This is a genomic window from Rhodococcoides sp. S146-33, assembly GCF_059489205.1.
Genome location: NZ_JCAJWY010000001.1, coordinates 244708 through 299307, shown reverse-complemented (window position 1 = coordinate 299307; position 54600 = coordinate 244708). Strand labels below are relative to the sequence as shown.

General features: G+C 62.7%; 64 protein-coding genes and 1 pseudogene (2 of these 65 cut by a window edge). 23 read left to right on the top strand and 42 right to left on the bottom strand.

Annotated features, from left to right (window positions below):
- Both AC5WEY_RS01495 and AC5WEY_RS01490 read left to right on the top strand, forming a co-directional pair.
- A protein-coding gene (locus tag AC5WEY_RS01495) for an amino acid adenylation domain-containing protein (protein ID WP_495644398.1) crosses the window boundary here: on the top strand, positions 1–6165 show its 3' portion. It extends 3693 nt beyond the left edge of the window; the window shows 6165 of its 9858 coding nt (coding positions 3694–9858); its start codon lies beyond the left edge, outside the window; the stop codon is at positions 6163–6165.
- Positions 6165–7043: a cyclopropane mycolic acid synthase family methyltransferase gene (locus AC5WEY_RS01490; protein ID WP_495644397.1), complete on the top strand. Its 879-nt coding sequence runs from the start codon at positions 6165–6167 to the stop codon at positions 7041–7043. The genes AC5WEY_RS01495 and AC5WEY_RS01490 overlap by 1 nt, the downstream gene beginning before the upstream one ends.
- A 10-nt stretch (positions 7044–7053) precedes the next feature.
- On the opposite strand, the gene AC5WEY_RS01485 is transcribed toward AC5WEY_RS01490, so the two are convergent.
- Entirely contained in the window at positions 7054–7224 is a 171-nt protein-coding gene (locus AC5WEY_RS01485) for a hypothetical protein (RefSeq protein ID WP_495644396.1), read from the bottom strand.
- A gap of 186 nt (positions 7225–7410) precedes the next feature.
- On the opposite strand from AC5WEY_RS01485, the gene AC5WEY_RS01480 reads away from it, so the two are divergent.
- The 4 genes from AC5WEY_RS01480 (at position 7411) to AC5WEY_RS01465 (ending at position 10083) form a co-directional block, all read left to right on the top strand.
- Entirely contained in the window at positions 7411–8010 is a 600-nt protein-coding gene (locus tag AC5WEY_RS01480) for a DNA-binding protein (RefSeq protein ID WP_495644395.1), read from the top strand.
- The gene (locus AC5WEY_RS01475) at positions 7995–8660 is read left to right on the top strand and encodes an RES family NAD+ phosphorylase (protein ID WP_495645496.1); all 666 of its coding nucleotides are present in this window, start codon (positions 7995–7997) and stop codon (positions 8658–8660) included. The genes AC5WEY_RS01480 and AC5WEY_RS01475 overlap by 16 nt, the downstream gene beginning before the upstream one ends.
- Positions 8661–8778: 118 nt before the next feature.
- Positions 8779–9453 carry a chymotrypsin family serine protease gene (locus AC5WEY_RS01470; protein WP_495644394.1) on the top strand — a complete coding sequence of 225 codons (675 nt, stop codon included), beginning with the start codon at positions 8779–8781 and terminating at the stop codon, positions 9451–9453.
- A gap of 18 nt (positions 9454–9471) precedes the next feature.
- Positions 9472–10083 carry a YveK family protein gene (locus tag AC5WEY_RS01465; protein ID WP_495644393.1) on the top strand — a complete coding sequence of 204 codons (612 nt, stop codon included), beginning with the start codon at positions 9472–9474 and terminating at the stop codon, positions 10081–10083.
- 1 nt (position 10084) lies between these two features.
- Here AC5WEY_RS01465 and AC5WEY_RS01460 read toward each other — a convergent pair whose 3' ends face one another.
- Entirely contained in the window at positions 10085–10384 is a 300-nt protein-coding gene (locus tag AC5WEY_RS01460) for a WXG100 family type VII secretion target (RefSeq protein ID WP_495644392.1), read from the bottom strand.
- Between the two features lie 88 nt (positions 10385–10472).
- On the opposite strand from AC5WEY_RS01460, the gene AC5WEY_RS01455 reads away from it, so the two are divergent.
- Complete coding sequence (locus AC5WEY_RS01455) at positions 10473–12197, top strand: alpha/beta hydrolase (protein ID WP_495644391.1); 1725 nt, start codon at positions 10473–10475, stop codon at positions 12195–12197.
- Positions 12194–12757: an LppA family lipoprotein gene (locus AC5WEY_RS01450; RefSeq protein WP_495644390.1), complete on the top strand. Its 564-nt coding sequence runs from the start codon at positions 12194–12196 to the stop codon at positions 12755–12757. Before AC5WEY_RS01455 ends, AC5WEY_RS01450 begins: the two co-directional genes overlap by 4 nt.
- Positions 12758–12770: 13 nt before the next feature.
- Here the strand turns inward: AC5WEY_RS01450 and AC5WEY_RS01445 are convergent, their stop codons facing one another.
- Genes AC5WEY_RS01445 through AC5WEY_RS01425 form a run of 5 tightly spaced genes read right to left on the bottom strand, consistent with a single transcriptional unit; the run spans position 12771 to position 16226 of the window.
- Positions 12771–13793 carry a hypothetical protein gene (locus AC5WEY_RS01445; RefSeq protein WP_495644389.1) on the bottom strand — a complete coding sequence of 341 codons (1023 nt, stop codon included), beginning with the start codon at positions 13791–13793 and terminating at the stop codon, positions 12771–12773.
- Between the two features lie 48 nt (positions 13794–13841).
- Positions 13842–14267 (bottom strand): twin-arginine translocase TatA/TatE family subunit, encoded by a 426-nt coding sequence (locus AC5WEY_RS01440; RefSeq protein WP_495644388.1) that lies wholly within the window; start codon positions 14265–14267, stop codon positions 13842–13844.
- Positions 14255–15031, bottom strand: coding sequence for a twin-arginine translocase subunit TatC (gene tatC, locus AC5WEY_RS01435; RefSeq protein WP_495644387.1), 777 nt, complete (start codon positions 15029–15031; stop codon positions 14255–14257). Before tatC ends, AC5WEY_RS01440 begins: the two co-directional genes overlap by 13 nt.
- Positions 15028–15222 (bottom strand): twin-arginine translocase TatA/TatE family subunit, encoded by a 195-nt coding sequence (locus AC5WEY_RS01430; protein ID WP_495644386.1) that lies wholly within the window; start codon positions 15220–15222, stop codon positions 15028–15030. The genes tatC and AC5WEY_RS01430 overlap by 4 nt, the downstream gene beginning before the upstream one ends.
- A 32-nt stretch (positions 15223–15254) precedes the next feature.
- Complete coding sequence (locus AC5WEY_RS01425) at positions 15255–16226, bottom strand: intradiol ring-cleavage dioxygenase (RefSeq protein ID WP_495644385.1); 972 nt, start codon at positions 16224–16226, stop codon at positions 15255–15257.
- Between the two features lie 175 nt (positions 16227–16401).
- Here AC5WEY_RS01425 and AC5WEY_RS01420 point away from each other — a divergent pair, with 175 nt between their 5' ends.
- A complete protein-coding gene (locus AC5WEY_RS01420) occupies positions 16402–17430 on the top strand; it encodes an ABC transporter substrate-binding protein (protein ID WP_495644384.1) in 1029 nt (342 codons plus the stop codon).
- 374 nt (positions 17431–17804) lie between these two features.
- On the opposite strand, the gene AC5WEY_RS01415 is transcribed toward AC5WEY_RS01420, so the two are convergent.
- Both AC5WEY_RS01415 and AC5WEY_RS01410 read right to left on the bottom strand, forming a co-directional pair.
- Complete coding sequence (locus tag AC5WEY_RS01415; RefSeq protein ID WP_495644383.1) at positions 17805–18563, bottom strand: phosphotransferase family protein; 759 nt, start codon at positions 18561–18563, stop codon at positions 17805–17807.
- 1111 nt (positions 18564–19674) lie between these two features.
- A complete protein-coding gene (locus AC5WEY_RS01410; protein ID WP_495644382.1) occupies positions 19675–20694 on the bottom strand; it encodes a hypothetical protein in 1020 nt (339 codons plus the stop codon).
- A 424-nt stretch (positions 20695–21118) separates the two neighbouring features.
- On the opposite strand from AC5WEY_RS01410, the gene AC5WEY_RS01405 reads away from it, so the two are divergent.
- From AC5WEY_RS01405 to AC5WEY_RS01395, 3 genes are read left to right on the top strand one after another with little or no spacing between them, the layout of a single operon-like run.
- Complete coding sequence (locus AC5WEY_RS01405) at positions 21119–21580, top strand: GNAT family N-acetyltransferase (protein ID WP_495644381.1); 462 nt, start codon at positions 21119–21121, stop codon at positions 21578–21580.
- A gap of 53 nt (positions 21581–21633) precedes the next feature.
- Positions 21634–21990, top strand: a complete 357-nt coding sequence (locus AC5WEY_RS01400) for a hypothetical protein (protein ID WP_495644380.1) — start codon at positions 21634–21636, stop codon at positions 21988–21990.
- A 30-nt stretch (positions 21991–22020) separates the two neighbouring features.
- On the top strand, positions 22021–22245 hold the full coding sequence (locus AC5WEY_RS01395) for a hypothetical protein (RefSeq protein ID WP_495644379.1): 225 nt from the start codon (positions 22021–22023) through the stop codon (positions 22243–22245).
- A 42-nt stretch (positions 22246–22287) separates the two neighbouring features.
- Here AC5WEY_RS01395 and AC5WEY_RS01390 read toward each other — a convergent pair whose 3' ends face one another.
- The 4 genes from AC5WEY_RS01390 to AC5WEY_RS01375 form a co-directional block, all read right to left on the bottom strand.
- Positions 22288–22926 (bottom strand): DUF1109 domain-containing protein, encoded by a 639-nt coding sequence (locus AC5WEY_RS01390; protein WP_495644378.1) that lies wholly within the window; start codon positions 22924–22926, stop codon positions 22288–22290.
- A 95-nt stretch (positions 22927–23021) separates the two neighbouring features.
- Entirely contained in the window at positions 23022–23372 is a 351-nt protein-coding gene (locus AC5WEY_RS01385) for a VOC family protein (protein WP_495644377.1), read from the bottom strand.
- A gap of 79 nt (positions 23373–23451) precedes the next feature.
- Positions 23452–24066: a class I SAM-dependent methyltransferase gene (locus AC5WEY_RS01380; RefSeq protein WP_495644376.1), complete on the bottom strand. Its 615-nt coding sequence runs from the start codon at positions 24064–24066 to the stop codon at positions 23452–23454.
- A gap of 94 nt (positions 24067–24160) precedes the next feature.
- Positions 24161–25009, bottom strand: a complete 849-nt coding sequence (locus tag AC5WEY_RS01375) for a GGDEF domain-containing protein (protein WP_495644375.1) — start codon at positions 25007–25009, stop codon at positions 24161–24163.
- A 189-nt stretch (positions 25010–25198) separates the two neighbouring features.
- Here AC5WEY_RS01375 and AC5WEY_RS01370 point away from each other — a divergent pair, with 189 nt between their 5' ends.
- Positions 25199–25624 carry a hypothetical protein gene (locus tag AC5WEY_RS01370; protein ID WP_495644374.1) on the top strand — a complete coding sequence of 142 codons (426 nt, stop codon included), beginning with the start codon at positions 25199–25201 and terminating at the stop codon, positions 25622–25624.
- Positions 25625–25629: 5 nt separating this feature from the next.
- Here the strand turns inward: AC5WEY_RS01370 and AC5WEY_RS01365 are convergent, their stop codons facing one another.
- Both AC5WEY_RS01365 and AC5WEY_RS01360 read right to left on the bottom strand, forming a co-directional pair.
- Positions 25630–26028 (bottom strand): type II toxin-antitoxin system VapC family toxin, encoded by a 399-nt coding sequence (locus AC5WEY_RS01365; protein ID WP_495644373.1) that lies wholly within the window; start codon positions 26026–26028, stop codon positions 25630–25632.
- Positions 26025–26258, bottom strand: a complete 234-nt coding sequence (locus tag AC5WEY_RS01360; protein ID WP_495644372.1) for a type II toxin-antitoxin system Phd/YefM family antitoxin — start codon at positions 26256–26258, stop codon at positions 26025–26027. Before AC5WEY_RS01360 ends, AC5WEY_RS01365 begins: the two co-directional genes overlap by 4 nt.
- A gap of 127 nt (positions 26259–26385) precedes the next feature.
- On the opposite strand from AC5WEY_RS01360, the gene AC5WEY_RS01355 reads away from it, so the two are divergent.
- Positions 26386–26703: a hypothetical protein gene (locus AC5WEY_RS01355; RefSeq protein WP_495644371.1), complete on the top strand. Its 318-nt coding sequence runs from the start codon at positions 26386–26388 to the stop codon at positions 26701–26703.
- A 239-nt stretch (positions 26704–26942) separates the two neighbouring features.
- A complete protein-coding gene (locus AC5WEY_RS01350) occupies positions 26943–27911 on the top strand; it encodes an AurF N-oxygenase family protein (protein WP_057479013.1) in 969 nt (322 codons plus the stop codon).
- Here AC5WEY_RS01350 and AC5WEY_RS01345 read toward each other — a convergent pair.
- The 4 genes from AC5WEY_RS01345 to AC5WEY_RS01330 are packed head-to-tail and all read right to left on the bottom strand — an operon-like array spanning position 27884 to position 30795.
- Positions 27884–28627, bottom strand: coding sequence for a TetR/AcrR family transcriptional regulator (locus tag AC5WEY_RS01345; protein WP_495644370.1), 744 nt, complete (start codon positions 28625–28627; stop codon positions 27884–27886). The genes AC5WEY_RS01350 and AC5WEY_RS01345 overlap by 28 nt on opposite strands.
- Before the next feature lie 35 nt (positions 28628–28662).
- Positions 28663–29187 (bottom strand): copper resistance CopC family protein, encoded by a 525-nt coding sequence (locus AC5WEY_RS01340; RefSeq protein WP_495644369.1) that lies wholly within the window; start codon positions 29185–29187, stop codon positions 28663–28665.
- Between the two features lie 31 nt (positions 29188–29218).
- Positions 29219–29575, bottom strand: a complete 357-nt coding sequence (locus AC5WEY_RS01335) for an ArsR/SmtB family transcription factor (protein WP_032376110.1) — start codon at positions 29573–29575, stop codon at positions 29219–29221.
- A 14-nt stretch (positions 29576–29589) separates the two neighbouring features.
- Positions 29590–30795 carry an MFS transporter gene (locus tag AC5WEY_RS01330; protein ID WP_495644368.1) on the bottom strand — a complete coding sequence of 402 codons (1206 nt, stop codon included), beginning with the start codon at positions 30793–30795 and terminating at the stop codon, positions 29590–29592.
- A gap of 121 nt (positions 30796–30916) precedes the next feature.
- Between AC5WEY_RS01330 and AC5WEY_RS01325 the strand changes: the two genes are divergently transcribed.
- Complete coding sequence (locus AC5WEY_RS01325) at positions 30917–32140, top strand: sensor domain-containing diguanylate cyclase (protein ID WP_495644367.1); 1224 nt, start codon at positions 30917–30919, stop codon at positions 32138–32140.
- 242 nt (positions 32141–32382) lie between these two features.
- Here AC5WEY_RS01325 and AC5WEY_RS01320 read toward each other — a convergent pair whose 3' ends face one another.
- The 8 genes from AC5WEY_RS01320 to AC5WEY_RS01285 all read right to left on the bottom strand — a co-directional run bounded on the left by AC5WEY_RS01320 (position 32383) and on the right by AC5WEY_RS01285 (position 39185).
- Positions 32383–33366 (bottom strand): ornithine cyclodeaminase family protein, encoded by a 984-nt coding sequence (locus AC5WEY_RS01320; RefSeq protein ID WP_495644366.1) that lies wholly within the window; start codon positions 33364–33366, stop codon positions 32383–32385.
- Between the two features lies 1 nt (position 33367).
- Complete coding sequence (locus tag AC5WEY_RS01315) at positions 33368–34288, bottom strand: ABC transporter substrate-binding protein (RefSeq protein ID WP_057479007.1); 921 nt, start codon at positions 34286–34288, stop codon at positions 33368–33370.
- Positions 34289–34324: 36 nt separating this feature from the next.
- Positions 34325–35794: an MFS transporter gene (locus AC5WEY_RS01310; protein ID WP_495644365.1), complete on the bottom strand. Its 1470-nt coding sequence runs from the start codon at positions 35792–35794 to the stop codon at positions 34325–34327.
- Between the two features lie 176 nt (positions 35795–35970).
- Positions 35971–36576, bottom strand: a complete 606-nt coding sequence (locus AC5WEY_RS01305) for a GntR family transcriptional regulator (RefSeq protein ID WP_495644364.1) — start codon at positions 36574–36576, stop codon at positions 35971–35973.
- A gap of 226 nt (positions 36577–36802) precedes the next feature.
- Complete coding sequence (locus AC5WEY_RS01300) at positions 36803–37054, bottom strand: hypothetical protein (protein ID WP_495644363.1); 252 nt, start codon at positions 37052–37054, stop codon at positions 36803–36805.
- A gap of 388 nt (positions 37055–37442) precedes the next feature.
- The gene (locus tag AC5WEY_RS01295) at positions 37443–37904 is read right to left on the bottom strand and encodes an MTB12 C-terminal domain-containing protein (RefSeq protein ID WP_495644362.1); all 462 of its coding nucleotides are present in this window, start codon (positions 37902–37904) and stop codon (positions 37443–37445) included.
- A gap of 20 nt (positions 37905–37924) precedes the next feature.
- The gene (locus AC5WEY_RS01290) at positions 37925–38770 is read right to left on the bottom strand and encodes an SMI1/KNR4 family protein (RefSeq protein ID WP_495644361.1); all 846 of its coding nucleotides are present in this window, start codon (positions 38768–38770) and stop codon (positions 37925–37927) included.
- A gap of 46 nt (positions 38771–38816) precedes the next feature.
- A complete protein-coding gene (locus tag AC5WEY_RS01285) occupies positions 38817–39185 on the bottom strand; it encodes a hypothetical protein (protein WP_495644360.1) in 369 nt (122 codons plus the stop codon).
- 23 nt (positions 39186–39208) lie between these two features.
- Here AC5WEY_RS01285 and AC5WEY_RS01280 point away from each other — a divergent pair.
- A pseudogene (locus AC5WEY_RS01280) lies at positions 39209–39379 on the top strand (S26 family signal peptidase); the annotation flags it as partial.
- A 9-nt stretch (positions 39380–39388) separates the two neighbouring features.
- On the opposite strand, the gene AC5WEY_RS01275 reads toward AC5WEY_RS01280, so the two are convergent.
- From AC5WEY_RS01275 to AC5WEY_RS01265, 3 genes are all read right to left on the bottom strand, one after another.
- Positions 39389–39766 (bottom strand): PLDc N-terminal domain-containing protein, encoded by a 378-nt coding sequence (locus AC5WEY_RS01275; protein WP_495645495.1) that lies wholly within the window; start codon positions 39764–39766, stop codon positions 39389–39391.
- Positions 39767–39910: 144 nt separating this feature from the next.
- Positions 39911–41227, bottom strand: a complete 1317-nt coding sequence (locus AC5WEY_RS01270; protein WP_495644359.1) for a glycosyltransferase 87 family protein — start codon at positions 41225–41227, stop codon at positions 39911–39913.
- 132 nt (positions 41228–41359) lie between these two features.
- Positions 41360–42385 (bottom strand): EamA family transporter, encoded by a 1026-nt coding sequence (locus tag AC5WEY_RS01265; protein WP_495644358.1) that lies wholly within the window; start codon positions 42383–42385, stop codon positions 41360–41362.
- 141 nt (positions 42386–42526) lie between these two features.
- On the opposite strand from AC5WEY_RS01265, the gene AC5WEY_RS01260 reads away from it, so the two are divergent.
- The 3 genes from AC5WEY_RS01260 to AC5WEY_RS01250 all read left to right on the top strand — a co-directional run bounded on the left by AC5WEY_RS01260 (position 42527) and on the right by AC5WEY_RS01250 (position 44467).
- Positions 42527–43024: a MarR family winged helix-turn-helix transcriptional regulator gene (locus tag AC5WEY_RS01260; RefSeq protein ID WP_495644357.1), complete on the top strand. Its 498-nt coding sequence runs from the start codon at positions 42527–42529 to the stop codon at positions 43022–43024.
- 142 nt (positions 43025–43166) lie between these two features.
- The gene (locus AC5WEY_RS01255; RefSeq protein WP_495644356.1) at positions 43167–43640 is read left to right on the top strand and encodes a DIP1984 family protein; all 474 of its coding nucleotides are present in this window, start codon (positions 43167–43169) and stop codon (positions 43638–43640) included.
- A gap of 257 nt (positions 43641–43897) precedes the next feature.
- Entirely contained in the window at positions 43898–44467 is a 570-nt protein-coding gene (locus AC5WEY_RS01250) for a cysteine hydrolase family protein (RefSeq protein WP_495644355.1), read from the top strand.
- Positions 44468–44481: 14 nt separating this feature from the next.
- Here AC5WEY_RS01250 and AC5WEY_RS01245 read toward each other — a convergent pair whose 3' ends face one another.
- From AC5WEY_RS01245 to AC5WEY_RS01225, 5 genes are all read right to left on the bottom strand, one after another.
- A complete protein-coding gene (locus AC5WEY_RS01245; RefSeq protein WP_495644354.1) occupies positions 44482–44949 on the bottom strand; it encodes a hypothetical protein in 468 nt (155 codons plus the stop codon).
- Positions 44942–45436, bottom strand: coding sequence for a DUF5956 family protein (locus AC5WEY_RS01240; protein WP_057478999.1), 495 nt, complete (start codon positions 45434–45436; stop codon positions 44942–44944). Before AC5WEY_RS01240 ends, AC5WEY_RS01245 begins: the two co-directional genes overlap by 8 nt.
- Before the next feature lie 54 nt (positions 45437–45490).
- A complete protein-coding gene (crcB, locus tag AC5WEY_RS01235; RefSeq protein ID WP_495644353.1) occupies positions 45491–45859 on the bottom strand; it encodes a fluoride efflux transporter CrcB in 369 nt (122 codons plus the stop codon).
- Positions 45856–46359: a fluoride efflux transporter FluC gene (locus AC5WEY_RS01230; RefSeq protein WP_495644352.1), complete on the bottom strand. Its 504-nt coding sequence runs from the start codon at positions 46357–46359 to the stop codon at positions 45856–45858. The genes crcB and AC5WEY_RS01230 overlap by 4 nt, the downstream gene beginning before the upstream one ends.
- A 158-nt stretch (positions 46360–46517) precedes the next feature.
- Positions 46518–47663: a citrate/2-methylcitrate synthase gene (locus AC5WEY_RS01225; protein ID WP_495644351.1), complete on the bottom strand. Its 1146-nt coding sequence runs from the start codon at positions 47661–47663 to the stop codon at positions 46518–46520.
- A gap of 89 nt (positions 47664–47752) precedes the next feature.
- Between AC5WEY_RS01225 and AC5WEY_RS01220 the strand changes: the two genes are divergently transcribed.
- Positions 47753–48961, top strand: coding sequence for a citrate/2-methylcitrate synthase (locus tag AC5WEY_RS01220; RefSeq protein WP_495644350.1), 1209 nt, complete (start codon positions 47753–47755; stop codon positions 48959–48961).
- Here AC5WEY_RS01220 and AC5WEY_RS01215 read toward each other — a convergent pair.
- The 5 genes from AC5WEY_RS01215 to AC5WEY_RS01195 form a co-directional block, all read right to left on the bottom strand.
- Positions 48955–49593, bottom strand: coding sequence for a TetR/AcrR family transcriptional regulator (locus AC5WEY_RS01215; protein ID WP_495644349.1), 639 nt, complete (start codon positions 49591–49593; stop codon positions 48955–48957). The genes AC5WEY_RS01220 and AC5WEY_RS01215 overlap by 7 nt on opposite strands.
- 422 nt (positions 49594–50015) lie before the next feature.
- Positions 50016–50330, bottom strand: a complete 315-nt coding sequence (locus tag AC5WEY_RS01210) for a hypothetical protein (protein ID WP_495644348.1) — start codon at positions 50328–50330, stop codon at positions 50016–50018.
- Positions 50331–50468: 138 nt separating this feature from the next.
- The gene (locus AC5WEY_RS01205; protein WP_495644347.1) at positions 50469–50780 is read right to left on the bottom strand and encodes an NIPSNAP family protein; all 312 of its coding nucleotides are present in this window, start codon (positions 50778–50780) and stop codon (positions 50469–50471) included.
- A 51-nt stretch (positions 50781–50831) separates the two neighbouring features.
- Positions 50832–51764 (bottom strand): TIGR01777 family oxidoreductase, encoded by a 933-nt coding sequence (locus tag AC5WEY_RS01200; RefSeq protein ID WP_495644346.1) that lies wholly within the window; start codon positions 51762–51764, stop codon positions 50832–50834.
- On the bottom strand, positions 51761–52432 hold the full coding sequence (locus AC5WEY_RS01195; RefSeq protein ID WP_495644345.1) for a TetR/AcrR family transcriptional regulator: 672 nt from the start codon (positions 52430–52432) through the stop codon (positions 51761–51763). The genes AC5WEY_RS01200 and AC5WEY_RS01195 overlap by 4 nt, the downstream gene beginning before the upstream one ends.
- 158 nt (positions 52433–52590) lie before the next feature.
- On the opposite strand from AC5WEY_RS01195, the gene AC5WEY_RS01190 reads away from it, so the two are divergent.
- Positions 52591–52998 carry an SRPBCC family protein gene (locus tag AC5WEY_RS01190; RefSeq protein WP_495644344.1) on the top strand — a complete coding sequence of 136 codons (408 nt, stop codon included), beginning with the start codon at positions 52591–52593 and terminating at the stop codon, positions 52996–52998.
- Between the two features lie 63 nt (positions 52999–53061).
- Here AC5WEY_RS01190 and AC5WEY_RS01185 read toward each other — a convergent pair whose 3' ends face one another.
- Complete coding sequence (locus tag AC5WEY_RS01185; protein WP_495644343.1) at positions 53062–53454, bottom strand: DUF1761 domain-containing protein; 393 nt, start codon at positions 53452–53454, stop codon at positions 53062–53064.
- A 93-nt stretch (positions 53455–53547) separates the two neighbouring features.
- Between AC5WEY_RS01185 and AC5WEY_RS01180 the strand changes: the two genes are divergently transcribed.
- The gene (locus AC5WEY_RS01180) at positions 53548–54396 is read left to right on the top strand and encodes a helix-turn-helix domain-containing protein (RefSeq protein WP_495644342.1); all 849 of its coding nucleotides are present in this window, start codon (positions 53548–53550) and stop codon (positions 54394–54396) included.
- Between the two features lie 17 nt (positions 54397–54413).
- Here AC5WEY_RS01180 and AC5WEY_RS01175 read toward each other — a convergent pair whose 3' ends face one another.
- A protein-coding gene (locus AC5WEY_RS01175) for a MerR family transcriptional regulator (protein WP_495644341.1) crosses the window boundary here: on the bottom strand, positions 54414–54600 show its 3' portion. It continues 275 nt past the right edge of the window; the window shows 187 of its 462 coding nt (coding positions 276–462); its start codon lies beyond the right edge, outside the window — the gene reads right to left on this strand; it ends in the stop codon at positions 54414–54416.

Sequence of the window (54600 nt, the reverse complement as noted above, 5' to 3'; positions counted from 1 at the left end):
GCGGAACTACCGGCGGACTACCCCAGGCCGGCAGTGCAATCGATGATGACGGACGCGGTTCCCTTCGAGATCTCGTCGACTCTGCACGCGGGTATTCGTGAGCTGGCCCGATCGACCAACTCGACCACATTCATGGTCGTCCATGCCGCGGTGGCCGCCGCCCTGAGTTGGTTCGGCACCTCGAACCGGGTGGTGGTCGGGTCTCCGACCGCAGGGCGAGGTCACGAAGCGCTCGACGAGATGGTGGGCATGTTCGTCGGAACACTGCCTCTCGCGGTCACCGTCGACCCGTCGGGAAGTTTCGCGTCCCTGCTCGATGCGGTCCGCGCCGCAGACCTCGATGCCTTCTCGCATTCCGACGTCCCGTTCGAACGCATCGTCGACGCCTTGGCCACCGATCGATCCCTCGACCGGCATCCGTTGTTCCAGGTGATGCTGGCATTCGACAATGCACCGCACCGATCCGTCGAGGACCTGCCCGTCTCGGTGCTGGAGATTCCCACCCGCACCTCGGAATTCGACCTCACCCTGGTGCTCGAGGGCCAGCACGATTCAGCGGCCGTGACGGGCCAGATCGAGTACGCACTGGACCTCTACGAGCGAGCTACCGTCGAACAGTTCGCCTCGGTGATTCTGTCCGTCCTCAATGCGGCCGTTGCCAATCCCACTGTTGTGGTCGGCGATCTGGCCCTCGCCGAGACGCCGGCGCTGCCGGCCTCGACTTCGGGCGGAACGCTACTCGACGTGTTTGTCTGGAATTCTGGTGAGACCGTCGCGATCGACGGCCTGGAATCGGTGACGTACGCCGAGCTCGATTCTCGCTCGAACCGGATCGCGCGGCTGCTCATCGCACACGGCGTCGGGCCGGAAACGCTTGTCGCTCTGTCCCTCGAACGCTCGGCCGAGTACATCGTGATGCTGTGGGGCGTGGTGAAGGCAGGCGGCGCGTTCGTGCCCGTCGACCCGCGCTACCCCGCGGTTCGTCGGGAACAGATGCTGACAGACATCGAGATCGGGTTCGGTGGCGTCGAAGAGACGGTGCACTGGCTCGACGAGTCTCAGGCCCAGAACTTCAGCGATCTGCCGCTGACCGACGCTGACCGCGTGGCAGTGCTGCAGCCCGAGCACCCCGCCTACGTGATCCACACGTCGGGTTCGACGGGAACACCCAAGCCCGTCGTCGTGACGCATCAGGGTGTGTATGCACTCGCACAGCAGGTCGTTCCCCGTTACGGCGTGACGTCGAGTTCGCGCGTGCTGCATGGCTACTCGGTCAATTTCGATGCCGCGGTCCTCGAGCTGGTGCTGGCTTTCGGGGCCGGGGCAACCATGGTGATCGCACCGCCGGAGCTTCTCGGCGGCGACGAGATGTCGGCTTTCCTCACCGCGCATCGCGTCACGCACTACCTGTCCACGCCCGCGGTGCTCGCTACCGTGCCGCCGACCCCGGGGATCGAGACCGTCGCTGTCGGCGGTGACGTGCTGGGTGCCGGTGTCGTCGACGACTGGTCGACCGGGCGGTCGATGCTCAACGCCTACGGTCCCAGTGAGGCGACGGTGGTGGCTACGTTGGCCGAGTCGCTTCGTGCCGGTGAGCCGGTCACCATCGGTCGGCCGTTGGCTCATGTGGGAGCGCTCGTGCTCGACGACCGGTTGCACTCGGTGCCGCTCGGAGGAGTCGGGGAGCTGTACCTCGCCGGCTCGGGCGTAGCTCGCGGCTACCACGCGGATCCGGCGTCGACCGCCGCTCGCTTCGTGGCGGCACCCGGCGGCATGCGGATGTACCGGACCGGTGACCTCGTCCGGCAGCAACTCTCGGGCCTGCTCGACTACCGCGGACGCCGAGACGATCAGGTCCAGATCAACGGTGTACGCATCGAACTGGGGGAGATCGAGAGCACCCTGACGGCGCATCCCGACGTCAGCGCTGCAGTAGCAGCGATGCGTAAGAACAGAATTCACGCATGGGTGGTGGGACTCGACGGCCACGACGCGGCCCAGTGGCTACTGGACCGGCTGCCGTTGTCGATGCAGCCGGCCGTGATCACCCGGATCGACGGTATTCCGCTGACCGGAAACGGCAAAGTCGACCTCGCCGCGTTGTACTCGGAGACGCTGCCCGGCAGGGATTCGGCGGAGGCACGCACCTTGGCGCAAGAGGTGGTGCTCGGAATCTTCGCCGACCTGCTGGGTATCGACAATCCGGCCGTCGACGCCAATTTCTTCGTTCTCGGCGGCGACTCTCTCCTCGCGACGCGTGCCGCAACCCGCATCAGTGCGGCGCTTGGTACCCAGGTGCCGGTGCGAACCATCTTCGAGTCACCCACTGCGGAGCAGCTTGCGTCCGCGATCGAGCTGTTGTCCGAGAACTACACCCCGCTTCCGGCTTTGATTCATGATCCCGACGCGCGGTCATACCCCGGCCTGGCCCCGGCCGAGCGTCGCATCTGGTTGCAGAATCGATACGACCCGGCATCGGCCGCATACAACATCGCGTTCGAGGTGCCGCTTCCGCCGGACCTGGAACTCGATGTGCTCCGCGCCGCGATAGCGGATGTGCTGGAACGGCATACACCGCTGCGCACGATGTACCCGTCGACCGCGGACGGTCCCGCCACCGTTGTTCTCGACCCTCAGATCGTGCTGTCGACGTTGGACGACGCTCATGCCGGGCTGAGCGATTCGGCCCTGCACGGTTTCGATCTGACCCTCGAAGCGCCGTTACGACTGGGTTTGGTGGAACGAGGCGGCGAGCGGGTGTTGTCTGTTGTTGCGCACCACATCGCGATCGATGGTCTCTCGCTCCGTCCCCTGGCCCGAGACGTCGAGATCGCACTGCTGGCTCGGATCTCGGGCTCTGCACCGGAATTCGACTCTCTCGCAGTCGACTACTCGGATTACCGGGTGTGGCAGCGGGGTGTGCTCGACGCCGTGGCGTCGGATCAGCTGGAATTCTGGCGACGCACCCTGGCAGGCGTGCCGGAGTTCCTCGATCTGCCGACCGGTACTCCTGATCCTTCGGCCGAGGCCGCCGTCGAGTTCTCCGTTGATGCGGAGACCCTGACGCGGCTCCGTTCACTCGCGCATCGCGTGGGTGCAACGGTGTTCGTCGTCGTCCACGCAGCGCTCGCTGCTGTACTCGCCGAAGCCAGCGGCACCCAGGACATCGCCATCGGGACGCCGGTGGCGGGTAGATCCGACCCCGCTCTCGACCACCTCGTCGGCATGTTCGTCGGTACCGTGGTGCTCAGGACGGAGGTCGATCCTGCGAAATCGTTCGAGGAGTTCGTGACCGCTGTCCGCGACCGGGATCTCGATGCATTCGCGAACTCGGACGTCCCGTTCGAGTGGGTGGTGGACGCGGCGGCGCCCACGCGCGCCGTCGATACCCATCCGCTGTTCCAGGTGCTCCTCGCCTTCGGTGATACGGCAACTCCGACAATCGAATTGGAGTCGACCTCGATCACCCCGCGGCGCGTGGACATCACGGCTACACAGTTCGACCTCGAGGTTCTGGTCGACGAGTCCGAGGCCGGACTGATCGGCCATCTCGGATTCTCACCCGCACGGTTCTCGCGATCGGTGATTCTGGGACTCGCCGAGCGGCTGGCCGAGGTGTTGACGATGGTCTCGACGCAGCCGCACTTCCGGCTCGGCAGTGCAGAGTTCGGGCATGCCCCGTCGGCTTTGGCGTCCCAACACGGCAGCGCAACCGAATGCACACTGGCGGCAGTGTTCGCGCAGGCAGTGACGAGCTGGCCGGACAATACCGCGGTGATCGACGGGTCGCGGTCGTTGACCTACCGTGAGATGGATCGGCAGTCGAATGCACTGGCAGACAGTTTGATACGTGCAGGTGTTCGTCCTGGCACTCTGGTGGCCATCGCCTACCCTCGCTCCGTCGAGTACCTCGTCGCGATCTGGGCCGTGGCCAAGACCGGTGCCGGCTTCCTGTCCATCGACCCCTCCCAACCTGTCGCCCGAGTGCAGGAGATTCTCGATCGTGCAGCCCCGGTCACGGGAATCTCGGCTGCCGACTTCCATTCGTTCGGTCACGACTGGGTGAGTGTCACCGGCGACGAGCTCGACCGAGTCGATGTTTCCGCAGTACCGCTGGACAGCGTGGCCTACGTCGTCTATACCTCCGGTTCCACCGGGGTGCCCAAGGGTGTGCGGGTGACGCACCGCGGTATCGCGAATCTGGTTCAGAGCCAACGAGATCTGTTCGGTGTGGAGCCGGGTTCGCGGGTGCTCCAGTTCGCCTCCCCGAGTTTCGATGCGTCGATCTTCGAGACGCTGATGGCCGTCGGTGCGGGAGCCAGTGTGGTGATCGTTCCGTCCGACGTGCACGGCGGGCGCGAACTGGAAGCGCTCATCGAGCAACACCAGGTGACCCACGCGTGCCTGACGCCGACCGTGCTGCAGGTGACCGACGCCGATGCCGTACCGTCACTTCGGGTGGTTGTCATGGCGGGTGAAGCCGCCAATTCTGCTTTGCTGCAGCGATGGTCACGTCATCGTTCGGTCTTCAACGCCTACGGCCCCACCGAGGGGACCGTCATGAGCACCTGCACCACCGATCAGCGTGAGCGGGGCCAGTCGTTGGCACCGGTGACCATCGGCGGACCGACCCGCGGATTCGACACGGTGGTCCTCGATGCCCGGCTACGCCCGGTGGGAAACAATGTCGTAGGGGAGCTGTACCTGGGCGGGGCCGGCCTTGCCGAAGGATATGTGGGGCAGAGCGGAACGACGGCAAGCAGTTTCGTGGCCAATCCGTTCGGGGACGGTCGGCTCTACCGAACCGGCGATCTTGTGCGCTGGGTGGTTCGCGGCAGCGTGGTTCAGGGCAGTGATCGTGAACTCGAGTACCTCGGCCGCGTGGATTCACAGGTCAAGATTCGCGGCCATCGCGTCGAGCTGTCCGAGGTGGAAGCGGCGCTGCTGCGTCACCGGAATGTGCTTCAGGCCAGCGTGATCGGTCATGGAGATTCCTTGGCCGCCTACGTGGTGGGCAGCGTCGAACCGCGGGAGGCTCGTGACTTTCTGGCGAGGACGCTGCCGGCGTACCTGGTGCCCAGTACCGTGACCGTCGTCGATGCACTGCCGATGACGTTGTCCGGCAAGGTCGATGTGAGCGCGCTACCCGAGCCGTCGGTCATGTCGACCGAACGCCGGGCCCCGGTTTCCGCGAACGAAGTGTCGGTGCACGCCGTGTTCTCCGAGGTACTGCAGGTGGCCGGCGAGGACATCGGAGTGGATGACAACTTCTTCGATCTCGGCGGGCACTCCCTCTCGGCGGTGCAGGTGATGGATGCGCTGGGGGACCGGCTGGACCGTCGGCTTCCCATCAGCCTGCTCTTGGTGCATCCGACGATCTCTGCTTTGGCAACGCAACTCGACACCGGCGTGGATGGCGTCGACAAGGTCTTCGATGTGGTGCTTCCGCTTCGAACCGAGGGTGTGGGTGCGCCGCTGTTCTGTGTGCACCCGGCCATCGGAATCGCCTGGAGTTATTTCTCGCTGCTCGGGGAGACCGATCGGCCGTTGTACGGGCTGCAGGTACCGGGCATCAACGATGGTGAAGCGTCGCCGGCCTCGATCGAGGAGTTTGCCGAGCGATACGTGCGTGAGATCCGAGGTGTTCAGGCGCACGGTCCGTATCACCTGGTCGGGTGGTCGCTCGGCGGCGTGATCGCGCATGCGGTTGCCACGCAACTGCAGTCCGAAGGTGAGGACGTCGCGCTGCTTGCGCTCGTCGACGCGCAGCTCTCGGCACCTCAAGGCGCGACGGAGTTCGGCGTCGACGATCTCGCCCGTCAGCTCGGGGTCGACGGTCACTCGTTCGACACAGTCGTGGATCGATTGCGCGAGAACAGAAGCGAACTGGCGTTCCTCACGGTGGATCATCTGGAGCGAATGTATCGCCCCGTTGCGATGGCTCCCACCTGGGTGGCGTCGTACACGCCGACGGTGTTCGCGGGGCCGGTGCACTACTTCGCTGCTCGCGGCTCGCATGGTGCCGAGCACTGGACCGATCTCGTGGACGGCCGGATTTCGGTTTACCGGGTGGATGCGGAACACGAAGACATGCTGGGCGAGCAGGGCGCCCGTGCACTAGGCCGAGTGATCGGCACCGATGCGGTGGGGAAAGGTGTGGCGTGATGAGCGAACAATTGGAGCCGTACGTCGATGACGTGCGAGCGCACTACGACCTGTCGGACGAGTTCTTCGCTCTGTTCCTCGATCCGAGTATGACGTACAGCTGCGCGTACTTCGAGCGTGACGACATGACGCTGGAGGAAGCTCAGACGGCCAAGATCGATCTTGCGCTCGGCAAGCTGGACCTGAAGCCGGGGATGACGCTGCTCGACATCGGCTGCGGCTGGGGCGCTCTCGCCAAGCGAGCGGTGGAGAAGTACGACGTCAACGTCATCGGTCTGACGTTGAGCCGTAACCAGTACGAGCACGGTCGCACCGTTGTTGCCGGACTGTCGACGGATCGCACCGTCGACATCCGGTTGCAGGGGTGGGAAGAATTCGACGAGCCCGTCGACCGGATCGTCAGTATCGGTGCATTCGAGCACTTCAGACGAAACCGGTACTCGGCGTTCTTCGCCAAGTGCCGCTCGGTACTGCAGCCGGGTGGTCGAATGTTGTTGCACACCATCGTCATCACGCCGCCCGATCCAGCCTCGGGTGGGGGCGGACTGACGCGCGAGGATGCACACTTCTCGCGCTTCATCCTGCGTGACATCTTTCCCGGCGGGCAGTTGACGCTCGTGAAGGTGGTGAAGTCCAAGGCGGCCGAGGCAGGCTTCGAGTTGCTGCGGGAGCACCCCTTGAGGCTGCACTACGCGAGGACACTCGACACGTGGGCCGAGAAGTTGATCGCGTCCCGGGACGAGGCCATTGCCGTGTCCTCGGAGGCGACGTACGACAAGTACGTTCAGTACCTCACCGGCTCGTCGGATCGATTCAAGAGTTCACGTATCGACGTCGTGCAGTTCACCCTCGAAGCCGGAGACACGCCTGCACAGTGACACCGCTCGATTACGCGGCGTCCGTCTCCGGTGGTGGCTTGTCAGTGGTTCTGCGCGGCGACTCGGTGGCGGACTCCTCGGCATCGGCCCGGCGAATGCCACGGCCGATCCACACGGCGGCAACTGCGCCGATCACCAGCCACACGGCGACGATGCCGAGTACCCACCACATGGCACGCATTCGTAACCGATAGCTGTTTGGATGGGTGTGGATTGTCCACATGCCTGTGGGGCGCGACTCGCTCCCTGCGCTCGGCGTATGGAGGCGCGTGGGGCCTGAGTGTCCGCCTGCGTACTATCACTGACCCCACTGCTCTAACGGGTGTACTGTCGTGTTAGACACCGTTAGGTGAATGGGAGGTTCGGTATGAGCACTATCGACGAATTCGATTCGTTGCTCCGGGATCGTTTCGATCTGGATCGAGACGATCTCATCGCCGCGCTCCGCACGTTGCCTGCTCACAGGCCTTGGGCAACACGACTGACCGCCGGGGAGGCTACGCTGCTCGACTCGGCTGGACTCATCGAGGATCCCGAGGCGTACGCCGAAGTCGCAGCCGACGTCACAGCCCACATGGGTCGCCTGTACAACACGTCCTATTCCGCATCCGAGGTCTCGAAGGGGTTGAGCGTCACTCCTTCTCGTGTAAGGCAGCGCCGTTTGGATCACACGCTGTGGGCGATCGACGACGGTGGGAAGTGGGTGTTTCCCAGCGTGCAGTTCGACGTCGTCGAGACCGAAGCAGACACATCGATCCTCGTACTCGTTCGGGGCTTGGATCGCGTGCTGCAGCAGCTACTACCCAGAGATCTGCATCCGACGTCGGTTGCCAGCTTCCTTCTCACGCCACAACCAGAGCTGGAGATCGACGGACGGCAACTGTCGGTCAAGCAGTGGTTGTTGCATGGCGAAGCCCCCGAAAAGGTGCTCGAGCTGATCGAGATCCGCGACTGGGCAGCCGTGTGACGGAACGTTCGATGCTGTCCGACCCACCGTCCGTGCGCGAGCTGCGTAGGTTCGAGATTCGCTCCGAGGAATCTCGCGTGATCGCACCCTCCGAAGTGTGGTGGCGCGTCCACAAGACCGACGGTGACCATGTGATCGCGTGGAATGCGTTGCGGACGTTCGGTCCGTTACTACGCTTCGACCCTCATCAGCGACCGCTGGGAGAAGACCCCGGTGGCCGCGGGATTTGGTACGGGGCTTCGACACCAGGTGCCGCGCTGGCCGAAGCGTTCCAGGTCGACCGGACGATCGACCGCAGTCGCGATCGCCCCTTCCTCACAGGTCTGTCGTTTGGTCGCCCACTGACGGTTCTGGACATCTGCACCGACAGCATGGGAGCGTGGGCCACGCGAACCGGTGGCAACTATGCACTCTCCACCGGCCAGCATGCCGTTACTCAACGGTGGGCCCGCGCTATCGTAGAGGCATATCCAGACCTCGAAGGATTGCGATACAACAGCCGTTTCGCCGGGGTTCCTTGCCTTGCACTGTTCGCACCTGCGGTTACGGCTATGCCGGACCGGCCAGTGCTTTCTGCACCGCTGACCCATCCCGACCTTTCCAGCCGCATTGCCGGTGCGGCGAAACGTCTCGGATACGGAGTCGTGTAGTTGGCTCTCGATTGCGGTAGGGCTGACAATTCACGTCGCACGGGAACGACGTACCTATGCCAGGATCGATTCGCGCACGTAAACCCTGCCCCACTGTTTGTCGACAAGGATGCCCCACATGAAGAAGGCTCGAATCGGTTTTGCCAGTGGACTGTTCGCTGCCGCGGTGATGGCCGTCAGCGCGATGGTTCCTGGAACCGCTGCAGCAGCACCCCTTCCGGTCGTCGGACCCGGCAGTGGGTTCGTCACCACGGGAGGCGTCGACGACCTCACCGCCTGCTCTATCGCGGCCGTGGGATACGACGACGCGGGCCGCCTCGTTGCGCTCACCGCAGGGCACTGCATTCTGCGCACCGGCCTGCCCGTGACGCTCGTCGGATCGCCCGCCGCCCCGGTCGGCACCACGGCCGTCGGGCATTGGGGACCCGACTACGGCGTCATCGTCCTCGATCCCACCAAGGTCACGCCGGTGTCGAGTCTGGGCGGAATCACCGTGACGGACATCGGTATTGGATCGGTGGGACAGCCGGTCTGCAAGAGCGGGCTCGGGAGCGGACTGACGTGCGGCACCATCGTCGACACTCGGGGCAGTGACCTCATGTCCGACGCCGTCACCGTCTGGGCCGACTCCGGAGCCCCACTGGTGGCCGGCACCACGCTGATCGGAATCGCCAGCCATGCCTCGGGCGCTCCGCTGCTCAGTCCCACCGCCTACGCATCGGCGACGGAATCGTTGCGTTTGTTGAGTGCATCGGGTGCGCCGGGTGCGGGCTTCCGGCCGGTGGGAAGCTGATCACCCGGACGGCGTGAGGTGAGCAAGCAAAGCTGCGGAGACATCGTCAGGGCGGGCTGGCGAATCGTCGCCGTGTCCATCGTCGTATTCGTGGCCGCGGCATTCGGGATTAGCTTGCTGGTTACGCCAGTGTACGAATCGCGGGCTCAGATGTTCGTCTCCACGCGAAGTCAGACCTTCAGAGAAGATACGTACAAGGCGGACCTGTTTTCGCAGCAGCGGCTCGTGGCGTATGCGGAACTGGTGAAAGGCAATCTGATCACGTCGAGAGTTGTCGACGAGCTCGCACTCGATCTCAGTCCGGCGGAGCTGGCCCAGAAGGTGACGATGTCGTACTCGGTGGAGAGTGTCGTGTTCGACATCGTCGCCACCGACACCTCTCCCGAGCTCGCGCGAGACATCGCGAACACCACGGCTATCGAACTGAGTTCGGTGGTTGCGGAGCTGGAGGCCCCCGAGGACGGTGAGATTCCCTCGGCGGCCCTCGGGATACGCAACCAGCCCGAAGCCTCGTCTACCCCGATCCGACCGAACACCGCGCAATATCTCACGATCGGTGCTGTAGCGGGATTGTTAGTCGGTGTTGCGTTGGTACTCGCACAACGCCGTTTCGGAAGGAAACGGCCGTAATTCAGCCGATACCGCGAATCTGCGCCTCAGTTCGAGCCTCGGCTTCTGCATATTCGCGTGCAGATGCTTGAAGTTCTCGAGCAAGATCCTTCACATCGGTCGACAGCGTCGAGTCGGCTGCATCCCACGCAGACAGCAGGGCCGAGAACGCTTCGCCTGCTGCGCCCGGCCAACACGCTGTACCCGCCGACATATCGCGTGCCACCACGGCCAGATCGTCGGATGCCATCTCGATCGCGAGGTCGGTTCTACCCGCTGCATCGAGGAGCACCGGCACACTGACGTCCAGACGATCGCCCATCACATTCCTCCCCCGAGGCTGTTGGTGCCTGTCACCACGGTGAACGTAACACCCTGTCGAGAGGGCAGCAGGCTGGTACCTTGACCGCGTGGTTGACATCGGGGGAATCAACGACTGGGACACGGCGGGGCTCGAGCGGCTCGGTAGCTCACTCACCAGCAGAATCAGCACACTGATCGATCTGGGCGATCAGCTCGATCGCCTCGCGCTCATCGACGGCTGGGTGGGGGAGGCAAGTGAGGTGGCCCGTCGGGCATTCGACGCGGTTGTCGATCACCTCACCGACTCTGCCGCGCAAGTCGGAGCGATCAAGCGACTGACCGACGACACCGAAGAGTCCGTCGTGGCGTTGAAGCGTGCGCTCGCCGACGTGTCGTCGCTGGCCTTCGCGAACGACTTCGCCGTGTGCAACGACAACACGCTCTGGGACAGATGGGCTTTCGAGCGACCGCCGAATCAGACCGACGCCGAAGCCGCGGACCGGCAGCGAATGAAAGTCGAACTCCTCGACCGCATCGGCGAAATCGTCAGTCGCGGAACAGAAATCGAGGAGAGCGCAGCCGCAACCATGACCGCGGCCACCCGAAACCTGATCAGCGACAACAACAGTACCGATGTCCGTGAGGCGGCGGGGATCGGTAGCGATCAGGGAGCGATCAAAGCCCCGCAACCGCCGACAGAGGGGCATCCGGCCGCGAACAATCAATGGTGGAATTCGCTCACCGACGATCAACGCGACTACGTACGAGAAGAGCGGCCCTGGTGGATCGGTGACCTCGACGGCATTCCGGCGGCCGATCGGTCGAGCGCCAACCTCGCTCAGTTGAATGTCGACCGAAGCTCCGCCGACGGTCAGGTCAACGAGGCGCAGGCTCGCTTCGACCAGACCGGCAGTGCGATGGACGGAAAGCGGCTGCAACTGGCGCTCGACAAGCAAACGTCGCTCGACGCCGTCGAACGTCTGATGTTCGAGAAGGGAACGGACGGGAGCTTTGTGCTGGGCACGGACGGACAGCGCATTCCGGTTCTGGATCGGCACCTGCTGTCCTTCGACGCCTCGCCGGAACGGACGCTGGCGACCGCTGTCGTTGCGGTCGGAGACGTGGACACCGCGGATCACGTATCCGTCCACACTCCAGGCTTCACGAGCACCGTCCACAACGGGCTCGGTAGCCTGGTGAACGACGCGGCGAACATCCGTGAACTCTCGCAATGGCAACTCGATCACTACAGTCCCGACGCCGCCGGACAGACCGTCGCATCGGTCGCCTACATGGGATACGAGGCCCCGCAGAAGGTCGGGGTGTTGTCCGACGACATGGCTCAGACAGGAGGCAGCAGGCTCGCGTCGTTCCTCGACGGCATCGACGCATCGCGTTCGGACGATCCGCACCTCACCACCGTCGGACATTCCTATGGTTCTCTCACAGCAGGATTCGCGCTGCAGGACGGTACCGGCGTGGACGACGCGGTGTTCATGGGATCGCCCGGTGTCGGCACCGACAACCTGGGTGCGCTGAACATCAGCGGTGACGCGTACACCCTCGCGTCCGGCGGAGACGGTGTCGCGGCCCTGGCGGCCTTCGACGGCGATCCACGCGAGATCGCCGGAGTGCACGATCTGTCCACTCGGGCAACCGACATCGTGATGCCCGACGGCACCGACGTCGCGCTCATGTCCACCGATCGATTCACCGGCCCGATCATCGATCGGATGGGAAGTCACAGCGACTACTACAAGCTGGACACCACGAGTCAGTTCAATCAAGCTGCCGTGATCGCAGGCATTCCCGATGTGGCAGTAGCCCGATGACGCGAACGTCGATCTTGGGCGCAGCGGTACTCGCTGTCGCACTTCTGGGGGGATGCATGAACAACACACCGGAGCCGTACGAGGGAGAGCATCGTCCGCGTGGCAAGGCCGACTCGGAAATCGTTGCCGAGCAGACCGCCGTGCGGTTCGAGGAGTTGAAGCAGCGGGAGGGGCGGCAGAGCACGGTGGAGCCCGCGTTCGAGCGGATGCAGGAAGACATCAAGGCGGCGATCTCGACGCTGGTGCCAGGGCTGGAATGGTCGACCACCCGCACAGGCGGTGAATCACCCTGCGATGAGCCGTATTCCAATACGCCCGGCTTGAATGTGACGCTCGTGCCGTTCAGTTCCGATGCGCCGATCCCGGCCGATCGGTGGCAGGCCGTGCTCGAGGCCGTCAATGCCATCGCCGTCGCCAACGGGTTCGACGGCACCGGCCTGAACAGCGAGAATTCCGAACGTCGTCAGGTGAGTTTCCGCGATCCCGATGGCGGTCGCATTCTCCTCGGCGCGGGGGGACGGACAGCACTGATGATCACCACGGGCTGCTACTTACGGTGATGTGTGAGGCCCGCTACACCCGATCGATCCCTGCCTGATGTGTCGGATCGAAGAGGAACAGGCTGCTGCCGTCCAACCCGTCTCTGCGGTGGATGTTTCCGCGCAATCCGGCTTCGACCAAACGCACTGCGATCTCGTAGATCTCGTAGAGCCGCTCATCGGTGAGGTCGGGCCGAACTGCAAGGTGGATCTCGTCGCCGATGTGCCGCAACACTGCCTGAAAGTTCGGGCTCACTGCGCTGTAGAGCACCTCGCATTGGGCTACCAGCGCGTCGGACATCACGTAGTCGTCCTCCGCACCGAGCAGCGGAGTGACACCGAAATCCTCGAGCAGGTTGATCAGCTGCACTCCACTTCGGCCGGCTGCCGTCGACCGATCCGACAGGACACCCGTTTCCACTTCCTTCGTGGTGAAGATCAGCGTTGCCTCGGCGCTGGGATCGAGTAGACCCAGATCGGCGCGCATCGCCGTCAGCAACAGCGAATGCATTCTTTTGATGTAGGCGTGCTCGCTCTGCATGCGTTCGTAGGCGGGCCCGGCAATTCCGGTTTCGGGTGCCAGGGGAGTCAACACACGGCGATCGATGCCCGTCGACAACTCCAAGGCCAACGGGTGGACGCGTCGACGCGCAACCACCAGAGCTGCGCTGAGAGCCAGGTTCAACTGGTCGTAGGCCTTGTTCAACGCCCGAGTCGCAGCAGCGAGATCGCCCACCGGCGTCGAGATCACCGCTGCCGAGATATCCTCGGCCACAACACGATCGACGTTGGACAGGGCGAAGAGTAGCTCTTGATAACGCGCGGTCACCTGGTCGCGGTTCCACGAGTCGCTCTCGCCCGATTGGCGCACCTGACGATCGACAGCATTGTGCAGTGCCGCCACCTCCCGGGAGATGACGTCCTCGTTCGCACCGACTCGGCGCACGCTCAATGCAGCCCACGCGGCACCGACGGCGGCGATCACCACGACGATCAAGGTCCACAACGCAATTGCGGACACACCCGACTCCGAAGCAGCCAAGACGCTGGTAGTCATCGCTACATCATGCAGGACTGTGTTACTCAACGTCCTTCTTTCGCCGTTCTAACCTGCAGTGCGGTACTCGTCGATGACCTGTGCCGCGATCCGACGCGGGTCGTTGTGGGGCAGCGAATCGATGAGCAATCGTCGTGGATGCGACGCGGGCCCGGTGATCAGGTACTTCTGACCGGGTCGCACGCGGGCTGCTTCCGCGAGAACCTGTTCCGATGGGGAGTCGGGTTCGCGCAGTGCGTCGGCGACGATGCGTCGGGGATCGTACTGACGCACGTCCATCGTTTCCCACTGGCTGCGGCGCAGCGGAACGCCCATCTCGTCCTCCGCTGCACTGCGAGTGGTGTCGACGAACTGTCGAACAGAGTGCACGGCCCGTCCGAGTCGATGGGCGTATCCGGGCAGGCGCGAGGGGCCGAGAACGAAACCGGCGATGATCGCTACCAGGAACAGTTTTTCGAAGGTCAAGCCGAACATGATGTGAGCTCCGGTTTCCGGGTTTTGAGAGCGCGTCTGTCGTGTACTTCGGTGATCGCGAGTGCTGCTCCGAAGAGGGTCGCCATCGGCAACGCGACGAGGAACATGGACAGGACGTCGGCAGCGGGAGTGACCAGCGCACTGAACAGAGCAATGGCGACGACGCTGATCCGCCAGCTGCTGCGCAGTTTGTGTGCGGACAGGATGCCGAGGCAGTTGAGCATCACCAGCACGGCCGGAAGGACGAAGGCGATGCCGGTCGCCAACACGATCTTCATGACGAAATCCACGTAGTACGAGGCGTTGAGGATGGTGCTGTCCTCGTCGGAGGAGAAGCCGGCAAGGACGCTGACCATGCGCGGGAAGATGGTGAACCCGAACATGCAGCCGGCCACGAACAGTGGGACCGCGGCGGCGGAGAAGCCGTAGACGTACTTCTTTTCGCGACGCGTCAAACCGGGGGTGAGGTAGGCGAACAGCTCACGCAACCACACCGGACTCGACACGATCACGCCGGTGAACAGGGCGATCCTCAGTTCGAGATCGAATGCACCCGTAACAGTTTCGAAGTTGAGACTGGCCTGACGCGAGAGGGCGAGTTCCTCGACCGGTGCGCGCAGGATGTCGAGAATCTGGTCGGAGAGTGCGAACCCGACCGCTATGCCGACGAGCAGGGACACCGCCGCGCGGATCGCGCGACGACGTGCCTCGCGCATATGCCCTGCCAGCGGCATGGTGCCCCGCGCGGCGGTGGCCGTGGTCATGACGCGTGTCGGTACGGAACTGTGGCGTCGGCCGTCGTCGATGCTGTCTTGTCCTCGCGCACTTCGTCTTTGAGGATACGCAGCGATTGGCCGACACCCTTGGCGAGCGAGGGAAGCTTGGTCGAGCCGAACACGAGCAGGAGGATGGCGAGAACGATGAGGGCGTGCCATCCAGTGAGGTTGTGCAACATGGTGTTTCCTTCGGTGGTTGGGGTGAGAGAGGTCAGTTGGTCGGAGGGGTGCCGCCGCCCATCGGAGGCTGACCGCCACCTCCGCCGGGTGCTCCGCCGCCTCCTGCAGCGGGTTCGGTGGCGGTGTCGATGGCCACGGCCAACGATCCGACGTAGCCGGATGTGGGGTCGCCCGAGAACGTCCCCATCTCGAGGTCGTAGCCGTCGCCGAATACATTGTCGTTGTCGAGGCTGCCGAGCTGGGCCAGGTTCTTCGCGGAGTTCGGGTAGGTGTCGAGCTGGTATATCGCGTCGAGCACGTCCTGAGGGAACGCAACCTGTGAGGTGGCAATAGCGTTGTCCGCGTTGGTTGCCGATGCCGCGTCGGGATAGACCTCGAAGTGCATGTGGGTCCATCGACCGGAGTAGCAACCGGGGACGATGGTTTCGAATGTGACTGTGCCGTCGGTGTTTGCCGCTTGAATCCCGCGCAGATACGTCTCGTCCTCGACGCCCTCGGAGTACATCGAATACTGGCCGTCGGCATCGCACTGCCACAGGTACACGGCGGCACCCTCGAACGGTCGATTGTCGTTCGCCATGTCGGTGAGTGTGAAGGTGAACGAGAGCGGTGTGCCCTCGACCGTGGTGCCGCCGTCGAGGCTCGAGGTGATATCGCTGCGGACGATCCCCGACTCTTCGAGAACGTTGACGCCGTTGGTGCCGTCGGCCGGGTAGGGCCCGTTGGTCTCCTGGGGGATTTCGCTCGTTGCGCTCGCGGTAGCCGTGGTCGTGGAAGCGGTTGTGCTGGTGATACTTGCGCCGTTCGACGTCGAGGAGCAGGCGGCCAGCGCAACCGCTCCGGCCCCAGCGCCGACGATGCTGAGCACGCGGCGTCGAGTGATCAGGGTGTTGATGTCGAACCCGGCACCCTGATCGACCACCTCCTCGGTGGGGCGATCGAGCAGTCGCCCCTCGTAGGTCGGTCCGGCAGAAGTGTTGGTGGGCTCCGGAATTGGGGTCATGTTCGGATCTCCTCTGAGCTGGCATTGGTTCTTTTCGGTAGTGCCAATACTCTGGGACGTTCCGGTGAGGACCCTGGACTCTCGCTGCGAGGTTCCTGTGAGCCCTGGGGCGTTCGGTTTTACTCTGAGGGGTAGCTAAGGCTAACCTATGGTTTCACCGACAAACAGGACATTCATGACTCATCGCGCAACTACTCGAATCGCTGCCCTGCTCATCGCTGGGGTGGCCGCGTCCATCGCACTCGCAGGCTGCAGCTCCTCCGACGCTGCGGAGACTCCGACCGCGGCGTCGTCTACCGGCTCGTTCCCGCTGACCGTGCAACACATGTACGGCGAGACCACCCTCGACGCCGTGCCCGAACGGGTTGCGACCTGGGGCTTCGGCACCACCGACGCGGTACTCTCGCTCGGCGTCGTACCGGTGGCCATGCCCGCGGCCGAATACGGCGGCGGGGACGATCTGATATACCCGTGGATCTTTGACGCCATCGACGCGAGCGGCGAGACGACACCGGTTCTGCTCGACAACGTCACGAATGCACTGACGGTCGAGAAGGTGCTCGCGGCCGATCCCGATGTGTTGCTGGCCCCGCACTCCGGCCTGACCCAGGCCGAGTACGACGCGGTGACCGACGCCGGAATCCCCGTCGTCGCCCCGCCCGAAGAACTGTGGTCGACGCCGTGGCGCGATGTCATCACTACGACCGGAGATGTTCTGGGCGTTGCGGATCGGGCCCGCGATCTCGTTGCTGATCTCGACCGACAGGTTCAGGAGGCGGGCGATCGACACCCCGAATTCGACGGCCGATCGATCGCCTACGTATCCGAGGCTGCGGACGTGTATTACCTGCTGTTGCCGTCCGATCCGCGAGTGGAGCTGCTCGAGAATCTCGGCTTCGTCTCGCCTGCATCGGTGACCGACCTCGCGACCGACGACGCCACGTACTCGACCACCGTCTCGGCAGAGAACATCTCGAAAATCGACGCCGACGTGGTGTTCACTCAGGTCGACACCGACGATGCTCTGCAGCAATTCATCGATTCACCTGTGTCGCGCCAGATTCCGGCAGTCGCCGCGGGTGCAGTCGCAGGATTCGTCGGCCAGGAAGCCGGAGCTGCAGTGGGCCCGACGGCACTGTCGATTCCGTACTTCCTGCCGACTCTGGTCGACGGACTCGCTGCCGCGGTGAACGCCGCGGGTTGAGTAGTTCGGGCAAAAACAGGCTGTACACGCCCCTCCTGGCACCTCGAGGCGGTCTGAGCGTCGAGCAGTGCTGTCTATCGTGGGAGAGAGCAGGCAACTCGACGTTGTTGCTGCCCGTGTCGTCCGCCGAGGTAACGACAATGTGTACTCCCACCGCGTCGAGAGCAACGTCCATCACGGGCCATGGCGACGGCCGAGCCACCCCGGGACGATGGTGTAGGTCCGAGCTGCATCTGTACCGCGGCGGGCGCTTATGGCGTTCGGTGGAGCACCAATTACTGGCAACCCTGCCTGCAAGTTGGTCCCGGTGCTCTGCACTCATGAGGAGATGGGCAAGTTTTCAGCATCGAGCCAGCGATTGGGTGGTTGGCTTCCTACATTCGACGTAGTGCGCGCTTTCCCTGGCTTTTCAGTACATCGATTTCGCAGCCCGGAGCCGCCGGATCGAAGCCGTGCTCGGTGAGCCAACGCACCCCTCTCAAGCTGCGCATCGACCACCAACCGCGGATGACATCGAGGTCTACATCGGCACCGTAGCCTTGTGCGACGTCGCCGAGATGTTCCGGGTGTCCGAGCGTCAGCGTTGCCAAGTCGTACAACGGATCACCTTGAGCTGCCTCGGGCCAATCGAGTACACCGGAAACATCATCACCGTCGACGAACACGTGGGACACCTGAAGATCCCCGTGTGTGAATACTGGTGTCCGCGAACGCAGCACGATCTCGGCAATCCGTCGGTTGGCCGCAACAACGTCGGCGTCCACCACCCCGTTCGCAGCCAACCAGTCACATTCGCGATCCAATTCCGAAGCGAGTTCGTCGAGGCTACGGCCAGGCCACGGCGGCAACGGCGCATCGTGCAGCAGTCGCACGACGGCACCTGCTGCGACCCACGCTGCGGGTGACGAGGTCGACGGTGTCCCGAGGTGACCGAGCGGCTTTCCCGGCAGCGCAGCCAGGGCGAGCACAGGCGGCTCACGCCACAAGATCGGTGCGGTCGGGACCGGTGCTCGCCGCATCGCGTCGACCTCGAGATCGGTCTTCGACTGATCGCTGTCGATCTTGAGAAACACGTCACCAACGCGCACCGTCGCGCGATCTCGATGCGCGACGACCACTTCGACGTCGATCATCCCGCCGGCGGAAGGTAGAACGTTCCCACTGCCGGAGTAACTTGGTTGGCCATATTGGCGGTCACAACTATCTGCCCTGGTCCCGTGTACACATCTGTCCGGTACCCGTCGTTGGCAGGGACCACGCCCGAGGTGCCCCGCTGCAGATTGAACCAAGTCCATGTCACGCCGTAACCTTGGGCCACGCTGAACGATTCAGGTAGCGATCCAGTTCGGGGCGTCGCTGTAAACAGCTGAAACGGAATGCCTCCGAGATCGAGTATCAGACCAGGAATCTGCATATCCATCGCAGTCTCAGGATTTGCCACCGGCATGTCATCTGCAGAGGCCAAGGCGGATGGGGTTACAGCGAACGCGGTAACGCTGAAAACACCGACAGTGCAAAGCTTTGCGAGGGAGCGACGGACTGAACCTCGAGCGGCGGGGGACATTTCTTTCTCCTCTGCGATTGGCTATCCGACGAGTGTAGGGGCAGTTCGCGACGCTTCTATTCCTAGTCCTTCGTCTGGCCTGATGCCCTAGCCTCGGTCATAGACAACCACGATGACACCGGCGACCCTCGGTTCTTTCCTGACCCAATCCACTGTTTCACTAGAACACGTGGGCAGTGCTATGTCGATCAAGACTGTTGCTCGGCCTTCCTCGCCAGCTCCTCGTACGTCTCCTCGCTGATCGCGGCGAGGCCCGGTACCCAACCGCTGGGGCCGGGCCGGTCGGGCGCTCGCGAACGAAACCTGCGGCGAAGCTGATGGGTTCGTTCTCCAGCCCGACCCATTCCACTCGAATATGTTGCGGGGTCGAATCGACGATCCGTCCCGGGTGGCCCCTGCGCAACACTCTCGGCGTGGCCGACGCACCGTAGATTCCCTCGGCACTGTCCGGTCCCGTGTACACAACTGGTTGGCCGTAGACGGCCTTGCTTTCGGGCAACGCACTCGACTCGAACTCGTTGTTATTGTGTTGGAACATGAGTCGCTATTCCGCGCCACCCAGCAGCTCACTGTGTAATGCAGCTTAGAGATCTTCCCAGCACCGCGCGATCTTTCCATCACCATCGATCCTGTACACGGCTAGCTCTCGGAACTGCACATGTCGGCCCGTCGCGGCGATCTCACCGAGGTGGCGGATTCAGTGGGGGTGTGCCGACAACGTCGTGGCCCGGGTGCAGCACGACTTGGAGTTGGGCCAACGTCGCATCGGTCAAACTGTCGGGTCCCAGATCTATTGCGCATGCCCAGTCGAATGTCTGTGTAGACCATGCTCGGATAGGGGTCGGGTAGTTCCTGCCCGTCCAATTCACGGGGAGCAACCAGTCTTCGCTGGACCGTGCGCGCCGCCATAATCGGCCGGCACCCTTTTCGAAGTAGGCCTCGAAGCTGTCAGGATGTTCGGGATCCCGTCGTACCTCGGTCGGCGTGAAGTCGACCAGTACATTCGCGTGTATCCGCTGCGCGCTGACGTTGTCGTGGAACCATTGCATGTTACGTTTCGATCGTTCGATCGAGCGTGCCCGATCCTCGGCAAACACGTTGCGGGGCATCCTGACCGCGCCGGTCCACGTGAACGTCGAGTCCGGCAATCCATCCGACAGGGCGCAATCGACGTACTCTGCGGTGCCCTCCTCGCCTTCTTGCTTCAACACGGTCCCGGTCTCGATGTCGATCGTCAGCACCATTGGTGAGTCTTTGCTGCCGGTCTTCAATTCCACGGTCCAGCAGTGCCGTCCGATGAATTCGACCTCTTCGATAGGGCGCGTGGGTCTGATGAGGCCTGGCCGCGCCCAGTGCTCGACCGGGCGGGACACGATCAGATCCCGGCCGGGATCCGGTATCCGTGTATTGAGCTCGTTCGTTTCGATCGGATCATCGTGACCGGCTTGAAATACCCAGCACGTGTGGCCATCGGCGATGAACAGTGGTTTCCCTTCGAGGGACTCCATGCGTGTCTTTCGACCGAAACGGAACAGGCGGAGTTCGCCGAGCCCGAAACCCACGTACGACGGAACGATGCCGTAGTGCGCGTCGTAGACGTTTCGTGGACCGGTGTCGGCGTGAGCTGCCCGGGCGATACCCATGACCGGACGCTCCGGGCCGTCGACCATCTTCAGCAGCACTTCTACCCAATGCGTCATACGTACAACACCCCGTCGATGGCGTGCGACCGATCCGGATAGTCGCGAGTGTCTGCTTGATCCATCAATTCCGTTGGGAAATAAAGAGTTACATCGTCGTAACGGTCTTCATGGGACGCAAGGGACCGCGCAGGTGACGGTGAGGATATCTCCGGCCAGGACGCGATTCGATCGATCTGTCCGGAGCCTGGTTCGAGAGATGCTGCAGGAGGCTGGGTTCCGTCGATAACCCACAGTCGGTGGGCAGCGAAACGGATACTTCGAGGGCGCAAGAGTCTGCGCTCGGACGACGGGGCGCTCATGCGCCTTTCTGCTGTGTCATGACCGCGACATTACCCCAACTCGTTCGATAAGTCGTCGATTCATAGGCAGGAAGGCTTGATGGTGGATCTCGGGAGGCAGGACTCTGCGTTAAGTTCGCGTTATGAGTGATATACGACTACACGAGTACCGATTGGAGGAAGGCGTGCCGACGGTCGATCGGTATCTTGCGCTACGAAGCCGCGCGGGACTGTCACCGAAAAATGCCGATCAGGCGCTTGCGGCTTTGTCCGGCAGCTGGTGCGCCTACCGAGTAAGGCATCTGGCCACGGATGAAGTCGTTGCGATGGGGCGGGTGATCGGTGATGGGGGCTGGTATTTCCACATCGTGGACATGGCAGTACTACCCGATCATCAACGGCAGGGCCTGGGAGATGCCGTACTCACTGCATTGCTGCAACACATCGTCGACAGAGCGCCCGCTGGTGCTTTCGCGAATTTGCTTGCCGACGAACCTGGCCGCCGCTTGTACGAACGACACGGTTTCACCTACACGGCCCCGAAGTCCCTGGGCATGGCGAAGATTCTGGGTGACGCGGACGATAGCTCGCAGAAACTTGGTTGACGGGAGTACTCACAAATGTCACAACACGCCACAGCCTCTGCAGGTGCCCCTTGATGCCACGAGAGCGCGAAGATATCGGTCATTACATCCTTGCGGGTTACGTGACCGTCGCGGAAGCTCAACGACTGCAGATGAATTCACCGCACAGGTCGGTGGTTCGGGATCTGCGGGATAACCTTCTCGTTCACCTCAGTGCGTATCCCCTCGGCGAGGCCGGGCCTCGCTCAGGACTCGCAGAATTGCAGGTGTTCGGTTCGGCCATCGAACGCGAGCCTGAGGTCTGGGCGAAAGAAATGGATGACAGGGTCGGTCGGCACATGATTGCCGTCGGGCGGACCGTCACGCGCGAGTCCCGCGAGCAGGCTCGCTGGGACATGTTGTTGCCCTTGGGTTCACCTTCTACTGATTGATGGCAGGCGGCCATCAACGTTTTCACCCGCGTGATCAGTTCGCGGGCCGTGGATGGGTTGATTCATCCTGTTCTCGCTGCAAATTCGATCTGCGGGTGGCCGATTCCCGGACCGTTGAACCAGCCGGATGTACCCGGTATTGCGATGATCGGTACCACCAAGCGACTGTTCGACTCGTGGACGAACGATCGCAGCCGGCGAGACGAGATCGAGCAGGACATGATGGACGCGTTCCATGCTGGGACCTGGTCGTGAGGACTCTTTTCGTACCCTCTTACTAGCGCCGAGTTCGGCAGATCAGTCTCGGTACACCGATTCGTATCGGTACCAGGGGCCGTCGAGGTGAGTCCAGGTTGAATCGGCATCGTTCCGGCCGCCCGTTTCATGATCAGGGGAGTACACCCACCCGCTCGTAAAGCCGAAAAAGATGGTCGAATTGTCGACGAAGTAGACCTCTCCCGACGGGCCGCCGCCTAGGGAGCGACTGATATCGAAAGGACCGATCTCGAACTTCTCGCGGGACGTGCCGGGGTTCTCCCGGATGTCGACGGCGATGGCCTCGAACTCGCCGCGCTTGTCGAGAAAGGTCGTGCTCGGCCCCCACACCACGAACGCGAAGGCGGCAGAGACGACGACGGGCGCGGGGAGTATCCACCAGGACCAACGTTGGTCGCGGCCGAGCACGTAGAGGGTTCGGATTGCCCACACCAGGCCGGTGGCGGCCAAAATCGCAAGCACGAGCAGATGGGCAAGCAGCGGGTCGGCCCAGGTGTGTGCGCCGAACGGCGATGGCCACCAATTTCGTTTGACGCAGACCCACACCCCGACGGCAGCCGTCACGACGGTCAGCAAAATTGGACCGGGTGGCTTCGATTGTGTCTGCTCGCCCGTGAGCTGCTGATGCACCCACTTGTCGAGCGATGCCATTCTCGCCATCGAGTCAGCGTATCTGCCCACACTGTTGGTGACGGCCCGAAAAGCGATGAACAGAGGCGGCGGAGCGCCGCGTTGGCTTTCGCGACGCCTTCTGATCAGCTGGGCGGCGTCACCAGACACCACTCGTTGCCCTCGGGGTCCCGGAGAACCTGAAAGGACCCGGCCGCATCGGAGTGCCGATTCCCGACCACGGTCGCACCGAGGTCAACGGCCTGTTCCACGGCAACGTCGATGTTCGGCACGTCGACGTCGAGATGAAGCCGGTTCTTGCCAGATTTGTCCTCCGGAACTCGCTGAAACGCCAGCCGAGTGAACCCTGGAACATCGACGAAATGCCATGAGTCGTCTCGCATCGCAGATTGCCCACCAAGTACACCTGCCCAGAACTGCGCCAACACAGCCGGCTCCGTGCAGTCGAATACGACCTCGTCAATGCGTCCGATCATGACGTCATCGTATGCGCCGGCCTCCGAAGTCACCCACGATCCGGTCGCCTCACTGCCGAGACTCGAGAACGGTGCCTGATCAGATCAGGCGGGTCACGCGAACCACCGCGTCGCGCAACGTCTTCGAGTGCACGCCTGTACCGACGACGGTCCTGGACTGTTCGGCTGCGGTGTCCACGCGCCACTCGGTGGCGTCGAACAGGGCAGTGATGTCTTTCGCGGTGACGGTGGCCTCGTGCGGCGGCGTGCCCTCGTGTGAATGATGTTGCGCGCCATCATGTAAGTGTCCGACGATGAGCAACGAACCGCCCGGTGCCACCCACTGCGCGATGTGTCGATAGAAGTCCAGTTGCGGAATCGTCGGATGCGCGTAGTGGGTCATCACCAGATCCCATCGCGCGTCGGGATTCCAGGTGGTCAGGTCGGCTTCCGTCCAGGTGACGTCGACGCCCGCCGCCTCGGATTGCCTTGCGGCGGTGGCGAGAGCGGCCTTGGAGATGTCCGCACCGGTGACCTGCCAACCCTGCTCGGCAAGCCAGATTGCCTCTGCTCCAGCGCCGCAGCCGGCGTCCAGGGCGGTGCCGGGCGTCAGTTGGGCTGTTTCGTCCATGAGATACGGATTCGCCGCGACGAAATGGGATGTTCTGTCATCCCAGTGCTGCTCCCAGTAGTGCTTGTCGAATGCGTGCGTCATGTCATGGCCTTTCGTCGCGGTGTGTGACGTCAGAATGGCAGCCCCGATAATTGATCGGCAAGTAAGTTTGCTGTATTGGCAAATGGGTGAAGGCTCAGTGAGGTGCGTCGGTGACCATTCGGTTGCGACCGGCGCGCTTCGCCTGGAACATCAGTGCGTCGGCTCTGTCGAGAGTGTTGCGAAGACCTTCGTCCGGTCGCTGAAGCGTGTATCCGGCCGAGAACGTCACCCCCGACGATGCGATCGCGGCTGCGAGAGCTTCGAGTGATCGAAGAGCGTCTCGACGATCGCAGTTACGCAGAGTGATCACGAATTCCTCTCCGCCCCAACGTGCCAGGAGTCCGTCGTCGCCGATGCAGCTTCGAGCAGTCGACACGAAGTCGCGGAGCAACGCGTCGCCGGCAGCGTGGCCGAAGTTGTCGTTGAACTGTTTGAAGTGATCCAGATCGAGAACCGCGACGACCGTGTCGACCGAATGGTCGTCTACGACGCACACCGCGTAGTCCGACCAACCGCGACGATTGAGTGCCCCGGTCAATTGATCTGTTCGGGACGCATGCAGGATGCCGTCCTCGATCTCTTTTCGATCGGTGACATCGAGAGCGGCCGCGAGTGTCCAGTCGGCGTCGGACGGGCCGACAAAAGGAACCAAGGTGAGCAGAACCCAGCGAATCTCGTCGTTCGGTCGAACGAAACGCACCTCGAGCTTCACGGACTTTCCAGCTGCCGTGCCCGCGGCCATCAGATCCTCGACGCTGCCATGGAGTGCAAGGTCGTCCGGGTGAGTGTGCACCGTTGCGGACCGACCTATCAGTTCCGAGGAGGACAGTCCGACGAGTTCGCAGTAGGCAGCGTTGACGTCGACGAACAATCCATCGGCATCGGAGAGTGCTTGCGCCACGGGGCTCGAGGCGAAGATGCGCCTGTACCGGTGTTCCTCCACGACGCAACGACCTGCTTTCTCCCCTTCCTTCAACGGGAGTCTAGTCGAGGTCGGGTCGATCCCAGAGCCGTCGCGACGTCGACGCACCACGATGGATAACAAACTGGTACGAACGTACGACTTTCGGGAACCGATCGGTGTCGGGTGCCGTCGAAGAGGTGGGTAGCCGAGCGATGATGGGGGTTTTCGATGACGACGAAGTGGCGAGAAGTGGCGAGCGCCGAGTGCCAAGAAGATTTCGACGATCTACTCGACGTCTGTGTCGAGATTGCCGCCGAACGCATCGGCGAAAACTGGGGACTCGACCCGGTAGCTGTCGTCAACCACGTCTCTCTCGGGCAGAAGATTCTTCCGGTGGAGGTGGATGCGTCGTCCACCATGACGGTGTACGAACAACTCGTCGGACGGTTGCGCGCCGTCGCCGATGATGTGCGGTCGTACGCCATCGTGTCCGACGCGACGGCCGAGGGGGCGTCGGACATGCATCTCGAGGTTCTGCTCGAACATCGCGAGTATGCGATGCAGATTCACGTCCCGTACGTGATCTCCGATGCGAAGACATTCGATCTCGGACCGATGAAAGCAGTTGCGGGACAGCAGCTTCTGTGGGGTTGAAGCGGTCACCCGCGGGTGTCGAGAGTCGGCGTCAACGCCCCGTCGATGACGATTCGGTCGCTCGTGACGATCGTCAGGTGTCGACGGAGGGCTTGGGCAACGATCATTCTGTCGAACGGATCCTTGTGGCCCCAGTCGAGCCGCCCGGCCGTCGACGCATCTGCGGAGTCGATCGCAAGGTCGGTCGCGTTCATTCCCGTCAACACCTCGGTCCACGTCGACAGCAGGGTGCCCCCGTCGAGTCGGCCGATCCGAGTCTTGATTGCGATCTCCCACGCCGAGGCGGCTGAGACCATCAACTCGTTTCCTTGATCGGCGAGGGTCTTGCGAACGTCCTCGGGCATCCTGTCCGGATCGGCAACGAGCCGTAGCAGTGCATTGGTGTCGAGAAGGAACGAGGTCACTCCGGCGACCCCCACGCGGCCAGTTCCGACGGGGGGAGAGGTTCGTCGAAAGATTCCGGCACGACGAGATCTCGCAATTGGCCGAAGACGCGCGGTGTCGGTCGAGCGGGCGTCAGCACAGCAACCGGTCGACCGTGGTTGGTGATCGTGACCGAAATGCCAGTTTGCTCGACCTCGGCCAAGATCGCGTTGAGCCGCGTCTTGGCTTCTGTACTGGTGATTGTCTTCATCACCACAGATTAGACCAGTGCGACTGGTCCGAATAGTCTTTTCTCCGTGTTCAGCCTTCTGCGGTTTGGCACTCCAGCCTGCCGAGTGCCAAAATGGAGGCACATTCTTGTTCGAAAGGAGTAGGCAGTGACCGTCACCTCTTCCAACTTCGAGGCCCGTGAGTTGGACGAAAGCATGCCACCCAAGTGGTGGAATCGGCGCATCCGTACTCGCGCTCAGGTGACCGAAATCGCGGTGATGTTCGGCGCTCTCTCGGTGGTCTCGTTCTGGGCCGCCGGGCTCGGTATCGCCGCAGGCCTGATTGCCGTCGCCGCGGCGCTGTGGGCCGACCGCACCCCCGACCTCGCCGGGGAGCGCGCCGAACGCACCGATGCGGCACTGGCCATCGGTACCGGAATCCTCGGCATCGTCGTCGGTGTGGGCTTCCTTGCGATGGTGCTGTAGAGCGACTACGTCGCACGTGCACGGAACTTCGTAACCCTCTACGAATTTCTATGCACGACGGCGGTGCCAGCAGATCCTCGAGACCGGTCGACCGAAGCATGGTCGGCCGGTTTCGTCGTTTCGAAACAATTTCTTCAAGTATCTGCGACGGTCCGTTGCACTAACCAGTTTTATGTGTGACGCTGTGTTGCGTACACATTCTTCGTACATATTGCTGGGACGCAGGCGGAAGGACCACCATGACTGCAGTCGACGACTCACGAACGCTCTACCGAGACACCTTGCATGCGCTGTCGACGGCATCGGTGCACCAGCACTTCGACGCCTTCCTCGACATTCCGTGGGACGAGCCCGAGTACGCGATCGTTCCCAACGATCCGCGCTGGGTGCTGCCCGACGCCGACCCGCTCGGACACACCGACTGGTACAAGTCACTTCCCCTGGACCGGCAGATCCACATCGGTATGTATCGCCAGGCCAGCATGGTCAAGGTGGGATTGCAGTTCGAGCAGATCCTGATCAGCGGCCTCATGCAGTACGCGCTCACGCTGCCCAACAACTCACCGGAATTCCGGTACTCGACGCACGAGGCCACCGAAGAGTGCCACCACACCCAGATGTTCCAGGAACTGGTCAATCGCATCGGCATCGACGTGCCCGGCGGACCCACCTGGTTCCGCAAGATCGTTCCGATGCTCACGGTGTTCGCCAGCCGGTCGGCACCGTTCGGGTTCTTCGTCGGCGTCCTTGCCGGAGAAGAGCCGATCGACCACATGCAGAAGGGCGTGCTGCGTGCCGGTGCCGTCGGTCATCCGCTGGTCCAGCGCGTGATGCAGATTCACATCGCCGAGGAAGCCCGTCACATCGGCTTCGCGCATCAGTACCTGCGGTACAAGGCTCCTCGCCTCGGCCGCTTCGAAAAGGCATCGATCTCCATCCTGACGCCCGTCATCATGCGATTGCTGTGCGACGTCATCATGAAGCCGAGCAAGCAGATGCGACGCGAGCTCGACATCCCCGACGAGGTCGTGGACGCCGTCTGGTGGAACAGCGAACCGTCACGAAAGGCATTGCGCGACACATTCGGTGACGTCCGAATGCTTGCCGGCGAACTGGGACTGATGAACCGAGTCTCGAAGCGAGTGTGGCGCGCTCTCGGTATCGACGGACGGCCGTCGCGCTACCGCAGTGAGCCGTCGTTCGGCTGAGTTTCCGGGGCGGTATCGAGCGGGACGGTTTCGAGAGGGACTTGGGGAATCGAAATGCCGCGGGATGCCCCGAGTCCCTTGACCTGAAGCCAGATGGTGTCGGCCAGGAACGTCGCGAAATGGTCCAGGCCGGTGCGTGATTCGGTTTGCCCGCTCCAGCTGCGCACCGCGCCCATGCATCCGGAGACCAGTCCGGCCACCCACGGCCGCACCAGCGACCAGTCCTCGGGCGAGAGATCCGCGTTCACGATAGAAAGAAACGCGGCAACGCTCACTTCCAGCTGCTCGGCCAGCATCGCGTTGGTCTCTTCGAGGGGAGTGGGCGATTCGGCGCTGACGTCCTGCTCGACGAACCGCGTCCACGCGGGATGCTCGGCAACCCACCGCACGTAGGTGCTCACCACGCGGTGCACCACATCGCGAGGAGTACCGGTCAACTCGAACGACGCGACCAGAGCGGCCGTCAACTGATCGCAGATGGCCCGCTGAATGGCGGTGTCCAAGTCGGTGCGATCACGGAAATGACGGTAGAGCCCGGTGCGATGGACGCCGGCCTCGGCGGAGATCTGGGCGGTGGTGAGCCGCTCACCAGGAGCGATATCGCGGGCCAGCACCGTCATGGCGGCATCGATGATGTGGCGTCGACGATCGGTGTTGTGCTGCTCCCAACGCCGCTTACGGCCATCGGACTTCGGGCGTGGGCCACCGTCACTCATGCTGCATGTTCTCACGTCCGCATCGGCCGAGGCCGTCAGTTGCTGCGTTTGCGCAGTGCGAACAGCACACCCGCCGCACCGACCACAGCCACGACCGCCCCGATCGTCCACAGTGGGAAGCCGCTGTCGGAGTCCTCGGTGGCCTCGGTGGCCTCGGGCTCTGCTGTGTTGGTGAAGTCGAGGTCCGTTGCCGGGGGCGTTGCCGCGGCCGAGGATCCCTGCGTGAGTTGGAACGGAATGCTGCCGGTGATCGGATGTCCGTCGGCGGAGACCACTCGGTACCCGATGGTGTATTCGCCCGCCGCACCGAGTCCGTCGAGATCGACTGTCACCGTGCTGCCATCGACGACGGGATCCGATGCGGCCCACTGGCTTTGGTCGGATCCGACGACGGTGACGGTGGCGAAGGTCTGTTGCACGGACTGGTTGAACGTCAGGGTCACCTCGTCCGGCGCGGCGTCGAGCACGGCATTCTCGGCAGGATTGCTCGACTGCAGAGACGCGTGGGCCGAGGCGGGTGCGATCGACAGCGCTGTTGCGGTGAGGAGCGTGGCTGTCATTGTGGCGAGGCGTTTCATCGGTGCTTTCCGGTCATTCGTGCGGAGGTTCGCCGGTGACCTTGTGGTCTGCGAAATTCAGGCCCTCCCGCACGAGACGGGCGAGGTGGCCGTCGGCCAAGCGGTAGATGACGTTCCGGCCCTCGCGTCGGGTCTCCACGAGTCCGGTGAATCGGAGCTTGGCCAGATGCTGGCTGACGGCGGTACGCGACGTTCCGGTGGCGGTGGTGAGTGCACTGACGTCGGCGGGGCCGCGATCGAGCAGCCAGAGGATGTGGAGCCGGGTGGGATCGGACAGCATCCGAAAGGTGTCACTGGCAGTGGCCAGGCGGGCGGAGTCGGGTTGGACGGCATGGTCGAGACTGATGCGCGGTTCCTTCTTCGGTGGCATCGAACGTCTTCTCCCTACGCGGAGGCGACCACCGGATCACGGGTGCGACTCCACAGGTGTGCTGCGGACAGTCCCGCTAGTGTAGCCAAGCCGGTGAGCACTGCCGCTGCGGTGAACTGTCCGAATTGTGCCCCCACCCATCCCGCGACCGGATACGTGATGAGAAATGCGGCGTGGGACAGCGAGAACTGCGCGGTGAAGATCGACTGTCGAGTGGTGTCGTCGGATTCACGACGCAGAATTCTCGCCGACGGCGTGTTGATCATCGACGTTCCGATGCCCAGAATCGACCACGTCGCGGCGAGCGCAATCCAAGCCGGCAATCCTCCGCTCAGTGTCGAGACCCCTGTTGCTGCGGCGGTTCCCACGACGGCTACTGCGGCGCCGGTGAGCATCAGGCGGTGGTCGTCGGTGGATCTGAGGGCTCGTGGGATGAACAGTGCTGCGATCATCGAACCGGCACCGTAGAAGCCCAGCGCGACGGCCAACGAGCTGCTGCCACCCCCGAACAGATCGCGAACGTAGACCACGGAGTTGACGATCACCAGCGCCGTAGCTGCGGCGACGACGGTGTTCAGTGCCAGGAGTCCCTGCAGCTCATGGTTTTTCACGAACGCGGTGATGCCGTCGGTCGGCCTGGTGCGCTCGGCCGCACCGTGTTTCGGCAGACGAGTCCCGATCACCATCACCGCGGAGACGACGAAGCCCAGTGCCGTTCCGACGAACAGGGTGTGAAAGCTGATGACCGTCAACAGAGCCGCCGCTATCAACGGGCTCACGAGCGATTCGAGGTCGTAGGCGAGCCGGGACAGCGTCAACGCGCGGGTGTATTGCAGCGTGTCCGGAACGACCGACGGGATGACGGCCTGGAAGGTGGGCGTGAAGGTGGCCGATGCTGCCTGCAGAACGAAGATCAGGACGTAGATCTGCCACACCTGGTCGACGAAGGGCAATGCCACCGCGGTGAGTGCCCGCACGGCATCGGCGGTGACGAGGACGAGCTTGCGGGGGAGCGCGTTCGTCAGGGACGAAACGATGGGCGCAACAAAGACATACGCGATCATCTTGATCGCCAGCGCGGTGCCGAGGACTGCTCCTGCGGAGCTGCCGGCGATGTCGTAGGCGAGAAGGCCCAGGGCCACCGTCAGTAGTCCGGTGCCGATCAGCGCAACGACCTGCGCCGTGAAGAGGCGTCGGAATGCGAGGTTGGCGAGAAGCATGGTTTCAAGGTACACACATGTGCGCACTTGCGCACTCAATGGGGTGTTGTGTGCATGTTGTGGGCCGAGCGCGAAAACTTTCGGTACCGTTGCTCGGTCGGCGTCACAATCGAGGTGGTTCATGACCGTCACGCGTAATTCATCCAACGAGGTGATGCGCCGCGCCGTCGACCAGTTGCCGTCGCTGATCGGCTACTGGGACTCCGGCCTGCGCAACGTCTTCGCCAACAAGGTGTACGCGGAATACTTCGGTATCGAGCCGTCGGTTCTGGTCGGTAAGCACATCAGCGAACTGCTCGGCGAAACGCTGTATCAACTTAATTTGCCGTACATCACCGCCGCACTCGCCGGTGAGCAGCAGCAGTTCGACCGCACGCTCATCGACGTCAAAGGCACCGTGCGCGTCACTCAGACCACCTACGTACCCGACATGCTCGACGGCAGCGTCGTCGGATTCACCGCGTTGGTCGTCGACGTCAGCGCCCGCGCGGAGGCCGAACGGGAGCGAGATCGAGCGACCCGGCTCTTTCAGATCACCATGGAGAACGCCCCGATCGGCAAAGCCGTGATGACCCGCGACGGACGATGGCTACAAGTGAACAAAGCCCTGTGCGAGCTGCTCGGATACACCGCAGAAGAATTGCGGCAGAAAACGTTTCGTGACATCACCCATCCCGACGACATTCCCCTCGCCGACGAACATCTCAAGGGATTGGCAGACGGCACGCTGACGAACGTGGCGTCGGAGAAGCGATACATCCGCAAAGATGGTGCCACTATCTGGGTGCAGCGGAACGCGACCGTGGTGCGCGACGACGAAGGCGATGTGATCATCGCGCAGATCCAGGACATCACCGCACGCAAAGCCGCGGAGGCCACACTCGAACGTCAGCTGCTTATCGACGACCTCACCGGACTGGGAAATCGCCGACGTTTGATGGTCGAGTTGAACAGCCTCAGGAACGTGTCCAGCGATCGGCCGGTCGGAATGCTCTTCGTGGACGTCGACGCGTTCAAATCCATCAACGATCGGTTCGGGCACGTCGTGGGCGATCAGGTGCTCGCGGCCATCGGTGGTCGCATCCTCGACAACGTGCGCGCCGACGACGTGGCCTGCCGAATCGGGGGAGACGAATTCGTCGCCCTGCTGCACAGTGCCCGATCGGCCGAAGGAGTCGAACGCCTCGCCAACCGGGTCCGCGGCTTCCTCGCCGGTCCCTACGACATCGACGGCGCCGACATCCCGGTATCGGTGAGCGTCGGATGGAGTTGGGAACCGACCACTGACCCGGACCAGTTGCTCCGAATTGCGGACGAGCGAATGTATTCGTCGAAGCGGGCCTGATTTTTGGGATCAATGTGGCTTTCAGTCGCTCAGAGTGCAAGAAAGGCGCATTCATTCGGTGCGGGGTGCGGGGTGCGGTGTGGGTGGTGCGAGGTGCCGGTTGGGTGGTGCGAGTCCGGGGTGCGGGTCGATTCTTTCGGAAACGCAAACGCGAGCGCGTTTGCCAGACGCGAGGGGATTAGGTCCGAATCGGACGCGATCTCGCTCGCGTTCAGCAAACGCGCGCGCGTTTGCGGAGGTGGCTATGACGTCAGATCGACCTCGGACCCCACTCCGGCGGCACGTGCGCGCTGGATGACCAACTCGGCAACAGCAAGATCCTCGAGCCCGATCCCGGTGGAGTCGAAGAGCGTGATCTCCTCGTCCGTCGATCGACCGGTCGTCCGGCCGGTGATCACGTCGCCGAGTTCGATGTCGAAGTGGCTCTCGTCGACGGCACCCTCGCCGATCGCCAGCAGCGCATCGCCCGACTTCGACAGGGCGGTGGCGGTGCTGTCCACCACCACTCTCGACCGCGCAATGGCGGCACCGTCGACTTCGCGTTCGTTCGGGCGCGGGGCGGCACCGACGACATTGAGGTGAGTGCCCGCGTTCAACCACTCGCCGAGCATGATCGGAGTGATGGACGGGGTGAGCGTGCAGACGATATGAGATTGTCGCGCAACGTCTTCGACCGACACAGCATGTTCGATCTTCAGGTCCAAGTCCGCGATGTTGTTGCGAAACCGTTCCACGGTATCGGCGGATCGAGACCAGACGACGACGCTCTCGAGTTCGCGTACGCCGTGTAGTGCACGGACGTGTTCGACGGCCAAATTACCGGCACCGACGACGCCCACGACGGTGCTGTCGGCACGTGCGAGGTGCGCGGTGGCCACGGCACTGGCGGCCGCCGTACGAATCGCCGTGATGGCCCGGCCGTCGAGCACTGCGACGCACTCGCCGGTACGAGTCGACGTCACCAACATGGTCGAGCGCTGCCGGGGAAGTCCGCGAGCGCGGTTCCCCGGCAGGTCCGACAACACCTTCACCACCGCGAGCTCAGCGGTGCCGGACTGCGCCACCATCGGGATGATCCGACCGTCCTCGGTGCCGTTCATCGACGACGGCGCCGGATTCTGAGCGGCCCCCGTCGACAGGTCGGTCAGTGCACGCTCGACTGCAGTGAACACCTCACTGCGATCGAGGAGCGCCGAGATCTCGGAGTGGCGCAGTACCAGAGTCATGTCAGCCGACCGCTGTGAGTTCGGCGGCGTCGACGACGCGTGAGGTGACCAGGTCCGCGAACGCGGGTGCGGAGCGAACCATGCCTTCTTCCTGCAGTATTCGCATCCAGCGGTCGCTGGCATCGCCGTCGATACGGACGGTGTCCCAGGTCTGCGACTGCTGAATCCTGCTGCATGCTGCAGAGAGCGTCGGCATTGCAATGTTCGGCCAGTGCTCGGCAAGCAACGGCTGGAGTTCGGTGACAGGGGTGGCCTTGACGGTGGCCATTGCGGCGTCGAGACCTGTCGCGAACTTCACCAGACGCTCTTCGAGCTCCTCGAAACGGTCTGTGCGGCAGTAGTACACGCTGTTCGGTCCTAGTCCGCCCACCTCGGCGTATTCGACGACGATGTGCCCGGTGCCGCGATCGGACATGATCTGGGCGGTGGTGATGTCGAGAATGATGGCATCGCCCAGGCCGTCCTCGAACAGTTCGACGAACATCGGCGTCGACAGGTCTCGCAAGAACGTGGTGCGCGACGAGTCGACGCCACTCTCGCGCATCATGCCTGCGGTGATCGCATACGGTGCGCTACCTCCGATTCCCGGAGCGAGCACGGTCTTTCCGGTGAGCATCGACCAGTCGAATCCACCCGGTGTCGGTTCCCGCATGACGAGGGCCTTGGGGAACTGGTGATTGAGCTGCGCGAAGACGGTGAGCTGTCGTGATGTGCCCCAGTACATTCCGGGTACCCACAGCCCGCCGAGTGCGATATCGGCTTCGCCGCTGGCGAGGTCGTCGAGCACGCCGGTCCACGGATCGCAGGCCTTGGCGTGGACGGACAAGCCGTTGTCCGCGAAGAGTCCGGCGTGATCGGCGTAGTACTCGGGGAGGTAGTTCAGTCCGTGCGCGGTAGCTGAGATGGACAATGATTCGGTCATGGTGTTCGATTCCTTCTTTCATGATGGGTCTCTGAATTACGCTGCTACGAGCTCCTTTTCGTTCACCGCCTCCAACGATCGGCCGAAGGTCTCCGGGCCGAACTGCGCGGCGACGACGAGGAGGACATACATGCCGGCGATCATCAGGAATACCCCGGCAACACCGGCGATATCGAAGAAGAAGAGTGCAGCGAACGGCATGACCGCGCCGGCGACGTTGCCGATTCCGTTGACCACCGAGGTACCCATGCCGCGGATGGACGTCGGGAACAGTTCGGGTGTCCACACCGAGAGCATCGTGTTGAGCATCATCGTGAAGAACTGGAAGATTGCGCCGAGGATCAAGATGGTGGCGACGCTGTTCGCCAGGGTTGCGAAGGCGATGGCGGAGATGCAACCGAGAGTCGCAGCAGTCATGACGGTGGGGCGTCGACGGACGCGTCCGGCCAAATAGCATGCAGCGCATGCTCCGAACAGGCTGCCGATGTTCATGATCATGGTGAACAACAGTGAGTCGGTGAGGGAATAGCCGCGGGAGACCAACAGAATGGGCATCAGGAACAGCAGCGTGACCTGAGCGCCGAAGGACATCCACGACGCGGCTCCGACAGCAGCGGTGCGACGCAGGTTCTGTCCTTTGAACACCTCGGCGTAGGACGTCTTCTCGGTGCTGGGAAGAATGTCCTCGGCCGTGACGAACTGCTGTGTGGGGCCTGGGTTTCGGAGACCGGAGATGGAGCCGCTGGCCAGCCGAGTGAGGCTGCGGTTGGCCTCGTCGACCCGGCCTTTCGACATCAGGAATCGAGGAGACTCGGGCAGATAGCGACGGAAGAAGACCACCAAAACTGCAGGCAGCGCGAGGATTACGTAGGTCCAGCGCCAGGAGGTGTCGTCGCCGCCGAGCATGCCACCGAGCGGGCCCAGAACCAGCATGAAGAAGCCGAACGAGGCTATGTTGCCGATGCCACCGGACGAGATGTTGAGCGTCGCCAGCAACGAGCCGCGGTGTCGGGTTGCCACGAGCTCGGCGAGAATGGCCAAGCCAACGGTGAATTCGCCGCCGAGGCCGATGCCGACGATGAAGCGGCTGGCGAGCAACATCTCGTAGCTCACGGCCGCCGCACTGATCAGGCCGCCCAGCGTGTAGACGAGAAGGTTGAGGCTCAACGCAGTTCGGCGACCCCAGCGGTCTGCGATGTAGCCGCCGACGAGGCGTCCCACGAGGCCACCGATCACGGTGGCAGTGTTGATCAGGGTCAATTGGGCGTTACCGATTCCGAGTGATTCCTTGATGAGCGGTCCCATCGCTCCGGTCGAGTTCTGCTCCAGGCTGTCGAAGAACAAACCGGCCATCAGCAGCAGGATCACGGCACCCTGCACTCGGGTGAAGCCGATCCGATCGAGTGCATTGGTCAGTCCCGATGCGGGTTCTGATGGAGTGGGGGCCGTGGGTTCGTTCGGTGTGATGGGGGTGGGTGGGACGGATTCCGAGGTAGAGGCAGACATGGTGTGCTCCAGCGGGCTGGCAGGCACCGGCAACGGATGTTTCCGGTGAGTCGCCTCTCGTAACTCTCCGAAACGACTGCCTAATTTGTATACAAAATGTGTGTCATTTCAGTTATCTCCCGCTACGAACATGTTAAGGACTGGATATATCCCTGAAATGGTATACGACTTGACGGTCAGGCCTGGCGCGGGGTGTCATCCTCGTCGCGCCGGAGATGCTCGTCCATCAGGAACCCGGCCTGGACGGGTGAGCCGTTGAGGATTGCCGCCGCGAGAGCCGCGTGGTCATGGATCGACGCGCCTGGATCGTCGCCGAGCCCCCAAGCCACCCGGCGATTGACCCCGGCCAGCATCTCGCGCAGTTGATCGTTGCCTGCCGCGACGGCAACCAGGTCATGAAACGAGGTGGTCGCCTCTGGGGTGCGCGACTGCGACCGGGCGTGCTCGACGACCGCAGCAAGCTGCTGTGCGACGGAGCCGCCCCTGTTCTTGGCGGCAAGCTGAGCGGCCAACACCTCGAGCCCATGCCGCACCTCGAGTAGTTCCTTGTTCTCCTTGTGCAGCGTCGTCGAGACCGTAGCGCCCCTATAGCGCACGATGGTGACGAATCCTTCGGCCTGGAGCTGGGCGAGCGCTTCTCGCACGGGTACCCGAGAGACGCCGAACGCCTTGGCAATCGACTCCTCGACCAGCCGTTCACCGCCGACGCGACGACCGGACAGAATCTCGTCACGCAAGGTCTGGGCAATGATGCCGCCCGAGGATTCGCCATCTGGATGCACGAGGGAGAGTCTAGATCGGGCCGGGGGTGGGCCGAGCGACTACGCGATGCCGATGGGCCGCCCGGTAGTGGTGGAGTGGTTGGGGGTCCGTGCGGTTGGGGTGGGGCGATTCTGTCGCAAACGCGTGCGCGTTTGTCAGACGCGAGGGAATTAGGTCCTGATCGGACGCGATCTCGCTCGCGTTCAGCAAACGCGCGCGCGTTTGCGGAGGTGCGGATCGGGCGACCTAGGTTCGCCGGCAGTCGACTCGATACGCGAGGTAGAGGTACAGGACTCCGGTGATTGCGCCGCCCAGGCATCCGACCGCGATATCGAGGGGAATCGAACCGAAGCTCGCCACCAGTCGAGCCAGGAGAAATCCGACCACCACCGCGGGAACCAATGCGAGGGCGTTGATGTAGTCGCTGCGAGTGGCCCCGCCCTTCTTACTCATGGGGCCGGTCATCACGTACTCGCGAAACGTTCGCTGGTTCGACACGTCGATCCTTCTGTGGTGCAGTCGGTCCGTACGACAATATACCGAGCGGTCGATTTTGTACGACTCGAGCGAGAGGCGGGGACGCGTTGCGTGCTTTAATTTTCTTAGTGGTGCTGGGTGTTGTGTACAAGTGGCCGCTGTTCGGCGAAAGTCCCGATGAGTGGTCGGCGCTGTCGCAGGGCATCGTTTTCGGTTTGATCGTGAGTACGGTCGCGACACCTGCGGGCTGGAGAGCCATCCGCCGCATCAGAACTCGCCTCGATGGGTCGTACAGATCGGATTCCGAAGTTCCCGAGTGAAATCGGGTGCAGCTGACCGCGCTCACCGCGGCCAGTTGCACCCAATTCGAGGTTCTATGTCCGAAAAGGGGTGGCGGAGACGCGTCAGCTCACGCGCAGGCGTGGCTTCCGTCGACAGCGTCCACGAATCCACAAGCGAATGCGCGGGAAATCTTCCACTCCTCGTCGGATCGCACGAAGGGGATCGGCCCGACCGGAGACGGCTCGACATTGCCCAAGTGCCCTAGCCCGGTCGCGTTGACGGCGTCCGGGCCGGCAGGCTCGACGGTCGTGAATTCGATGTGCTGTGGATCGGGTTGGGCACCCCACGCGCGCGCGAGCGAAACGTTGTTCTCGCTGGGGCCATCGAACAGTCGAGCCCGATCCTCCTCGCGTACGGCGTAATTCAGACTTGCAGCGAGTAGGTCGGTCAGCTGATCTGCGGTGGGAACAGCGTCGGTGATCGGTGGTGGGGGCGGCGCGAACTGAGTCGATCGAACAGCGGCGGCGGGAACTTGCAGGTCATCGACTTCAGCAGGCGCGCATGCGCAGATCAGCATTACGAGACTCATGGTGAACACTCCGGCACGTTTCATCGGACCAGCTGCCAACGTAATTTACCGTCGACAACGGTAGGAGTGTGCCCCTCGAAGGCGGTGCCGGCCTCGAGGCTATCGGCCAAGTCCGTCAACATTGCGCTCAACGATGGCCATTTGGGGCCTGCGCCGTCGGCGTCGACCTTCTGGAACTCTGTGACGCTTCCGTGGAGAGGTCCCGGCCGGGCGTCGACGAACAGAAGATAGCCGTCTTGTCCCGCGAACGGAAGGAAGTAGGGCAAGTAGGTTCCGACGTAGTCGCCGGCGGATGTGTCGATCTGGGGTTCGGCACCCATGTCGGCGTCGATCTCACCCCAGATATCGAGCTCAAGCTGACGTTCGCTGACAGCGCGGTCGAGGTCGAACAACTCGTGAGCGGGAAAGATCGATATCCAGGTCTCACGAGGAAAGCCGTTGATCAGACGGAAGAACGACGTCAATTCCTCGGGCCAGATGCCGCCGGTTGCGCGCATGGCGTCGTTGATCTGCTCGTCGGTGGCCCCGGCAATCGAGACGGACGACAGGTTCTCGACGAGCCACTGGGCAATTCGACTCCATTGTCCGACAACTGATTTGGCTGCGCCTGCGGTGTCGTTGTCGACTCGCAACTGCATTCGGAGTCGCAGATCATCCTCGTGAGCGGTGTAGTCAGTCGATACCACCTCACCGTCACCGATCCGATAGTTCCTCGAAGGGGCGAGCGGAGTTCCGTCGTCCGCCTGCGTCAATTCGCGACCGGCCCGTATGGCTTGCACGACAGCCCCGTCCCAATCATTTGTGTAGCCAGTGCGAACGGCGCTACTCACGGTCTCGGCACTGCGGGCCGATACGAACCACTTCATCGGGATTCTCTCCTCGTGTGCCAGGGACGTGAGTGGAGCCGAATCATCAGCTTGGAAGAGCCAGGCGTCGATTATGCGCCGAGGTTATGACAATGACCGGGACTGCCACTGGCGCAACGAGGGTCACAATCGTGGTGATGAGCGACGGCCAGGGTGCTGTGTAGTCCCACGTCGACTCCGCGACGATCGCAGCCGCGATCAATGATATGGCCTGGGCACCCACACGGAGGGCCGTGGCAGAGAGCGGCGGCCGGACCGCGAACCTGCCGATTATCACCGGCAAGTAGTGCCCTTCGTTCACCCGCGACAGTTGTCTGGTCGCGACGGTCATCATCGCCGCACCGAGTGCAGCGACCAGAAAACCGACAAACAGCATGCCCGGTACGATACCCGTCGGAGGGCTTGAGATTTCCATGATGACGAAAACGCTCGACAGTCATCTGGATGTTGGGCGACAATCGAAGCGGCTCAGCAGATTCCAGAGCTCATACCAGAGACGAACTCGGCGGCACCGTTCCCGTCGACTCCGTCATCGGCAAGGCGCGTCTGATCGTGTTACCACCCTCGCGATGGGGAACCATCGATTCGCCGTCGATTCAGTCACGCTGAGCGAGAGGATCAGAACCCGAGATCGCGGTTGCGTCGCTCCCGTTCGATGCGCCGCTGTTCGTCGGCCCGATCTCGGCAGCGACGCATAAATTCGGCGTCGGCCTCAGGGTTCTGGGCAGCCTGGCGTCCGGGCCGGGTCTCGTACTCCGGAAACGCGGAGTTGCCGGCCCGCCGGTAACTGGAGCCGCCGCCGGGGCCGCCCCAGATTCCGCCCCCGATCGGACGTCCCGCGACCAGCCACGCAAGAGAGCCGGCCAATGGCAGAAACACCACGAGCAGCAGCCAGACGATCTTGGGGAGGTATCGCACCCCACCGTCGTCGGCTGTGATCACGTCGATCAGGCAGAACACCCACAGCAGCATCACCAGTAAACCGACGTACGGCATTCGACCCTCCACGTTCAAGACCATCTGGTCTGTTGTATCGAGGATCGTAGCGGGAGAACAGTGAATGCGACAGCGGTGCAGCGGAGCCCTTGCCGAAAAGTAGTCCATGGCCGAGCCCATGGTGGCCTGCTGCCTTCTGTGCGATCAGCGTACCGCAGCGCGGAACGAGGACGTCAGGGTGACGGCAACGGTCGCGAGAAATACTGCTGGATAGGTGAACTGAACCACGGTCTCGAATGCGGGTGAGCCCTCGAACATGAAGATTCCGATTGCTTTGATTCCGCGGTAGTCGGTGAAATACCAGGCGATCATGGGCGCAGTCACCGCTACCGGCACCAGCCAGCTCCACCAGGTGTGACGGCGAATCGCGTAATCGAGGGCGACGATGACCAACGGGATGCACCACACCCAGTGGTGACCCCATGCGAAGGGCGACACCATCGGCGTCGCGAGTCCGCAGATCACCAACGCCAGCAACGTCTTGCCTGCTGTGTGAACGCGTGCAGCTGTCCACAAGGCGAGGGCGGCAACGGCCGCGGCAATGAGAAACCACACCAGGAACGGCGGTGTGTGGCCCGGCCACAGGCGAGCCAGAGCTCCGTGAATCGACTGATTCGCCGGCGACGCGAGTGCCCCGATTCGTTCGGAGTCGACCATGGTCGCGGTCCAGAACTTCCAGGAATCGGAGGGAATGATCAGGAATCCGGCGGCAACGGTGGCCGCGAATGCCGCACTCGCGGTGAGCGCTGCGCGCCAGTCCCTGATGGAGAGTAGATGGAGGACGAAGAAGGCGGGAGTCAGCTTGAGTCCAGCAGCAATTCCTACACCGACACCGCGCAGGCGGCCGCCCTGGCCTCGGCTGAGATCGAACAGCACCAACACGAGCAGCAGAAGGTTGATCTGTCCGAGCCAGATGGTCATGCGCACGGGCTCGAGCCAAGTGAACGCGATCGCCATCGGTGCGCTGACGAGATACATTGCCCCGCTGCGGTAATTGAGAGCTCTCCAGCTCAGAACCACCGTGGCATAGATCAGCAGAGCATTGATCACCTGAAGCAGTGTCACCGCGCTCGTCACGCTCACAAGCGCAAGCGGTGTGAAGACCAAGGCCGCGAACGGCGGGTAGGTGAAGGGTAATCCGATGTCGAACAGTGCGAACTCGTACAGTGGCTGGCCCTGCAGGACGACGTCGCCGCCATGACGGTAGACGATGGTGTCTATCCCGTTGCCGAAGAGGCCGAACGGAACTGTCCATCCCAGGAAATACGCATGCGCTGCGATGGCGATGCACGCTGCAAGTACCGAGCCCGCCAGCCATCGGGGGCCGAAGCGATTCGGCGTGGTGGGAGCTCGGTGGATCGGATCGTCCAGTGCACGTGTGCCTTCGATGAACGACCCTCGCCCAGCATGCATGTGCGATCCAGTTTCGGTTCGCAGCGGCATGTAGCTGGACGACGTCATGAAAGTCACGATAGAACGTCGTGACTGCGACCAGGGAGGCGACACGGACTGATCGGTCGTTTTTTGGTGCAGTCACCGCGCAGCGTGGAACCCGGGCCCGAAGCGATGGCGGAAATCAGACCCCGTGCTGGTTTATCGCCGTGAACGAGGAGTTCGGTTGGTATCGCCTGTGATTCGAGGAACCGAACCGCTGGCGACGTCCGGAAGGTCGCCGGTTGAGGTACGTGCCGTTCCTGCCGACGACTCCGATCGCGGCGGACGGGTTCTGACGAATTGCCCGGCTATCGAACCTACGAGCGCGATGCCGAATCCGATGCACTGAATCGCGGTCATGTTCTGCCCCAACACAACCCATCCAATAGCCGCGGCCGTCAGAGGGCTCAGTACGCCGAGGAGTGTGACCTTGGCGGTAGGGAGAGCGCGAGCGCCGCGAAACCACAGTGAATAGGCCAAGGCACCACCTACTACTGCGAGCCAGGCGTAGCCGACTACAGCGTCGGTATCGATTGCCCATGGGCCATTGTCGACGATCGGAATCAGCGGGGTAATGGCAATGCCGCCGACGAGTAGTTGCCATGCTGTGGAATTCAGCGGACTGGTGTCGGGTGGCACACCCCATCGCTTCGTAAGGGCGACGCCGGTCGCCATGCTGACGGCTCCGACAACTGCGGCGGCGAGGCCGATGGCGTCGAGTCGGATTGCACCGGACACTGCAGTCAATGCAACCCCGATGACGGCCATCGCTGCCCAACCGACCTGGATGGGACGCGGCCGTCCCCATCCGAAGATCATCGATATCGCGACGACGACAAGCGGCTGCGCAGACCCTACGACGGCGGCGACGCCACCGGGCAGCCGGTAGGCCGCCACGAAGAGCATCGGGAAGAACAAGCCGATGTTGAGAAGGCCGAGGGCCGCCGTCTTCAGTCGCCACCCCGTGCTGGGGATGCCCGGTGCAATGAGCAACAGAAGTAGCCCGGCGGGCACCGCTCGCAGCACGCTGGCCGTCATCGGTCGATCCGGTGGCAGGAGTTCGGTGGTCACCAGGTAGGTCGTGCCCCAGAGGATGGGCGCGAGGGCGGCAGTGGCCGTCAACCCGAGAGTTGAGGGCGCGATGTCACGCGGGAGGCGTCGGGCATCGGTTGCTTGTGACTGCATGCGAGGCGTTCGCATTGGGGCTCATCTCCAGGGTGCTTTTCGGAAACATCTTAACGTTGAACTATCTAGCGTTGAACGCTAGGACTGGCGTGGCAGAATGTCAAACAATTGAGCGCTGAAGTTTTGAAGGGTGGTGGGTCGATGGCACACGAACCACTCGACGCAGTGGACCGGATCGTCCAGCAGTGGCACGCCGAGCGGCCCGATGTCGACGTCAGCCCTATGGCCGTTATCGGCCGCATCAGTCGGGCAGCGTCCGTTCTGGAAAAGCGCACGCAGGCAGTGCTGATCGAATTCGGTTTGCAGCCAGGAGAATTTGATCTCATCGCGACGCTTCGTCGGGCCGGGGCTCCCCATCGCCTCACCGTCGGACAGCTGTTGGACAGCGCAATGGTGACGTCCGGCGCTGTCACGCACCGCTTGAACCGGCTGACCGATAAAGGACTGATCGAACGAGAGATCGACCCCACCAACCGCCGGGTGGTCATCGTGCAATTGACGCCGGCCGGAGTTGCTGCAGTGGATGCCGCGCTGCCCGCGCATGTGGCCAACGAGGAAGCTCTGCTCGGGTCGCTGAATCCGGATGAGCGGAGCCAACTTGCAGACTTGTTGAAGCGGCTGCTCCTGGACCTTCGGTAGAGGTGCGGTGATCGGGCACTCGCACAGAGCCTTCCGCATCTCAATCAACTGTGGTACTGCATGAACACATTCGACACGTCGAAAGGCGCATGAGCGCCCGTAGTCACAGCATCTTCGGTCTCTGGACACCGAGGTGTGCATCATGAAGCTTGCCGAGGCCCTCGCTGAACGAGGGGAACTGATCAAGCGCACCCAACATCTGAAAGTTCGGATTCTGGCGAATGCCCGCCACCAGGACGGTGAGTCACCGGCCGAGGACGCATCGATTCTGTTGTCGGAGTACGCATCTGCACTCGATCGACTCGAAGTGCTCATCCGTCGAATCAACAGGACCAACAGCGCCGCGACCGTGCGGGACGGAACCATCACCGATGCCCTCGCATCCCGCGACGTGCTACGTATGCGGCACAAGGCGATTTCCGCGGCGGCGGATGCGGCATCAGGACGGGATCAGGAGCGTCGGTACGGCCCCCGTCAACTACGGTCGGAGTTGGTCTACGTCGCAGCGCTTCCAGTTGCCGAATTACGCTCTACTGCAGACGATATCGCCAGGAGGATTCGGCTGGTGGACCTGGAGATCCAACGCGTGAACTGGGAATTCGATCTGATCGAGTAGTGAGTCAGGTGCCGGGTAGTAGGTAGTTTTCGTTCGAGGCGAGCACGTGCCGTGGCCGGCGGTTTCCGGCCCTTCTCCTGCGTAGTGAGCAGCGTCAACGGGTATCTACCCGATCACATTGCAGCTCAGTACAATTGATGGAGGACGGCGCACATCACACATCGCATTACCGTGTGCTGATCGAACGGGAACGAGGGTGGGCAAGGGGCCACCCGGCATCATGGTCTCCGCGGCTGTTCGCGGCTAGTCTGAACAGAATGAAGACTCCATCGATATCACTCGAACGGCCCGCCCTGATCGTCATCGACGTGCAGGCCGGATTCGACAATTCGGAGTTCTGGGGACCGCGGGACAACCCGTTGTGCGAGAGCAATATCGCTGCACTCGTGGATAAGTGGAAGTCGGAATCGTGGCCGACCGTGTTCGTTCGACACGACTCCGACAACCCGCAGTCTCCATTGTCGCCGGCGAGTGCGGGGCATGCCTTCAAGGAGATCATCGATGGGACGCCGGATCTGTTGGTCAGCAAGCGAGTCAACTCGAGCTTCTACGGCACGCCGGATCTGGACGCCTGGCTTCGGAGCGAAGGCATCGAGCAAGTGGTGATCTGCGGGATCACCACCAATCACTGCTGCGAGACGACCGCGCGGATGGCGGGCAACCTCGGCTACGACACCTATTTCGTCATCGACGCAACCCATACCTTCGATCGCGTCGCACTCGACGGAAGCATTGTGCCTGCCGCGACGCTGTCGGCAATGACGGCGACAAACCTGCACGGCGAATTCGCAACGGTGGTTACGGCTGCCGGCCTACTTTCGGTGTGATGCTGTGCGTGCGGTCAGAGACTCGATCGTCTCGCTATCAACCCCCGGGCTGCGGAGATCGCGGCGACCAACGCAACGAAAGCTACCGCGACGACGGTTGATGCTGTGTCGGGGCTCGAGTCGTTCAACAGCAACCACACCCAGGTGAGAACGCCGGCGACGAGCCCGGCCACGGTGCCGTGAAGGGTAGCAACGGATTGCGTGTTTTCCTTCGAGAGCGTTTCCCTCATCAATCGATCGGCAACTCTCGTTGCGGCCACCGCGAAGAAGCTGACGATAGCTCCCGGGATGAGGGACAGAACAACGAAGACCGCGCCGAACAGAACCACGGCTGGATTCGACACGATTGCTAGAAGATCGACACCGATGAAGGTAACGGCGAGTGCAAAAGCCAGCGAGATCGGAAACCACACCGCCGACTCACGCCGGAAGCTCACCGGTTGTCGCTGCACACGGTTGTTTTCGTCGTCGTCGCTACTCATCGTCGCGGTGTGACAGAGCCGGGGGTGTCCCGTTCTGGATCATTTCGTACAGCTTCTTGATGGCCGCGTACACCTCGACTGGCTCGACGTAGCTGTTCTTTTCGCGCATGGCACTTTCCAGTGCTTCACCGTCCTCGATGTGTTCGGGAACCAGTACGTGCCAACGGTATCCACGGGGTCGCAAACGGATACCGGCCTCGGCCAGATAGGAATTGACGTCGTCGTTCTCGGCCCTCATGTCGTCTTCGGTGTAGGGCTCGAACCACACTTCCGTAGGCGGTTCGCTGGGGTGACCGCGGGTTACTTTGACGGGAGGGTGCGCGGACACGGGGTAGGGAGTTCGGTAGCAGCGTCGGGGTCCAGCGACCCACGCAGTCAGCGCCCCATGTGCATTCGGGATGACCTCAACGTATCTGCCGGCCGGCAGACCGTCGGGAATCTCGCCGTCGGCCTCTGCCGTCTGAAAGGCACTCCAGTACTGGGCCATCTCATTGCTCCTTGTGCACTGTGAGGACGAGTGCGCGAAGCGGACAGTACAACATCAGATGTATGCCGTCGCGACCATGGCCACGCCCACTACCGCGGTGGTACTGAGTGCTGTACCGATGGCGTTGTATGCCGCGAGGCTGTACCGCCGGCGTTCGAGAAGGCGCACGGTCTCCACACTTGCCGTGCTGAAAGTGGTGTAGCCACCACAGAATCCGACGCCGACTATGGCCTGCACCTGTTCCGGAGCCGATCTGAACGCGACGAGCCCCGCCACGACACCGAGCACGGCCGAACCGGTGACGTTGATCAACACTGTGGCGTAGGGAAATTCGGCCTTCAGCCGCGATCGGACGACGCCGTCGAGCACGAATCTGCTCACTGCCCCTGCACTTCCGGCGAGAACGACCCACAATGCGATCATCGCTTTTCCTCCGCCCGGCTGCCGAACCGCTGGGCGAGAACGATGCCTGCTCCGGCTGCGAACGTACCGACGACCACGCTGACGGTCATGTACACCGCGGCAGCGACCACACGATGATCTCGTAGCAACTCCACGGTCTCGAGAGCGAACGAGCTGTACGTGGTGTACGAGCCGAGTACCCCCGTCCCGATGCACAGCCGGATCCGGCGTCGCCATCCCTGGTCCGGGCCGGACTGTGCGAGGCGCTCCAACAGCATTCCGAGAACGAACGCACCGGTGAGGTTGATGACGAGGGTGGTGAACGGGAACGAGCCTCCGCCTGCCGGGTACGCGGACTCCGCGCTGTAGCGAATACCGGTACCTACCAGGCCGCCAAGAGCTACCGCGGCAATTGCTGCTGGTTGCAGATGCAGTTGACGCGATGAGCCCGGGCTGTCGGGGTCCACCGGCAGTGATCGGTCGGCGGAGTCAGCGCCGTGCGTCTCGTCGAAATTGTTCATCGAACCTCTCCCTATCTGCGGACATGCCAGTGCCGAGACAGGGACTGTTGTCGATCCGAGGACCGAGGTTCGGTTACGGCGAGCCCCACCGCCGCTGCGCACGTCAGGCGCGTATTCATGATGACACACTGCCGTGCGGCTCCGCCGCAGTGGCACGGTCAAGTGCCCTGGGCGGCACCTACCCGCACCACTGCCGAAGGCACTGGACCATCGTAACGGGCGATCGGGCGAATGATCTTGCTGTCGTGCGACTGTTCGACGATGTTGGCGCACCACCCCACCATCCGACTGCACGCGAAGGTCGGTGTGAACATGGATCGCGGAATTCCACACAGTTCCATCACGACGCCGGCGTAATACTCCACATTGGCGTACAGCTTTCGATCCGGCTTGAGATCTGCGAGCGCGGCGGTGATGACCTTCTCGACCTGCACAGCCTTGTCGATGAGCGCTCCGCCCATCTCTTGTGCGGTCTCGCGCAGCATCACCGATCGGGGGTCATCGGTCCGGTATACCGGATGACCGAAGCCCATGATGCGCTCGCCTGCAGTGATTTTGGAGCGTGCCCAGGCATCTGCGGAATCGATGTCGGCAATCTCGTCCAGCCCGTCGAGTGCGCGATCCGGTGCACCCCCGTGCAAAGGACCGGCGAACGCCCCGATCGCGGCGCACGCCGCGGACGCGATGTCCGACCCCGTCGACGCGACCACTCGTGCGGTGAATGTCGAGGCGTTGAATCCGTGATCGATCGTGGCGGTGAGATAGCGGTCGACGGCTCGGGCGCTGGCGGCGTCTGGCACTTCTCCGGTGATCATGAACAGCCAGTTCTGCGCTGTCGTCAGGTCTTCGCGCGGCTCGATGGGTTGCTCGCCGGAGCGAATCCTGTGCACAGCAGCCAAAATGGTCGGAGTCATCGCACACAGGCGCAAAGCCGTAGTCCGTTTGTCCGCCTCCGACGACTCGTACAGCGGTACCGACCCCGCGAGACCGGACAGCACCGTCCGCAACGCCAAGAGGGGCTGCGCAGGTCCTGATCGCGCCACCGTCTTCACGGCAGCGGCGACGTCGTCCGGTAGCACTCGCAGAGGTGCCACCATGTGCAGGAACTCGGCGCGCTCTGTATCGCTCGGCAGTCGACCGTCGACCATCAGGAACCAGGCGTCTTCGAACGTGCCCGTCAGGGCCAGGTCGATGGCCGAATACTGGCGGTAGTGATAAAACCCTTCGTCACCTCGCACGTCCCCGATCGAGGTGGTGGTGACGACGACGTTGTGCAGCCCGCGCGGGGCTTCGAGAACGCTCATGACTGATCTCCTTTGTCCTGGTCAACCCCCACGATCCGCGTTAGTATTGATCGTTGTCAATGTTGATTCCGTCAATGCGAAAGATGAACATGACATCGAACGACGGTCGAAATCTGCTCACGACGGCCCAAGCCGCAGCGCGACTGGGCGTCAAGCCGGAGACGGTCTATGCCTATGTCAGCCGCGGGCTGCTGACCAGTACTCGACTGCCCGGGGTGCGGGGGAGCGTATTCGACGTCGACGAGGTGGAAGCACTCGCCGGCCGCGACACAGCCCGTCGCACCGATATCGGTGCAGTGGAGCGTATTCGGACTCAGACCACACTGATCGACGACGGTCATCTGTACTACCGGGGGCGCGATGCCGTGCACCTCAGTTCTCGCTCTTTCGAGTCGGTTGCACACTTCGTCTGGACGGGTGAGCTGCTCGAAGAAGTACGATTTGGGGCCGATTCCGCTGTGGTGGAACGATGTCGACATGCAATGGCAGCGATGGCACCGGATTGTCGCTCGATCGATCGCATACGGATCGCCGTCGATGTAGCGGCCACCTACAGTCCGATGCGATTCGACATCGGCTCCGCCTCTGTAGTGCGCGAAGCGCGGCAGCTGCTGGCCACGGTGGGCGCGGCTCTTGGCGGGCAATCCCCCGAACTCTCGGTGGCGGAATCCGTCTGGGCGGCAGTGAAGTCCGATGCATCCGATCCAGGTGGACGCGTCCCGCTGCAGGCCGCGTTGGTGTTGATGGCCGATCATGGTCTGGCGGCCTCGACTCTCGGAGTTCGCGTGGCGGCGAGTACCCGTGCCAATCTGTATTCGGTTCTCGCGGCAGGGCTCGGGTGCATCGACGGCCCCCTGCACGGTTCCGCTGCGGACCCCGTGCACAGGTTCTTGGCGACTGCGATCGCTGATCCGATCACAGCTCTGGCAACACAATTGAGGTCAGGAGCGCATATCTCGGGATTCGGGCACGTGGTGTACACCGACCGAGATCCACGAGCAGAGGAACTGCTTCGGTTGCTCAGAGATCCTGCACACGGTGCCGACCCCTCGGTGATCGAGGCTGCGGACGTCGTGATCGGCGAGGTGAGCGAACGGTTCGATACCTTTCCCAACTCGGACTTTGCTCTTGCCACGTTTGCCCTTGCCTACGGACTCAGAGCGGACACGCCGGAGATGGTGTTCGCACTCGCCCGAATCGTCGGGTGGACGGCGCATGCCCTCGAGGAGTACGAGGAGGCATCTCTGCGCTTTCGAGTGCCGGGAATCTACACGGGTACCCGGCCGGGGACCTACTGAGGCGTCGAGCAATCCACCATCGCGAAGGCGGAGCGCAATTGTGCTCGGGCCGAATCGATTTCGGCCGGTTTTCCGGCGAGGTGGTGCAGAAGGGCTCGCTGAAAGATGCCGTCCAGAAGGACGTACGCCGACGCTCGATCGAGAGATGGCGTGGTTCCGCGGAGCTCGCAGTAACGAGCGACCACGCGCCAGATCATGTCTACTCGACGTTCTTCGATCTCGAGCACCTCGGCGCGGAACGAGTCGTCGAACAGGGCTTGATTCCGCAGGTCGTACCAGAGTCGGTGGATGCCGGCGTCCGCAGCCAGAGTGGCGAAGTACTTGGCCTCGAAGTCCGCGTAGAGACCCGACGCGTCGACCGCGTTGGCTACCACCTCGTCGTAGCGTGTGACACAGATGGCCTCGTACTGGCGCACTGCGTGCGTGATGAGGTCGAGCTTGTCGGTGAAGTAATAGTGCAGGACGCCGTGCGAGAACTCGGAATTCTGCGCGATCTCTCGTAGTGACGTGCGCGCATAGCCCAGCTCGGCCAGCGTGTGCAGCGTGGCCTGAGCCAGTTCGGTTCGTTTGGACTCGAATTTGTTGCGAGCTCGCTCTTCGATACGCGCGCGCGGATCGACCGTGTGTGGCATGGACCGGCTCCTTTCCGCGCGTGTCTATCCCAGAGTATGCCCGACGGTTGGCAGCATCGCCGCGGTCAGTCGCGGTGCCCCGTCGTCATCCCAGTGCGACGGGAAGCAACCCTAGAGGAGTTTCGGATGCGATGTCGGCGAGAGCATCATTCAGCTTTACGGACTCGAATTCGAAGCCTGATATAGGTGAGCTGTAAACCCAGCCGTAATGCCGAACTCTTCTGCAGCTGCCGAGCAACTCGTCCTATACAAACAGTCCTGTTATTAGTACCGATTGTCGCGCAATGACTTTCGTCACCGGTGACTGACGAGACGTAGCGGGAAGCGCCTGGCCGGCGCAGCGTGCTATTGCGCGCTCTGATTACTGTCATCTTGGCATCAGCGGACCAACACAGGTTTCATCAAGTTTGATAGGCCAGCGCTCAGAAGCAGAATTCGCCGGGGTTGGCGAGGACAGTAGTGACAACTCCCGCGGCCGCGATCGCCGCGACGACGACGACCACAATCGCCGCAACTGAGCGGGTTCGAATGGCCAGCGTTATGAAGGGGACCATCCACACAGCAGCCACGGCAATGAGGTACACAATCCCGAACGTGGACGGCCTCAACTTGTCTCCGTCGCAGCTGGTGTCGGACACCGCGAACCTGCCGAACGTCGCATAAATGCCGGCGAAGGCGGTCCACCCGACGAGTGCGAGGCCGACAGCCAGGGTCCTCGTGACCTTCCGCCTACCCATATCCGCGCAGTCTAGCGTTCGGCCGCACCGCCACGATGGAGTCGGGTCATCGGTGCCCAATCCCTAGTAGTAGTCGAGTCCGCGGGGGTGTTTGTTTCGCCTGATCGTCGACGATGACTCTCATCGGGTGCGAGGTCCTCACTCGCCAGCAAACAACGGTGACAAGAAGCGGCGTTCGTAGCGCCTGATGCATCCTGTGGTTCGGGCGAATTCGATCGCTTCGATGCAGTCCGGGTCTACGGCGGACTCTTGTCGGTAGCGTTCGTAGGCTGCGAGCGAGTCGAACGTGAACAGCGCGAAGGCTTCGTCGCTGTCTCCTTCGCTGGGCAGGAAATAGCCGTGATGCGTTCCGCCGAACCGTTCGACCAGGGGGATCCAACGTCGTCCGTATTCGCGAAACTCATCGAGGCGATTGGGGTCGATCTCGTATCGCAGGTGTATGGAAATCATCGTTCGTCCTTCGGTAGCCGGGTTGCTTCATCACTTGGACCAGCGGCTACATCAGCCGAGGGCGACAGGGAGCAACCCTCGAGGCGTCTCGGACGCGATGTCGGCCAACGCGTCGTCCAGCGTCGGATATCGAAACTGGAAACCGCTGTCTGTCAGCACATGTGGATCCACCCACCGGCTCTTCAGGACCAGCTCGGCCTCGGTGCGGATCACCCGAGCACCGAATTGCAGCAGCCATGCCGGAGTCGGTAGACCGTGACTGCGACCCAGAGCATTCCTGACCTGCTGCATCATGTCCTCATTGGTCACCGGAAACGGTGTGGCGACGTTGACGGGGCCGGAAATGCCCCGGGTTTCGTAGAGATGGTCGAGAACCCGGGCAACGTCCGCGACGTGCACCCAACTGAAGATCTGACCGCCGTCGCCCATCGTGCCACCGAGCCCCACTCGCGCCAGGTCGATGATCGGATTGATGGCCCCGCCACCTGCGCCCAACACGATCGACATGCGCAGCGCCACTCTTCGAATGGCGACGTCCGCGTCGAAAAGCTCACGCTCCCACGCTCGGCCGACCTTGACCGAAAATCCGGATCCCAATTCGCCGGTTCGCTCGTCCATCGGCCGGTCACGGGAATCGCGATAGATCGTTCCGGTGCTGGCATTGACCCACAAGTCGGGTGGGTTCGGTACCTGCGCCAAGGCGCGTCCCAGTTGGGCGGTCGTCTGGATGCGTGACGACAGGATCGCGTCTGCGTTCTTCTTGTTGTAGCGACAGCTCACCGACCGCCCTGCCAGATTGACGACCAGATCGGCGCCGTCGAGAACATCGACGACACTGCGGTGATCGGACCACGTTGCGTCGCTGGTTGTTCCGCGTCCGATGGTCTTGACCCGGATGTCGCGTTCTTGGTAGTAGCGACGCAGATACCCGCCGATGTAGCCGGAGGCACCGCAGATGACGACGGTCGATAGTGAATCGTTCACTGGTCCAACCCTTCCGAAGAGGTCATTCGTTTCAAGAGACCGGCCACGTCGGTGACCAACCCCCGTGCGACGGGAAGACGAGCCAGACGTACGGCCTTGGATACGACGGGCACGAGCCCGTCGACCAGAGTGCGGGTTCGTCGCTGGTCGTCCGAGGAATCGGTCACCCAGTGCAGAGTGACCCCCATGTAGATCATCCAGAGCAGCGTCGGGAGAGCATCTTTCAGCGACGCGGGGATCTTCTGTTTCGACGTGTCCAGGGTGGTTCGCATGAGGTCGATCGCCATGGACCTGGCGTCGGACGATTCTTCCGAGAACGGACTGGAACTAGTGCTCGTCGGCAACGCCAAATGCAGGAAGGAACCACCGAACGCGTGATAGGGCTCCATCACGTCCAGGCCGGAATGCAGTACGGCGGCGAGATTCTCCGACAGTGAGCCACCCTCGACGAGAACGCTGAGCGCACGCTCGCGATGATCGCGCTGAATCACCATGTACAGCTCGTTGACGAGCTCATCCTTGCCTGCGAAATAGTAGTAGGCATTGCCGAGCGAGACGCCTGCTTCGTCGGCGATGCGACGCATGGTTGTCGCCTGATACCCCTCTTCACGGAAGAGGCGCAGAGCTACCTCGACCACCTTGTCGCGTGTCTCGGACGTGCGTGCCATCGATCGTCCCCATTTCTGAACGTGTTCAAAACCGACCGTAGACCGTTGTTTGAACATGTTCAAGTCCCATGTGTGTGACCGGGCTCGTGCACTCACGACGTCGGCACAGGTTCGATTTCCGGCAGAACGTCGCCGCCCGTCGTCGTAGGGTCGCTGCTATGAATCCAGAACGTGTGGTGGCAAGTCGACATGTGGCTCGAGTTATCAGACGCACACCCGAGGAGGTGTACGAGTACGCGGTCGATCCCGCGAACTTGCCCACATGGGCGGCAGGACTGGCGAACAGTCCCGTGACCATCGACGGCGATCGACTCATCGCCGAATCTCCGATGGGACGCGTGACAGTCCGTTTTGTGCCCCGCAACGACCTCGGCGTCCTCGACCATGACGTCACGCTGCCGTCGGGGACGGTCGTGAACAATCCTGTACGGGTATTGAGCCATCCGAACGGCGCGGAAATTCTGTTCACGGTCCGTCAGATCGAGCTCAGTGACGAGGAATTCGAGCGCGATCTCGACATGGTCGCCGAAGATCTGAAGAGACTCGCGGAGTTGTTGGAAGCTTAGTGACCATGCGCGTCCATCAGCGCTTCTCGCCACGGCCCGGCCGGGTGCACAGATACGAACTCTCTAAGCGACTCCGAGGATTGCGCCCGCTACTGTCGATCCCGTGAGGTGGTAGCTCGCGGTGACAGCTCCGAAAACGAACGGCTGCGGAGTGCTGGGCGTCAGTGCATTGGTCAACGATGCTGCCGCGGAGGCGAATCCGACACCCAGGCCGACGAATACACCAGCTATCACGCTGGCCGAGTCGGTGGCATCGAGAGCGAGAGCAATGACGATGGTCGTCGCGACAGAGCAGCAGAACGGAACCACATAGTAAGACAGCGGGAATCGACCTCCCGTCTGTTCACGATCATGCCCGATCGAGCGATCCCACGCGCGTCCGAACAACGGTCCGAACCACAGCGCGCCGAGGGCGTAGTACGCAACCGCCGCCGCGGCGATGTGCAGCCAGTTCACGATTTTCCTCCTCGGCGGACAACAATCCAGTATTCAGTGGTCACGACTCGATCGTCTCGGGTCTGGGGGCCAGTTGTATTGCAGAATTGCGACATGGAAGACAGCCGGCCCGCGTCCAAGCCGATCGAGGTTCACGAACGATCCGGCGTCATGGCCCCTTCTCTCCTTCGTCGCTTCGACGCAACCTGGCACGAACCGGCTGCAGAGGTTCGCGATGTCGTCGACGCATACTGGAGCGTGCAATGGGAATTGTCTGCAGGCGAAGCCATCGAGCAGCGAGTCCTCGAGTTTCCGGCTGTGACGGTCAGCGTGGAGACCGGTGCAGTGCCTGCGCCGTTCATGGTCACCAACGTTCAACGCAGAGCGTGGACCCGAACGATCGAAGGCCGAGGCTTCGTGTTTGCCGTCCGACTCCGTCCAGCCGGTTTGGCGGTGGTGTCCAACCTGGATCCAACGAAACTATCGGCAGCACAACCGATCAGCAGAGAACTCGATGACCTTCTCTTCGGCGTGCTCGGTACCATCGCCGCGAAGGATTCGGCTGCCGAACATGCTCTGCGGGCAGATTCGGTGATCACCGAGATGCTGACGAAACGACGACCGACTGCCGAACACCTTCTCGCGAACGCCGTAATCGACACATTGGCACAGGGTGTCGGCAGCAAACCCGGGCAATCCGTGGCAGGAATGCTTGGGGTCAGTGAGCGGGCCGTGCAGAGGGCGCTGCGATCGACACTCGGGATGGGCCCCAAAGCAGTCGCCCGACGGGTTCGACTACAAGAAGTCTTGCAGCGCTTGTCGCTCCCGGCGGCCGACGCTGCCCACATTGCTGCTGACCTGGGTTACGTCGATCAAGCCCATCTGATCAACGATTTTCGTGGCGTCGCGGGAATTACGCCGGGCGCGTACCTTCGTGAACTCGCGGCGCTCCTCCGCGCCTGAAGAGGTGGTGCCAACATTCAGTCGGAATCGAACGGCGCGTCGGTGTCCACAGTCGAACGAACCTGGGTAGCGGAATACTCGCTGCATTGCGCGCATCGGGTGAGCAAATCATGTGTGCACGAGACGACGTGCTCGAGGAAGCGCTCGGCATTGTCGAGTTGGGCTTGTTGCCGTCGTATTCGGGCCAGTTGTTCTTCGATCACT

Coding starts and splice junctions, on each gene's coding strand:
- AC5WEY_RS01430 (WP_495644386.1), bottom strand. CDS start 15,222: ATGTTGCACAACCTCACTGGATGGCACGCCCTCATCGTTCTCGCCATC.
- AC5WEY_RS01370 (WP_495644374.1), top strand. CDS start 25,199: ATGACGACGAAGTGGCGAGAAGTGGCGAGCGCCGAGTGCCAAGAAGAT.
- AC5WEY_RS01450 (WP_495644390.1), top strand. CDS start 12,194: ATGACGCGAACGTCGATCTTGGGCGCAGCGGTACTCGCTGTCGCACTT.
- AC5WEY_RS01205 (WP_495644347.1), bottom strand. CDS start 50,780: ATGATTTCCATACACCTGCGATACGAGATCGACCCCAATCGCCTCGAT.
- AC5WEY_RS01480 (WP_495644395.1), top strand. CDS start 7,411: ATGAGCACTATCGACGAATTCGATTCGTTGCTCCGGGATCGTTTCGAT.
- AC5WEY_RS01380 (WP_495644376.1), bottom strand. CDS start 24,066: ATGACGCACGCATTCGACAAGCACTACTGGGAGCAGCACTGGGATGAC.
- AC5WEY_RS01240 (WP_057478999.1), bottom strand. CDS start 45,436: ATGGCCCAGTACTGGAGTGCCTTTCAGACGGCAGAGGCCGACGGCGAG.
- AC5WEY_RS01225 (WP_495644351.1), bottom strand. CDS start 47,663: ATGAGCGTTCTCGAAGCCCCGCGCGGGCTGCACAACGTCGTCGTCACC.
- AC5WEY_RS01325 (WP_495644367.1), top strand. CDS start 30,917: ATGACCGTCACGCGTAATTCATCCAACGAGGTGATGCGCCGCGCCGTC.
- AC5WEY_RS01255 (WP_495644356.1), top strand. CDS start 43,167: ATGAAGCTTGCCGAGGCCCTCGCTGAACGAGGGGAACTGATCAAGCGC.
- AC5WEY_RS01425 (WP_495644385.1), bottom strand. CDS start 16,226: ATGACCCCAATTCCGGAGCCCACCAACACTTCTGCCGGACCGACCTAC.
- AC5WEY_RS01245 (WP_495644354.1), bottom strand. CDS start 44,949: ATGAGTAGCGACGACGACGAAAACAACCGTGTGCAGCGACAACCGGTG.
- AC5WEY_RS01345 (WP_495644370.1), bottom strand. CDS start 28,627: ATGAGTGACGGTGGCCCACGCCCGAAGTCCGATGGCCGTAAGCGGCGT.
- AC5WEY_RS01330 (WP_495644368.1), bottom strand. CDS start 30,795: ATGCTTCTCGCCAACCTCGCATTCCGACGCCTCTTCACGGCGCAGGTC.
- AC5WEY_RS01470 (WP_495644394.1), top strand. CDS start 8,779: ATGAAGAAGGCTCGAATCGGTTTTGCCAGTGGACTGTTCGCTGCCGCG.
- AC5WEY_RS01460 (WP_495644392.1), bottom strand. CDS start 10,384: ATGGGCGATCGTCTGGACGTCAGTGTGCCGGTGCTCCTCGATGCAGCG.
- AC5WEY_RS01490 (WP_495644397.1), top strand. CDS start 6,165: ATGAGCGAACAATTGGAGCCGTACGTCGATGACGTGCGAGCGCACTAC.
- AC5WEY_RS01440 (WP_495644388.1), bottom strand. CDS start 14,267: ATGTTCGGCTTGACCTTCGAAAAACTGTTCCTGGTAGCGATCATCGCC.
- AC5WEY_RS01405 (WP_495644381.1), top strand. CDS start 21,119: ATGAGTGATATACGACTACACGAGTACCGATTGGAGGAAGGCGTGCCG.
- AC5WEY_RS01340 (WP_495644369.1), bottom strand. CDS start 29,187: ATGACAGCCACGCTCCTCACCGCAACAGCGCTGTCGATCGCACCCGCC.
- tatC (WP_495644387.1), bottom strand. CDS start 15,031: ATGACCACGGCCACCGCCGCGCGGGGCACCATGCCGCTGGCAGGGCAT.
- AC5WEY_RS01230 (WP_495644352.1), bottom strand. CDS start 46,359: ATGAACAATTTCGACGAGACGCACGGCGCTGACTCCGCCGACCGATCA.
- AC5WEY_RS01310 (WP_495644365.1), bottom strand. CDS start 35,794: ATGTCTGCCTCTACCTCGGAATCCGTCCCACCCACCCCCATCACACCG.
- AC5WEY_RS01295 (WP_495644362.1), bottom strand. CDS start 37,904: ATGAGTCTCGTAATGCTGATCTGCGCATGCGCGCCTGCTGAAGTCGAT.
- AC5WEY_RS01410 (WP_495644382.1), bottom strand. CDS start 20,694: ATGACGCATTGGGTAGAAGTGCTGCTGAAGATGGTCGACGGCCCGGAG.
- AC5WEY_RS01195 (WP_495644345.1), bottom strand. CDS start 52,432: ATGGCACGCACGTCCGAGACACGCGACAAGGTGGTCGAGGTAGCTCTG.
- AC5WEY_RS01260 (WP_495644357.1), top strand. CDS start 42,527: ATGGCACACGAACCACTCGACGCAGTGGACCGGATCGTCCAGCAGTGG.
- crcB (WP_495644353.1), bottom strand. CDS start 45,859: ATGATCGCATTGTGGGTCGTTCTCGCCGGAAGTGCAGGGGCAGTGAGC.
- AC5WEY_RS01265 (WP_495644358.1), bottom strand. CDS start 42,385: ATGCAGTCACAAGCAACCGATGCCCGACGCCTCCCGCGTGACATCGCG.
- AC5WEY_RS01350 (WP_057479013.1), top strand. CDS start 26,943: ATGACTGCAGTCGACGACTCACGAACGCTCTACCGAGACACCTTGCAT.
- AC5WEY_RS01220 (WP_495644350.1), top strand. CDS start 47,753: ATGACATCGAACGACGGTCGAAATCTGCTCACGACGGCCCAAGCCGCA.
- AC5WEY_RS01390 (WP_495644378.1), bottom strand. CDS start 22,926: ATGGCGAGAATGGCATCGCTCGACAAGTGGGTGCATCAGCAGCTCACG.
- AC5WEY_RS01190 (WP_495644344.1), top strand. CDS start 52,591: ATGAATCCAGAACGTGTGGTGGCAAGTCGACATGTGGCTCGAGTTATC.
- AC5WEY_RS01250 (WP_495644355.1), top strand. CDS start 43,898: ATGAAGACTCCATCGATATCACTCGAACGGCCCGCCCTGATCGTCATC.
- AC5WEY_RS01270 (WP_495644359.1), bottom strand. CDS start 41,227: ATGACGTCGTCCAGCTACATGCCGCTGCGAACCGAAACTGGATCGCAC.
- AC5WEY_RS01445 (WP_495644389.1), bottom strand. CDS start 13,793: ATGACTACCAGCGTCTTGGCTGCTTCGGAGTCGGGTGTGTCCGCAATT.
- AC5WEY_RS01210 (WP_495644348.1), bottom strand. CDS start 50,330: ATGGGTAGGCGGAAGGTCACGAGGACCCTGGCTGTCGGCCTCGCACTC.
- AC5WEY_RS01400 (WP_495644380.1), top strand. CDS start 21,634: ATGCCACGAGAGCGCGAAGATATCGGTCATTACATCCTTGCGGGTTAC.
- AC5WEY_RS01290 (WP_495644361.1), bottom strand. CDS start 38,770: ATGAAGTGGTTCGTATCGGCCCGCAGTGCCGAGACCGTGAGTAGCGCC.
- AC5WEY_RS01215 (WP_495644349.1), bottom strand. CDS start 49,593: ATGCCACACACGGTCGATCCGCGCGCGCGTATCGAAGAGCGAGCTCGC.
- AC5WEY_RS01415 (WP_495644383.1), bottom strand. CDS start 18,563: ATGATCGACGTCGAAGTGGTCGTCGCGCATCGAGATCGCGCGACGGTG.
- AC5WEY_RS01360 (WP_495644372.1), bottom strand. CDS start 26,258: ATGAAGACAATCACCAGTACAGAAGCCAAGACGCGGCTCAACGCGATC.
- AC5WEY_RS01315 (WP_057479007.1), bottom strand. CDS start 34,288: ATGACCGAATCATTGTCCATCTCAGCTACCGCGCACGGACTGAACTAC.
- AC5WEY_RS01335 (WP_032376110.1), bottom strand. CDS start 29,575: ATGCCACCGAAGAAGGAACCGCGCATCAGTCTCGACCATGCCGTCCAA.
- AC5WEY_RS01485 (WP_495644396.1), bottom strand. CDS start 7,224: ATGCGTGCCATGTGGTGGGTACTCGGCATCGTCGCCGTGTGGCTGGTG.
- AC5WEY_RS01285 (WP_495644360.1), bottom strand. CDS start 39,185: ATGGAAATCTCAAGCCCTCCGACGGGTATCGTACCGGGCATGCTGTTT.
- AC5WEY_RS01275 (WP_495645495.1), bottom strand. CDS start 39,766: ATGCCGTACGTCGGTTTACTGGTGATGCTGCTGTGGGTGTTCTGCCTG.
- AC5WEY_RS01180 (WP_495644342.1), top strand. CDS start 53,548: ATGGAAGACAGCCGGCCCGCGTCCAAGCCGATCGAGGTTCACGAACGA.
- AC5WEY_RS01420 (WP_495644384.1), top strand. CDS start 16,402: ATGACTCATCGCGCAACTACTCGAATCGCTGCCCTGCTCATCGCTGGG.
- AC5WEY_RS01320 (WP_495644366.1), bottom strand. CDS start 33,366: ATGACTCTGGTACTGCGCCACTCCGAGATCTCGGCGCTCCTCGATCGC.
- AC5WEY_RS01385 (WP_495644377.1), bottom strand. CDS start 23,372: ATGATCGGACGCATTGACGAGGTCGTATTCGACTGCACGGAGCCGGCT.